The organism is Wenyingzhuangia sp. 2_MG-2023, from assembly GCF_030548295.1.
Lineage (GTDB): Bacteria > Bacteroidota > Bacteroidia > Flavobacteriales > Flavobacteriaceae > Wenyingzhuangia.
In genome coordinates, this window is record NZ_JAUOSB010000019.1 from 1 (window position 1) to 49,712 (window position 49,712).

At 32.6% G+C, this 49,712-nt stretch carries 43 protein-coding genes, 2 tRNA genes and 1 pseudogene; 32 read left to right on the forward strand and 14 right to left on the reverse strand.

From position 1 onward, the window contains the following. Positions 1 to 86: 86 nt before the first annotated feature. Positions 87 to 989 (reverse strand): DUF72 domain-containing protein, encoded by a 903-nt coding sequence (locus tag Q4548_RS14175; RefSeq protein ID WP_303456079.1) that lies wholly within the window; start codon positions 987 to 989, stop codon positions 87 to 89. A gap of 170 nt (positions 990 to 1,159) precedes the next feature. Here Q4548_RS14175 and Q4548_RS14180 point away from each other — a divergent pair, with 170 nt between their 5' ends. After that, positions 1,160 to 1,738, forward strand: coding sequence for a MarC family protein (locus Q4548_RS14180; RefSeq protein ID WP_303456080.1), 579 nt, complete (start codon positions 1,160 to 1,162; stop codon positions 1,736 to 1,738). Positions 1,739 to 1,847: 109 nt separating this feature from the next. Here the strand turns inward: Q4548_RS14180 and odhB are convergent, their stop codons facing one another. Beyond that, entirely contained in the window at positions 1,848 to 3,071 is a 1,224-nt protein-coding gene (gene odhB, locus Q4548_RS14185; RefSeq protein ID WP_303456081.1) for a 2-oxoglutarate dehydrogenase complex dihydrolipoyllysine-residue succinyltransferase, read from the reverse strand. Between the two features lie 51 nt (positions 3,072 to 3,122). Beyond that, entirely contained in the window at positions 3,123 to 5,846 is a 2,724-nt protein-coding gene (locus Q4548_RS14190; RefSeq protein WP_303456082.1) for a 2-oxoglutarate dehydrogenase E1 component, read from the reverse strand. Positions 5,847 to 6,064: 218 nt separating this feature from the next. Between Q4548_RS14190 and Q4548_RS14195 the strand changes: the two genes are divergently transcribed. Next, a tRNA-Asn gene (locus Q4548_RS14195) sits at positions 6,065 to 6,138 on the forward strand. Between the two features lie 52 nt (positions 6,139 to 6,190). On the opposite strand, the gene Q4548_RS14200 is transcribed toward Q4548_RS14195, so the two are convergent. Both Q4548_RS14200 and Q4548_RS14205 read right to left on the reverse strand, forming a co-directional pair. Next, positions 6,191 to 8,413 (reverse strand): c-type cytochrome, encoded by a 2,223-nt coding sequence (locus tag Q4548_RS14200; RefSeq protein WP_303456084.1) that lies wholly within the window; start codon positions 8,411 to 8,413, stop codon positions 6,191 to 6,193. A gap of 111 nt (positions 8,414 to 8,524) precedes the next feature. Beyond that, positions 8,525 to 9,958, reverse strand: coding sequence for a bifunctional UDP-sugar hydrolase/5'-nucleotidase (locus Q4548_RS14205; protein WP_303456086.1), 1,434 nt, complete (start codon positions 9,956 to 9,958; stop codon positions 8,525 to 8,527). 159 nt (positions 9,959 to 10,117) lie between these two features. On the opposite strand from Q4548_RS14205, the gene Q4548_RS14210 reads away from it, so the two are divergent. Continuing rightward, a complete protein-coding gene (locus Q4548_RS14210) occupies positions 10,118 to 11,344 on the forward strand; it encodes an LVIVD repeat-containing protein (RefSeq protein WP_303456087.1) in 1,227 nt (408 codons plus the stop codon). 159 nt (positions 11,345 to 11,503) lie between these two features. After that, positions 11,504 to 11,577: transfer RNA gene (locus tag Q4548_RS14215), tRNA-Asn, on the forward strand. A 64-nt stretch (positions 11,578 to 11,641) separates the two neighbouring features. Here Q4548_RS14215 and Q4548_RS14220 read toward each other — a convergent pair. Continuing rightward, positions 11,642 to 12,511 (reverse strand): alpha/beta hydrolase, encoded by an 870-nt coding sequence (locus tag Q4548_RS14220; protein ID WP_303456089.1) that lies wholly within the window; start codon positions 12,509 to 12,511, stop codon positions 11,642 to 11,644. A gap of 324 nt (positions 12,512 to 12,835) precedes the next feature. Between Q4548_RS14220 and Q4548_RS14225 the strand changes: the two genes are divergently transcribed. Continuing rightward, positions 12,836 to 13,816: a bile acid:sodium symporter gene (locus Q4548_RS14225; protein ID WP_303456090.1), complete on the forward strand. Its 981-nt coding sequence runs from the start codon at positions 12,836 to 12,838 to the stop codon at positions 13,814 to 13,816. Positions 13,817 to 13,827: 11 nt separating this feature from the next. Here Q4548_RS14225 and Q4548_RS14230 read toward each other — a convergent pair whose 3' ends face one another. Then, on the reverse strand, positions 13,828 to 14,154 hold the full coding sequence (locus Q4548_RS14230; protein WP_303456091.1) for a hypothetical protein: 327 nt from the start codon (positions 14,152 to 14,154) through the stop codon (positions 13,828 to 13,830). 263 nt (positions 14,155 to 14,417) lie between these two features. On the opposite strand from Q4548_RS14230, the gene Q4548_RS14235 reads away from it, so the two are divergent. From Q4548_RS14235 to Q4548_RS14265, 7 genes are all read left to right on the forward strand, one after another. Beyond that, positions 14,418 to 15,128: a hypothetical protein gene (locus Q4548_RS14235; protein ID WP_303456094.1), complete on the forward strand. Its 711-nt coding sequence runs from the start codon at positions 14,418 to 14,420 to the stop codon at positions 15,126 to 15,128. A gap of 10 nt (positions 15,129 to 15,138) precedes the next feature. Next, a complete protein-coding gene (locus tag Q4548_RS14240) occupies positions 15,139 to 15,996 on the forward strand; it encodes a hypothetical protein (RefSeq protein ID WP_303456096.1) in 858 nt (285 codons plus the stop codon). 304 nt (positions 15,997 to 16,300) lie between these two features. Then, positions 16,301 to 17,347 (forward strand): family 16 glycosylhydrolase, encoded by a 1,047-nt coding sequence (locus Q4548_RS14245; protein WP_303456098.1) that lies wholly within the window; start codon positions 16,301 to 16,303, stop codon positions 17,345 to 17,347. 116 nt (positions 17,348 to 17,463) lie between these two features. Beyond that, positions 17,464 to 18,594, forward strand: a complete 1,131-nt coding sequence (gene tgt, locus Q4548_RS14250; protein ID WP_303456099.1) for a tRNA guanosine(34) transglycosylase Tgt — start codon at positions 17,464 to 17,466, stop codon at positions 18,592 to 18,594. A 3-nt stretch (positions 18,595 to 18,597) separates the two neighbouring features. Continuing rightward, entirely contained in the window at positions 18,598 to 19,689 is a 1,092-nt protein-coding gene (locus Q4548_RS14255; RefSeq protein ID WP_303456100.1) for an LptF/LptG family permease, read from the forward strand. Positions 19,690 to 19,708: 19 nt separating this feature from the next. Next, positions 19,709 to 21,103, forward strand: a complete 1,395-nt coding sequence (gene glmM / locus Q4548_RS14260) for a phosphoglucosamine mutase (RefSeq protein WP_303456101.1) — start codon at positions 19,709 to 19,711, stop codon at positions 21,101 to 21,103. Positions 21,104 to 21,291: 188 nt separating this feature from the next. Further along, positions 21,292 to 22,410: a DEAD/DEAH box helicase gene (locus Q4548_RS14265; RefSeq protein WP_303456102.1), complete on the forward strand. Its 1,119-nt coding sequence runs from the start codon at positions 21,292 to 21,294 to the stop codon at positions 22,408 to 22,410. A 61-nt stretch (positions 22,411 to 22,471) separates the two neighbouring features. Here Q4548_RS14265 and mqo read toward each other — a convergent pair whose 3' ends face one another. The 5 genes from mqo to Q4548_RS14290 all read right to left on the reverse strand — a co-directional run bounded on the left by mqo (position 22,472) and on the right by Q4548_RS14290 (position 28,712). Then, on the reverse strand, positions 22,472 to 23,830 hold the full coding sequence (gene mqo / locus Q4548_RS14270) for a malate dehydrogenase (quinone) (RefSeq protein WP_303456103.1): 1,359 nt from the start codon (positions 23,828 to 23,830) through the stop codon (positions 22,472 to 22,474). A 175-nt stretch (positions 23,831 to 24,005) separates the two neighbouring features. After that, complete coding sequence (locus Q4548_RS14275; protein WP_303456104.1) at positions 24,006 to 25,445, reverse strand: catalase; 1,440 nt, start codon at positions 25,443 to 25,445, stop codon at positions 24,006 to 24,008. Between the two features lie 104 nt (positions 25,446 to 25,549). Further along, positions 25,550 to 26,245, reverse strand: a complete 696-nt coding sequence (locus Q4548_RS14280) for a PolC-type DNA polymerase III (RefSeq protein WP_303456105.1) — start codon at positions 26,243 to 26,245, stop codon at positions 25,550 to 25,552. A gap of 10 nt (positions 26,246 to 26,255) precedes the next feature. Further along, positions 26,256 to 28,169, reverse strand: a complete 1,914-nt coding sequence (locus Q4548_RS14285) for a DUF294 nucleotidyltransferase-like domain-containing protein (protein ID WP_303456106.1) — start codon at positions 28,167 to 28,169, stop codon at positions 26,256 to 26,258. Positions 28,170 to 28,172: 3 nt separating this feature from the next. Next, on the reverse strand, positions 28,173 to 28,712 hold the full coding sequence (locus Q4548_RS14290) for an NUDIX domain-containing protein (protein ID WP_303456107.1): 540 nt from the start codon (positions 28,710 to 28,712) through the stop codon (positions 28,173 to 28,175). Positions 28,713 to 28,789: 77 nt separating this feature from the next. On the opposite strand from Q4548_RS14290, the gene menD reads away from it, so the two are divergent. Both menD and Q4548_RS14300 read left to right on the forward strand, forming a co-directional pair. Then, positions 28,790 to 30,472: a 2-succinyl-5-enolpyruvyl-6-hydroxy-3-cyclohexene-1-carboxylic-acid synthase gene (menD, locus tag Q4548_RS14295; protein ID WP_303456108.1), complete on the forward strand. Its 1,683-nt coding sequence runs from the start codon at positions 28,790 to 28,792 to the stop codon at positions 30,470 to 30,472. Between the two features lie 3 nt (positions 30,473 to 30,475). Then, entirely contained in the window at positions 30,476 to 30,904 is a 429-nt protein-coding gene (locus Q4548_RS14300; protein WP_303456109.1) for a DNA-binding protein, read from the forward strand. 3 nt (positions 30,905 to 30,907) lie between these two features. Here the strand turns inward: Q4548_RS14300 and kwaA are convergent, their stop codons facing one another. Continuing rightward, positions 30,908 to 31,528, reverse strand: a complete 621-nt coding sequence (gene kwaA, locus Q4548_RS14305) for an anti-phage protein KwaA (protein ID WP_303456111.1) — start codon at positions 31,526 to 31,528, stop codon at positions 30,908 to 30,910. Positions 31,529 to 31,797: 269 nt separating this feature from the next. Further along, positions 31,798 to 33,663 (reverse strand): U32 family peptidase, encoded by a 1,866-nt coding sequence (locus Q4548_RS14310; protein ID WP_303456113.1) that lies wholly within the window; start codon positions 33,661 to 33,663, stop codon positions 31,798 to 31,800. A gap of 250 nt (positions 33,664 to 33,913) precedes the next feature. Here Q4548_RS14310 and Q4548_RS14315 point away from each other — a divergent pair, with 250 nt between their 5' ends. From Q4548_RS14315 to Q4548_RS14400, 18 genes and pseudogenes are all read left to right on the forward strand, one after another. Further along, positions 33,914 to 34,753 carry a 1,4-dihydroxy-2-naphthoyl-CoA synthase gene (locus Q4548_RS14315; protein WP_303456115.1) on the forward strand — a complete coding sequence of 280 codons (840 nt, stop codon included), beginning with the start codon at positions 33,914 to 33,916 and terminating at the stop codon, positions 34,751 to 34,753. Between the two features lie 64 nt (positions 34,754 to 34,817). Then, positions 34,818 to 35,690: a formyltetrahydrofolate deformylase gene (gene purU, locus Q4548_RS14320; RefSeq protein ID WP_303456116.1), complete on the forward strand. Its 873-nt coding sequence runs from the start codon at positions 34,818 to 34,820 to the stop codon at positions 35,688 to 35,690. Between the two features lie 72 nt (positions 35,691 to 35,762). After that, positions 35,763 to 36,380, forward strand: coding sequence for a fumarylacetoacetate hydrolase family protein (locus tag Q4548_RS14325; protein WP_303456117.1), 618 nt, complete (start codon positions 35,763 to 35,765; stop codon positions 36,378 to 36,380). Positions 36,381 to 36,422: 42 nt separating this feature from the next. Then, positions 36,423 to 37,667 carry a CinA family nicotinamide mononucleotide deamidase-related protein gene (locus tag Q4548_RS14330; RefSeq protein WP_303456118.1) on the forward strand — a complete coding sequence of 415 codons (1,245 nt, stop codon included), beginning with the start codon at positions 36,423 to 36,425 and terminating at the stop codon, positions 37,665 to 37,667. A 73-nt stretch (positions 37,668 to 37,740) separates the two neighbouring features. Then, positions 37,741 to 37,980, forward strand: a complete 240-nt coding sequence (gene rpmB / locus Q4548_RS14335) for a 50S ribosomal protein L28 (protein WP_167190754.1) — start codon at positions 37,741 to 37,743, stop codon at positions 37,978 to 37,980. A gap of 27 nt (positions 37,981 to 38,007) precedes the next feature. Further along, a complete protein-coding gene (gene rpmG / locus Q4548_RS14340) occupies positions 38,008 to 38,190 on the forward strand; it encodes a 50S ribosomal protein L33 (protein ID WP_303456122.1) in 183 nt (60 codons plus the stop codon). Positions 38,191 to 38,198: 8 nt separating this feature from the next. After that, complete coding sequence (locus Q4548_RS14345; RefSeq protein WP_167190757.1) at positions 38,199 to 38,351, forward strand: DUF4295 domain-containing protein; 153 nt, start codon at positions 38,199 to 38,201, stop codon at positions 38,349 to 38,351. A 108-nt stretch (positions 38,352 to 38,459) separates the two neighbouring features. After that, positions 38,460 to 39,413: a signal recognition particle-docking protein FtsY gene (gene ftsY / locus Q4548_RS14350; protein WP_303456125.1), complete on the forward strand. Its 954-nt coding sequence runs from the start codon at positions 38,460 to 38,462 to the stop codon at positions 39,411 to 39,413. A gap of 80 nt (positions 39,414 to 39,493) precedes the next feature. Beyond that, positions 39,494 to 40,807 (forward strand): 30S ribosomal protein S12 methylthiotransferase RimO, encoded by a 1,314-nt coding sequence (gene rimO, locus Q4548_RS14355; protein ID WP_303456127.1) that lies wholly within the window; start codon positions 39,494 to 39,496, stop codon positions 40,805 to 40,807. A 336-nt stretch (positions 40,808 to 41,143) separates the two neighbouring features. After that, positions 41,144 to 42,825 (forward strand): annotated as a pseudogene (gene dnaX / locus Q4548_RS14360) (DNA polymerase III subunit gamma/tau). A gap of 104 nt (positions 42,826 to 42,929) precedes the next feature. Further along, positions 42,930 to 43,703, forward strand: a complete 774-nt coding sequence (locus Q4548_RS14365) for a universal stress protein (protein ID WP_303456128.1) — start codon at positions 42,930 to 42,932, stop codon at positions 43,701 to 43,703. A gap of 3 nt (positions 43,704 to 43,706) precedes the next feature. Continuing rightward, positions 43,707 to 45,920, forward strand: a complete 2,214-nt coding sequence (locus tag Q4548_RS14370) for a SulP family inorganic anion transporter (protein ID WP_303456129.1) — start codon at positions 43,707 to 43,709, stop codon at positions 45,918 to 45,920. Beyond that, positions 45,907 to 46,488, forward strand: a complete 582-nt coding sequence (locus tag Q4548_RS14375) for a tRNA-(ms[2]io[6]A)-hydroxylase (protein WP_303456131.1) — start codon at positions 45,907 to 45,909, stop codon at positions 46,486 to 46,488. Before Q4548_RS14370 ends, Q4548_RS14375 begins: the two co-directional genes overlap by 14 nt. Further along, the gene (locus tag Q4548_RS14380; protein ID WP_303456132.1) at positions 46,489 to 46,932 is read left to right on the forward strand and encodes a DUF4268 domain-containing protein; all 444 of its coding nucleotides are present in this window, start codon (positions 46,489 to 46,491) and stop codon (positions 46,930 to 46,932) included. It begins immediately after the preceding gene. Positions 46,933 to 47,123: 191 nt separating this feature from the next. Continuing rightward, positions 47,124 to 47,591, forward strand: a complete 468-nt coding sequence (locus Q4548_RS14385; RefSeq protein WP_303456133.1) for a Dps family protein — start codon at positions 47,124 to 47,126, stop codon at positions 47,589 to 47,591. 154 nt (positions 47,592 to 47,745) lie between these two features. Beyond that, positions 47,746 to 48,453, forward strand: coding sequence for a ZIP family metal transporter (locus Q4548_RS14390; protein ID WP_303456135.1), 708 nt, complete (start codon positions 47,746 to 47,748; stop codon positions 48,451 to 48,453). Between the two features lie 135 nt (positions 48,454 to 48,588). After that, the gene (locus Q4548_RS14395) at positions 48,589 to 48,972 is read left to right on the forward strand and encodes a DUF2306 domain-containing protein (protein WP_303456136.1); all 384 of its coding nucleotides are present in this window, start codon (positions 48,589 to 48,591) and stop codon (positions 48,970 to 48,972) included. Positions 48,973 to 49,196: 224 nt separating this feature from the next. After that, positions 49,197 to 49,514 (forward strand): hypothetical protein, encoded by a 318-nt coding sequence (locus tag Q4548_RS14400; RefSeq protein WP_303456138.1) that lies wholly within the window; start codon positions 49,197 to 49,199, stop codon positions 49,512 to 49,514. Positions 49,515 to 49,712: the final 198 nt, after the last annotated feature.

The following is a 49,712-nucleotide window of genomic DNA, read 5'->3' on the forward strand; positions in this document are numbered from 1 at the left end:
GGTTTAGAGTCTTTGAATTGCCTAAAACAAAAAGCGAGTAGTGATAGCACGACCCCGAATCAAAGGGGAAACGCCCATAAATTTTTTTAAAATAAACTTTGTTGTTGGTTTTGAATATCTTGAATGGTTTTAGGTACTTTTAATGAAAGACCTAATCTATCATTCAGTTCTTTTATAAAGTAAGATGATAATAGAACAGATTCGATTTCTATATTTTGATGAATAAAAAACGAAATAGATTTGATACCTTTTTGTGACCAAACTTCTATTCTATCTATCCAATTGCTCAATCTTTGGTAATCAGAAGGATGATTTGCTCCTACAAAACGAATAAATACATGAGGACTTGTAAGACTCATGTGTATTAAATCTCTTCTGCCTGCTGTATCTGTAATGATATTGCTAATGTTATTATCCCTAAATAAATGGTATAATTTATTAGAGTTTGTGACATTGTTAAACCAATTTGTATGACGTAATTCTACAGCAAGTGGAACCTGTTTTGGCCAAGTACTGATAAAGCTTTGCAGAGTTTCAAATTCCGATGGGCTAAAGCTTTCATTCATTTGAAGAAATACAGCACCTAATTTATCTTTTAAAATAGTTACATTATTTAAATATACTTCTGTAAGTGGATACGATTCTGTGTCTAGTTGATGATAATGAGAAATATCTTTGGTTATTTTCGGATAGAATTTAAAATCTTTTGGTGTTTTATCATACCACTTTTGAAATTGATGTTTTGGATATAATTTGTAAAAAGTAGCGTTTAGTTCTATACTGTTAAATTGTGAACTATAATATGAAAGTTCGTCTTTGATTTTTTTTGGATAAAAACCCTTTAAACCTTGTTTGTTCCACTTGGCACAACCTATATAAAATTTAGTTTTTCCAATATAAGATTTATCAAATGCATTTTGTGTCTGTATATGATCTTTAGGTAAAATGAAATCTATATGTTCTGGGTGTGTAACTTTTCCGAATTGCATAAATTAAAAGTACTAAATATTAAGAATTAATAATAAGAAATTAAGTTGTCTTTTTTTGTAGAATATGCTTGTAATGAAGCTATAAGAATCAATATCTTTGACTTGTACAGTGAAATATTATATTTTATGATATATAATCGTACATACACACTTTTAGCATATTTTATTACATGAATTTACATTTTGATTTTAAAGAAATTGTAACAGCAACAATGATTTTATTTGCTGTAATTGATATTATAGGAAGTATTCCAATTATAATAGATTTGAGAAAAAAAGTAGGACACATCCAGTCTGAAAAAGCGACTATTGTTTCTGCAGTTATAATGATTATGTTTTTATTTCTTGGAGACAAAATACTAGATTTGATTGGTATTGATGTAAATTCCTTTGCCGTAGCGGGTGCATTCATCATTTTCTTTTTGGCGATAGAAATGATTTTAGGTGTTACTATTTTTAAAGATGAGATTACAGAATCAACGTCTATAGTACCACTTGCTTTTCCGTTGATAGCAGGTGCAGGAACTATGACTACTTTAATATCTCTTAGGGCAGAATATCAGGTACAAAATATAGTTATAGCAATATTAATCAATAGTATTTTTGTGTTTTTTGTATTAAAAACATCTAAAAAAATAGAGCAAGTACTTGGAGCGGTAGGGTTGAGTGTACTGAGGAAGGTGTTCGGAATAATCCTATTAGCTATTGCAGTAAAGCTATTTGCTACTAATATTAACGAACTGATTTAAAAGTATATTTTGATTAGGGAGTTTTGCAACGAAAAATAAATTTTGAAAAACATAAAAAGAGCATCTTAAATGAATAAGATGCTCTTTTTAAATATTTAAATACTCAGGATTATAATTCTAATGCTTTTTTAGGATTGTTGTTCATTAACAATTCAATAGGGTTTTCAATAGCTTCTTTAATGGCTACCAAGAAACCAACAGATTCACGACCATCTACAATTCTGTGATCGTAAGATAATGCCACGTACATAATTGGTTGAATTACCACTTGACCATTTACAGCCATTGGACGTTCAACAATATTGTGCATTCCTAAAATAGCAGATTGAGGAGGATTGATAATTGGTGTAGACAACATAGAGCCAAACACACCACCGTTAGTGATGGTAAAAGTACCTCCTGTCATTTCATCAACCGTAATTTGTCCGTCACGAGCTCTTAAAGCCAAACGCTTTACTTCTGCTTCAACACCTCTAAAAGATAGGTTTTCTGCATTTCTTATAACAGGAACCATCAATCCTTTAGGACCAGAAACTGCGATAGAAATATCTGCAAACTCATTCTTAATTTGAAAATCTCCATCAATCATAGAGTTTACATCAGGATACAATTCTAAAGCTCTTGTTACCGCTAAAGTAAAGAAAGACATAAATCCTAAACCAACTCCGTGTTTTGCTTTAAATTCCTCTTTGTACTGAGCACGCAAGTCAAAAACAGGTTGCATGTTTACTTCGTTAAACGTAGTTAACATGGCAGTTTCATTTTTAACAGAAACCAAACGCTGTGCTACTTTTCTACGTAACATAGACATTTTTTTCTTTTCAGAAGCACGGCTACCTGTAGTAGTTCCCATAGCAGGAACAGCATTGATTGCATCTTCTTTTGTTACACGACCATCTTTACCAGTACCTTGAATAGTACCTGCATTGATTCCTTTTTCGTCTAATATTTTCTTTGCTGCTGGAGATGCACTTCCAGTAGCGTAGGTTTCATTTGTAGGAGTTGCAGCTGCTACAGGAGCAGGAGTTTCTTCTTTTTTCTCTTCTGTTGGAGCAGCTTCTTTTTTCTCAGGAGCAGCGGTACCATCTGGTCTTGCAGCATCCATATCAATCAAACAAACTACAGCACCTACAGCTACAGCATCACCTTCTTCTGCTTTTAAAGTAATAATTCCACTTTCTTCTGCAGGCAATTCTAAAGTAGCTTTATCAGAATCTACTTCGGCAATTGGTTGGTCTTTTTCTACATAATCACCATCTTCAACTAACCAAGTTGCGATTTCTACTTCTGTGATTGATTCCCCTGGAGAAGGGACTTTCATTTCTAAAACCATTAGATAATATTTTTTATGTTATTTGTTTATTATAGTGTTTTCTTAATTTAATTAGGATTGAAATACATTGTCAATCACAGCTTGATGTCTCTTTTTAAATCTTGCGCTAGATCCTGCAGCAGGAACAGAGTAGAATTTAAGTGAAGCTACAGATAATTGTTTCAATTTGAAGCGTTGTAACATGTATGGCCATGCTCCCATATTTTCTGGTTCCTCTTGTGCCCAAACAAATTCAGCATCGTTAGGATATGAATCTATAATTGCTTTAATTTTTTCATCGTGTAATGGGAATAATTGTTCCATACGAACTAAAGCAACACTTTGGTTTTCTAGTTTTTCTCTTTCTTCTAACAAATCATAATAGAATTTACCAGAACAGAAAACTACTTTTTTAACGTTAGTTTTGTTGATAATTGTGTCATCAATCACTTCTTGAAAAGCTCCATCAGCTAATTCTTCAATTGTGTTTACTGCTTTAGGATGACGTAACAAACTCTTAGGAGTAAATACAATTAACGGTTTACGATGGTTGCGTTTCATGTGACGACGTAACAAGTGATACATGTTTGCTGGTTCTGTACAATTTGCAATGGTCATGTTGTCATAATCACACAGCTGTAAGTATCTTTCAATTCTTGCAGATGAGTGTTCAGAACCTTGTCCTTCATAACCATGAGGTAGTAACATTACAATACCATTTTGTAATTTCCATTTGTCTTCGGCAGCACAGATGTATTGGTCAAACATAATTTGAGCTCCGTTTCCAAAGTCACCAAATTGTGCTTCCCAAATAGTTAAGGTATTAGGATGTGCCATTGCATAACCATAATCAAAACCTAAAACTCCATATTCTGATAACAAAGAGTTGTAAATAGTCATTACACCTTTGTTGTTCTTGTTTGTATTTAATAAGTTGATACGTTCTTCCGAAAGTTCATCTCTTAAAATAGCATGACGGTGGCTAAAAGTACCACGTTCTACATCTTGTCCAGAAATACGAACGTTGAACCCTTCTTCTAACAAAGATCCATATGCTAAAGTTTCTGCAAGACCCCAATCTAATTTGTTATCCTCAAATACCATTTTAGCACGACTTTCTATAATACGTTGTGCTTTACGAACAAATTTAACACCTTCTGGATTTTGAGATACAATTCTTGTAATATCTTCTAATTTGTCTTGAGGATAAGTGGTGTCTATAGGAGATAACATTTCTACCAAACCTTCTCTAACAAAATCTTTCCAAGTATCTTCCATAAATGGAATTACTCTAGAAGTTTCGTCACTTTTTGCTTGTAAAAATTTATCTTCTAATAGGTTTTTATATTCATTTTGTAAACCTTTCGCATATTCTATATCTATATTTTTTTCAGCAATTAACTGGTCGATATAAATATCTCTTGGGTTTTTATGTTTAGAGATGTTTTTGTACAATTGAGGTTGTGTAAATCTTGGTTCATCTCCTTCGTTATGACCATATTTACGGTATCCTAATAAATCAATAAAAACATCACGTTTAAATTTCATTCTAAATTCTAGAGCCAATTCAATAGCATGACAAACAGCCTCTACATCATCAGCATTTACGTGTAATACAGGTGATAATGTTACTTTGGCAACATCTGTACAGTAAGTACTAGAACGGGCATCTAAATAATTGGTTGTAAACCCTACTTGGTTGTTAATTACTAGGTGTAAAGTACCTCCAGTTTTGTATCCGTTTAATTTACTCATTTGGATGACTTCGTACACAACACCTTGTCCTGCTACGGCAGCATCACCATGAATAATGATAGGTAAAATAGCTTCTTCATTTCCACTATAAATCGTATCAATCTTTGCTCTAGCAACTCCTTGAGCTACAGGCCCAACAGTTTCTAGGTGAGATGGGTTGGGCAATAAATTCATTTTCATTACAGAACCATCTTGATAGGTTTTACTACGAGTTAACCCCATATGGTATTTAACATCCCCATCAATGTTTTCTTCATCAAAATCTTTTCCTTCAAACTCAGAAAACAAATCACGAACAGGTTTTTTAAAGATATTCGTTAAAGTGTTCAAACGACCACGGTGAGCCATTCCTAATACACATTCTTTTACATTGTATCTTTCTGCAGCTGTTTTTAAAGCTGTAGCCAAAGCAGGAATAATGGTTTCTCCACCTTCAACAGAAAAACGTTTTTGACCTACATATTTAGTTTGTAAAAAACTTTCAAAACCAACGGCTTGAGTTAATTTTTTAAGGATGTATTTTTTTTGATCTAGATTAAAATCTGCTTGGTTTGCATTTTTATTCAATCTGTTTTGCCACCATTTAATTTCTTCTGGTTGTCGAATGTACATGTATTCAATACCAATAGAATCGCAATAAATTTCTTTCAATCTATCAACGATTTTTTCTAAAGTAGCTGCACCAATTTCTAAAACCTCACCAGCATTAAAAACGGTTTTTAAATCATCTTTAGACAATCCAAAAGCTTCAATATCTAAAGTAGGTTCGTAATGTCTACGTTCTCTAACAGGATTTGTTTTGGTAAATAAGTGACCTCTAGTTCTGTAGCCATTAATCAATTCAAGAACTAAAAATTCTTTTTTAACTTCTTGTGGTATCTCAATGTTGTTTTCACCTTCATACGATTCGTTTGCTAAATCGTATCCTTGGAAAAAACTTTTCCAACTAGGCTCAACACTATCAGGATTTTTTTCATATTGCTCGTATAAGTCAGCAATAAATCCTGTGTGAGCGGCATTAAGGAAAGAAAATTTATCCATTTTATATGTTGTCTTTTTATAATATTATTTTTCTTAGTATAAACTCCAAAATTAATTTATTTATTGCTCTTTGGTCTGTTTTAGGACTTATATTCTTAAAAATCATATAATTTATAACAGATTGATTTTTTTTGTTTTTTTTGAAAAAAATTATGTCTCATTTAAAAAAAGCATTATATTTGCAACCGCAAAACGAAATTTGCGAGCTATATGCAACTTCCTCCTTAGCTCAGTTGGTTAGAGCATCTGACTGTTAATCAGAGGGTCCTAGGTTCGAGTCCTAGAGGGGGAGCAAATAAAAGACTTTACTTAAATGTAAAGTCTTTTTTGTTTCGTCTATTTTCTTATTTTACTTTTAACAACTCTTCTTCAGAAAAAACACCGTTTTTAGGTTTTAAAGCTCTTAATTCTTTAATTTTTATTGTATTAATAGGTTTTATTTTGTCAGCAAAAGTATGTTGAAGATAGTAAATTATATTTTGAATATCCTGGTCTGAATATTCAGGATTATTAACTAAACCTGGCATAGTTGCATTTAATTCATACAATTTTCCGTTTACGTGTAATGGTCCGGAAAGACCATGTAAAACAATTAAAGCAAGTTTTTCTGAAGATTCTGAAATGTATTCAGACTTGATAAATGGAGGTGCTAAACTAGCTATTCCTTGTCCTTGATCTCCATGGCAAGTAGCACAAATGGTACTGAATATTTTCTCTCCTGCATTAATGGATTTTTGTTTGTTTTGCTGTAAAATTCTGTTCTTTTTAAGTTGATTTGCTTTTTTGTTTTCTAAAGCCTCATCAATATAAGAAAGGAGTAGAGGTTTTTGTTTGTTGGTGTAGCTTAAAAACTCTTCTTCATGCTGATTAAGACTACTCATTATACCTTCTTGTATTAATGGATTGGTATCATAACGACTGGAGACTTTTAAAAGTAAAGGATAAAATTTATTAGGTGCTAAATTTATCCATCTTCCTAAAGAACAAGCGATATACAAATCTAGTTCTAGATGATTTTTTTCAATCAAATTTTGAAAGCATTCTTCTGCTTTGATTAGGTAATTTTTATGAACGACTTCTTCTAACAAAACAATTACATGAGAAAGAGTTTTTGTGCTAATATTATGCTGTTGGGTTAATTGATTTAAAAAATCAAAAGAAAGTGCACCTAAACCATTTAATGTATGGAGTGCATGAATTTGTGAGATTGGATTTTTACTGTTTAAAATAAATTGTTTCAAAGAACTAACAATTCTGTAATCTTTTCTGTTAACTAACAACTGTTGAGATTTATCTCTATACCATCCGTTTGGATGTTCCAAATATTCAATCAAATCTGTAGATGTGCATTCATTTAAATTGATGATTTTTTGTGGTTTAGAATCAGAATGTTGTACTTTAAGAATACGACCCATTCCAATAATAGTATCTAATTTTTTATTTTGGTATTGTTTTTTTAAATAAGGAGTTAAGTAGGCTTTGTCTTGAAGAATACCACGGTGCATATCAACAATATATATGTTTCCATCAGGTCCATTTATTAAACTAACAGGTCTAAATCCTTCATCGGTAGAGGCTAAAAATTCTTTATTTGGGATGGCATGAATTGCTTCTATAGTGTTTTTTGAAAAATGTAAAATATTTCTTTTTATAAGGTTTGCTTCTGGGGCACAAATAAAGGCATTTAGACTATGCTCTTTTGGAAATTTATCTCCTCTATAAATTAAGGGGCCACAAGTAGCTGTTACATCTACCAATATACTATCCTTGTCTAAACGACCTTTAATGTATCCTCTGTTAATAGAGGTAGCGTGTAACGGGTAAACTCTTTGACTTTTATTTAAGTTTTTTCCAAGTGCTATTTTAGGTCTGTAATAATTGTTTTTGGTAAATGTGTTTGGAAGTACCAAATCTCCTTTTAAAATTACAGAATTGTTGTTGTGGTACAATCTTCCAAAATTGTCTTTGCTAATTCCCCATTGTCCTCTAAAAAAAGTTTCTTCTTTGTACCATTTTCCATACCTTCTTTGGTAACGGAATTTAGACTTTGCATTGTAAATCCAGTTATCAATGTGCATCATTAAACCATTAGGTTGATGTTCTACATTTCCTCCGGTAACATATTTGTTGTCTACCAATACTTTGTTTTTAGGTTTGTCATTTTCAATTTCTACAAACCATAAATTTGGTGGTTCAGCATACAAAAGTCCTCCGTATACATGTGAAATTGCTCTGGGCAACACTAAACTGTCTAAAAATATTTTGGTATGATCAGTAACACCATCTTTGTCCCAATCTTCAAGAATTACAATTCGTCCATTGGGTATGTTTTCTCCTGTTCCCTCAAGGTTTTGCATGTAACCTCTCATTTCTACCACCCACATTCTTCCTTTTTCGTCAAAGTCCATAGTAACAGGAGCTTCAATAAAAGGCTCAGAAGCAACTGCTTTTACATCAAAGCCTTGTTCAATTTGATAAGTATCTAGATTGACTATTGGTTCTTTATAAGAATTTTTGCTACAACTGATGATGATTGTTAAAAGTAAGAGAGTTGCGTATTTGTACATTATTTTTATGAATATATAGGTGTAACAAATATATAGAAAATAGAAGAAGCTTACTTTAAATGATAGTTAGTTAAATATGTGTTGATAAAAATAAACCATTAGGATTTTATTTTAGTTGTATTTAAAATATTGATAACAATTTTCAAAATCAATTACATTGTTAATTTCCGTAAGGTAGGTAATTAATGTACTGGCATCATTTTCTGGTAATATGGTTTTTTCAGCAGGTAATATTTCTTCGTATAGCGCTGCAATGTAATCTTGAGTTCCCATTTTGATGATTTCATCATCAGCAAGAGTGTTGTTATTTCTTTTGATAACGATGTTGTTTCCATTTTGTAATATTTCAAGTCCACTGTAGTAAAATGCATCTTGAGAATTCTTTAAAAACTGTTTTACTTGTCCAACAGTCAAATAGTAAACAACCATTTGATTGTTAAACGGAGTAACAGAATAAATTTCTTTGGCTGTTACTTCTCCTTTTTCAATACCCGCTCTAACTCCTCCAGGATTTTGGAAAGATAAATCTAAATCTAGTTTTTCTACAAATGCATGTGTTATAAAACATCCTGTAGCAGATGTATTGTGGTTTACTGTAGCTATAGCTATTACTTTTGTCAAATCACTATTGTTGTTGTAAGCATTGATGTTCTTTTTGACTGTTTCGTCTTCAGGCAAATCTTGATTCAAATTGATCAACTCAAAGTTTTTGGAAATGATTTTTTTGTTTTTAATTTCTATTACAATTTTCCCTAGTTTATTTAAGTTTGATCCTGATTGATATACCGGAATTTGGTTGATTGTTTCATTGATTTCTTGATGTGAATGTCCACCAATAACCATATCAAAAAAACTATGATTTCTTGCCAATTCATAATCGGTACCGGTACCCAAGTGTGTAAGAGCAATATACAAGTCGGCATTTTCATCTTTTTTAACGGTACTGTAGTTAGAAACAATGTTTTCGTGATTTTGGAACGTAAAATTTTCAATTCGCCAAGGGTGTGTAGAAGGAATAACAGCTCCTTTTTTACCATTGGTTTCTAACAAGCCTAAAAAACTAACACTTACATTTCCAACCGTAATGGTTTCGTATGCTTTGGGTTGTGTAATTTTTGTGTTTTCAGTAGAAACATTGGCACAAACCCATTTAAAATTAGCTTGTTCAATACGTTGTTTTAGAATTTCTTCGCCATAATCAAACTCATGATTTCCTAAAACTGAAATATCAAAACCAACTTGATTCATCATGTCAATCATTGGGTATCCTTTCTGATCGTGAAAATCTACAACAGGATTTCCTGAAAAGATATCTCCACTACAGGCTACAATTACATTTGTTTTTAGTTTCTCTTCATCTACAATGTGTTTTATTTTTGCAAAATTATCTATCTGTCCATGTTGATCATTTATAAAAAAGATAGTTAAATTTTTAATTGCCTCTCCATTTTCTGATGGATCAACAATTTTATGAGAACATCCTACAAGAAAATAAAGAAATAAGAAACTTGTATAAAGTAATTTGACAAAGTTTTTACGTGTCATTGTTTTTTTTAAAAGATAAGAATATTTAAAGAGTTTAGGTTTAATATTGAGTTATGATAAGTTCATTTTTTTGATCTAAAAAAACTAATTAGTTAAACATAAGCAACCTATTGTGTTGTTTTTCATCTATAAAATACTAACTAACCTAAAAAATACGATATGAAAAATTATATTATTAGTTTTTGCATGTTATCACTGTTGTTGTTTTCTTGTAATAACGATGATGATGCCGCTAAAACCACTATTAATGTTGCGGTTCCTATTACCATGGAGTTGTCAGAATTTAGAAATTCAGTCAAAGTTTCTCCAGCTGAGCCAACAGTTGAAACTGGAAAAATATATGTTTACAATGATTATATTTTTGTAGCTGAAAAAAACAAAGGGATTCATGTTATAGACAATTCAGAGCCCTCAAATCCTCATACAATTTCGTTTATTCATGTTTTAGGAAACGAAGATATTTCCATCAAGGGGGATTATCTTTATGCAGATAGCGCTATAGATTTGGTTGTTTTTAATATATCAGACATCAACAATATTCAAATAGAAAATAGGTTGACAGATGTGTTTTCTAGATACGATTATCATTGGCCAGTAGATGTGCAAAGAGTTCGTTATGATAATTTTGATTACGCTACAGAAATTGTTATTGGTTGGAATGTAGTTAAAGAGACGATAGATAAAGATGAAGTTGTATTTATTTTTAATGAAACGAAGACATTGGTATCTTCAAGTTCTACGGGAGTAGGAGGGGCTCTGGCTAGATTTCAAATTTATAAAGAGTATTTATTTACCGTAGGGTCTTATGAAATGGCAATTTTTGATATTTCTAATTTGTCTAATCCAATGATTAAAAACAAAAAACATGTGGGATGGAATATAGAAACTATGTTTGAAGCGGATGATTATTTGTATTTAGGGAGTACAAATGGAATGTATATTTATAGTTTAGAAAATATTGTTGATCCAGAATATATATCGGAATTTACACATTGGGAGGGTTGTGACCCTGTGGTTGTAGATGGTGATTATGCTTATTTAACGCTTAGAGGAGGAAATGCTTGTGGACAATTAGAGAGTGTGCTAGAGGTGATAGATGTTAAAGACAAAACAAATCCAACCATGGTAGGAAGGTATAATTTAGAAAATCCTTATGGGTTAGGTTTTAGAGCGAATACACTTTATGTATGTGACGGAACTGCGGGGTTAAAGTTGTACGACAAATCAAATCCAGAGACATTGTTGTTTCAAAAAACATTTAAAGGCATTCAGGCTACGGATGTGATTCCTTTAGAAAACTCATTAATTATGATTGGAGGCAATATTATTTATCAATACGAATACTTAGATGGAGATTTGAACTTAATTAGTGCTTTTAATTTGTGATTTTTTTTAGAGTCTAAGTAGTTGATTGTACAGAGGTTAAATAAATCACATTTTGTGAAGCATATTTTTTCTATTAAAAAAGTGAAACTCTTGTTGCACAAACTAAAAATATCTCTATATTTGCACTCGCAAAACATAGTTTTGTAGCTATAGGCAACTTCCTCCTTAGCTCAGTTGGTTAGAGCATCTGACTGTTAATCAGAGGGTCCTAGGTTCGAGTCCTAGAGGGGGAGCAAAAAGCGTTATTCATTTGAATAACGCTTTTTTTTGCTTAGAATTCAAAAAATCTAAACTTTATTATTTTTTAATGCTAGGACATCCTTTAATATATCCTAACTTTTCTAAGAAAACATCTGTATCGTACATGGTAGCGTTAAAAAATGTATCCCCTTTTTTAGGGCTAAAAAAACTTCCATTAAAAAATCCGTGACCTACGTTTTCAAAAGGAACTAATTCACATTCATTTCCTGCGGATTTCATCAACGTATTAAAACGCACTGCATTTTCAAAGGGTACTGTGGTATCTTTTTTTCCATGGAAAAGTAACATTGGAGGCATGTTTTTTTTCACTTGATGACAAGGAGATATTTCGGTTTCTCTTCCTACTACTTTTTTAGAACCATAACCTTTATCTGTTGTATCAAAAACAGGATTGTAACCTACAACTGCATTAGGTAAAGAACTGATGGTTGAATTTTCATTAGAATTTTCGTGTCCATCAATTAAAGCAGTACAAAGTGCAACATGTCCACCAGCAGACCCTCCTGCAGATACAATTTTATTTGGGTTTATGTTTAATTCTTCGGCATGTTCGCGTACCCATCTTATTGCTGATTTTCCATCTTCAACACAATCAAAAGGAGTTGTGCCATGAGTGCTTTTAATTCTGTATTCTGCGGATATTGCTAACATTCCTCTAGAGGCCAAATATTTGCTTTGTTGATAAAACTGTTTAGGATTTCCTCCAGTCCAACCTCCTCCAAAAAAGAAAACAATAGCGGCTGTAGGCTTCTTGGTTGTTTTGGGTTCAAAAACATGTAGGTATAAGCTGTCTCCGTCAATTTCCTTATAAAGTAGTTTCTTACTGGGTGTAATACTTTGAGCAGTAGTTTTTGTAATAGCAACTAATGAGATGGTAAGGATGATAATGGTTTTGTAAATATTCATAATTTAACAATATAGGTATTTGTATTATTTTTTCAGGATTTAAAATTACAGCAATTTTGTTATTAGTTAGATAGTTATTGGCAACTCTTTGCAAATCTACAGAGGTCAGCACTTTTATTTTTTGAATTTTGTGTAAAATATCATAGTAGACTTCTAGTCTAGATTGCAATCAGTCATTAGTCTTTTGAAATGCTTTTACTTATGAGCGTATTGAGGAATTCATATAGGATACTCGGGAATTGATAAAATTAATTTTTGAGTTAAAAAAAATAATAACGTATTTGATAAACGAGTAATTTAGCCAAATAAAAAAGAGATATAAATATGAGTAAGGCTCTTATATGGAGTAGGATTAAAGCTATAAAAATAGATAAGTTTATTCTGTCTTTATTTATGGCGATAATCATTGCTTTTTTAGTTCCAAAAGGAGCTGGTGTTTTACACTTGAAACAAGTAACCGAAATTGGAATTGGAATGATTTTCTTTTTCTACGGATTAAAATTATCGTTTACAGAAGTAGCTCAAGGATTAAAAAATTACAAACTACATGCAATTATTCAATTGAGTACTTTTTTATTGTTCCCGTTGGTTTTACTGCTTTTTAAGCCAGTTTTGGTAGGTTTGGTTGGTGATTCTTTTTGGATAGGATTGTTCTTCTTAGCAGCTTTACCTTCAACAGTTTCTTCATCCGTAGTTATGGTTTCTTTAGCAAAAGGGAATGTACCGTCAGCTATTTTTAATGCCAGTATTTCTGGTTTGATAGGAGCTTTTGTAACTCCTCTTTGGATTGGTATGTTTGTAAGTCAGAGCAGTGGGATGTCTTTGGGGAATGTGTTTTTTAAATTAATGATTCAGATTTTATTACCGTTAACTTTGGGGTTGTTGCTCAATCATAAATTTGGATCTATTGTAAAGAAGCACGGTAGTAAAGTTGCTGTTTTTGATAAAACCATTATTGTATTAATTATTTATTTAAGCTTTTGTACTTCCATTATGGGTAACATGTTTGTCAATGTTAGTTGGTTGCATCTTGTATTTCTTTTTGTTATTGTGTTTTGTTTGTTTTGGATGATTATTGGAGTTATTTATTTCATCTCCTTAAAGTTAAAATTGTCTATAGCAGATAGAATTACAGCCACTTTTTGTGGAACTAAAAAATCATTAGTACACGGTTCTGCTATGGTGAATATTATTTTTGGAAACAGTATTAGCGCTAGTTTGTATTTGCTACCTGTTATGATGTATCACATTACACAAATAGTCATTTTGGCTGTTGTAGCTAATAAAATAGGGAAAAGGAAATAACAGTTTCAGATTTAATTTCTAGAATAATACTCTAAAATTTTCTGCAATGTGCTTTTAATTTCTTTCAACGATTTTGATTGAAAAACCTTTAGTGGAATTTCCCAATTCTCATTCTGAATCATGTAGAGTTTAAATTCTCCTTTGTTGTTTGCAATGTTACCGTACCAACCCAAATCTATAACAATGTTTTCTTCGGGAAAGGTACATTGAAACAAGTCTTCACTTAAGTATTGCAAACTTGTGGTTTTGCTAAATGAAAGAAGCGGATCGTAATCGTAAAAATTATGGTTGATGATGTTGCAATCAAAAGGGAATTCTATTTTTTGAATGGTTGGCATAGTTGTTAGGGAGGAGCGTAATGATAAATCGCAGAGTTTCCAAGGTAAAGAAACAAAATAAAAAGACTGAATAGCGATGGTATTACAAGTTTTTATGTAATTATTTTTTACCAAAACCAATCACTCTACTAAAGGAAATAAGATTGATGAAGATTTTTTAGAGGCATATTTTCAATAGGTTAGGTGATCTTTTTTTGAGAGTAGTTGTAATTCGTGCAAACTGTGTTCGACAGATTGTAGAACTAACTAAACATTCCTTTTTCATGAAACCATTCAATTATTTATTGTTGATTGTTCTTGCAATCAATTTAATTTCTTGTGTTCAAGAAGATATTGTGAACGATACTGTTCCCGAAGAATTAAGAATCACAACTTCCATCAATCAATTGCAAGTGGGAGATGTCATCCAGCTAGAAGCTGTTTATTTTAACAATGTAGGTCAGACAGAAACCAAAAATGTAGTTTGGGAAACGTCTAATGAAAATGTAATATCCATTTCAGATATGAACATTGAGGCAGAAACAGAAGGTTTGGCTACGGTTACAGCAAAAGTAAATGGAGAAACCATGTTGTTGATGGATAGCAAAACATTACAAGTAGTAAAAGTTGGAATGTTGCCAATTCCATCTGAATCAGAAGTTATTAAAGTAGGAACATTAAAATCCACATCGTCTTACGTGTGTGAAGGTGATTTTGAAATAGCAGAAACTACAACTGGAATAGCAATTACGGTAGCAAGTAATTATAGAGCAGATACTACGTTACCAGGTTTTGTAATGTATTTGACCAACAATCCAAATTCTATAGCAAATGGTTTGGTTGTAGATGCTTTTGATGATGCTGATGGAGCACATTATAACGGAGCATTTACATTTGATGTGGCTGGAGTAGGAATCAATGATTATAGTTATTTGGTGCATTGGTGTCGACCTTTTGGAATCAAAGCTGGAGACGCAACTATCAATGACAAATAGACAAGAAAAGATGAACATAAAAACAATTAGTGCCTTTGTAATTACGCTGTTAATAACACAGTTAAGTTTTTCACAATGGACCAAAGGAAAGGGAAAAGGATATTACAAATTATCAGCTTGGTCTTTAGAAGCAGATCAACATTATACCAGTTCTGGAGCGGTAGATCCCAACGCTACAAGAGGAAATTTTACGATGAGTTTGTATGGAGAATATGGAGTTACAGATAAAATAGATGTAGTAGCTTATATTCCTTTTTTGACAAGAATTTATCAAAACACACAAGTTTCAGGCACCACAGGAAACACGTTGCAAGAAGGAGAAAGTATCAATGCCTTTGGAGATGTAGATTTTGGGGTTCGATACGGTTTGATAAAAAACAGTTTTTTAGCACTTTCTACAACCTTAAAACTGGGGTTGCCAACAGGAAAAAATAAAGGAGGTAGTGATGGTAGTTTTCAAACAGGAGATGGGGAATTCAACCAATTGTTGCAATTAGATGCAGGGTTGCCGTACCATTTGTTTACCAAAACTGCTTACGCAAAAACATATATAGGTTTTAACAACAGAACAGAGGGGTTTTCAGATGAATTTCATTACGGAGTAGAAACAGGTGTAAAGTTTTGGGATAAATTTTGGATGGTAGGACGTTTGAATGCTGTAAAATCTTTTAGAAATGGAAGTTTGTCAGCACAGAACGCACAGGGAAGTATTTTTGCTAATAATATAGAGTATGTGAGTGTTGGTGGTGATTTGGCTTATTATATTACCAAAAAATTAGGGATTTCTTTTACGTATGCTTCAGCTATTTCTGGTCGAATTATTTACGCAAAACCTTCATATAGCGGAGGTGTGTTTTTAGAGTTGTAACATAAGAAAATTTTTGTAATCTACATGACTACAAGGTATATTGATAAAATGTTTAGGAACATTAAAAGGTGTACTTATAAATTTTATAGATCATCCTTTGTATAAGTAATTTTTCACCTTTTTTATATTTTACTACTAAAAACCTAGATAGAATTGTAACTATTGTTGTTTCACTAATTGTGGTACAAATTTTATTTAGAACTGTATTTATTTAGACATTTGTTTTAGTAATTAATTAAAACAATACCTTCCTTAAACTACTCTGATAGTAATTTAGCTAAGAACTAATTAAAAAATACAATCAATGAATAGAGTAGTGTATTTGTTTGGAATAGTAAGTGTGTTAGCTTTTGGAAGATGTAGCGATTCATCTAACGAAACATATGTACCACCAGGAAAAAGTGAACAATCCGAAGATGGAAACAATGAAGAATCACAAACTGAAGAAACTAATGATGGAATCTCTCCAACGTTTAACCAAAATCAAGATCCTAAAACAGAAAATAAAAACTGGGTAAAAGTAGAAGAATTGTCTGATGAGTTTGATGGAGTACTACTAGATACAGACAAATGGTCACCTAACCCAGAATATTTATGGGGTAGTCAAGATAGAGGTTGGTATGGTTCTAATAGGTCTTTATTTGAACCAGAAAATGCTACTGTAGGTAGTGGAGCTTTAAATCTAGAAGGAGAAAAATTTAGTAGTCCTAAATATTCACCTCAAGACGATACAGAGACTCCTTCTAGTAGAAGATATGGAGGTGCTTATGTGTATGGAAAAACATTGGCAGAACCAGGTTATTATATGGAGGCAAAAATGAGAGCAAGTAAAACGGCTATGTCTGCTGCTTTTTGGTTGATGTCGGAGCCTAAACCTTGTAAAGAAACTCCCAACGATGGAGAACGTTCTGAGTTAGATATACAAGAATGTGTAGGAGTTTTAACGGGAGAATTGGGAGATGAATGGACTAAAGATGATTGGGCAGTAAGTTCTAATTGGGATCGTATTTTTCATTTCAATACGCATAGACATACTACATGGGAGTGCTATACGGGAGAGCAACAAACGGTTGGAGGAAAAATAAATTTTGATAAAAAAAACTCAGAGGAGTTTCATGTTTATGGAGCTTATTGGTATGCTGATGGTATGAGAGTTGATTTCTTTATAGATGGAGACTTTGTGAAATCTGTAACCCCAGCGGTACAATTTACAGCTCCTTTGCGATTAATTATGTCTAGTAACTTTTATGATTGGATAGAAGAAACCACAGCAGACGAAATGGGTTTCAATCGACCTGTAGAAGATCGTTATACTAAATTCGAATGGGTAAGAACATGGAAGTTGGAGTAAGAACTTAGCAATAAGTCATAATTATAGCTATAAGCCTTTTGTCTTAATGTAAAGATAAAAGGCTTTTTTCTTTTAGATTAAACCGTTGTTCATTCCAAAGTGTTATTTTTGTCGCTATGAAATTTAAGATTGAAGCATTAGATCCGCAAAGTAAAGCGAGAGCTGGAGAGATAACTACAGATCATGGAGTGATAGAAACTCCAATATTTATGCCTGTAGGTACGATGGGAACTGTAAAAGGAGTACATCAAAGAGAATTAAAAGAGGATATAAATCCAGATATTATATTAGGAAATACCTATCATTTGTATTTACGTCCTAAAACAGATGTGTTGGAAGCTGCTGGAGGCTTGCATAAATTCATGAATTGGGATCGTCCTATTTTAACAGATTCAGGAGGGTATCAAGTATATTCTTTATCTGGACGTAGAAAAATTAAGGAAGAAGGAGTTAAATTTAAGAGTCATATAGACGGTTCTTATCATTTCTTTTCACCAGAAAACGTGATGGAAATTCAACGAAAAATTGGAGCAGACATTATCATGGCTTTTGATGAATGTACTCCATATCCTTGTGATTACAATTACGCAAAACGATCTATGCACATGACACATAGATGGTTGAATAGATGTATCAATCACCTAGAAAAAACACCTTATCGTTACGATTATGCTCAAACGTTCTTTCCTATTGTACAAGGTAGTACGTATACGGATTTAAGAAAACAATCAGCAGAATACATTGCCAATGCAGGTGCAGAAGGAAACGCTATTGGAGGGCTATCAGTAGGAGAACCCGCTGAGGAAATGTATGCAATGACAGATGTGGTGTGTAGTATTTTACCAGAAGACAAACCTAGGTATTTAATGGGAGTAGGAACACCTATTAATATTCTAGAAAACATTGCTTTGGGGGTGGATATGTTTGACTGTGTGATGCCAACTCGTAATGCACGTAACGGAATGTTGTTTACTTCCGAAGGGCACATCAATATCAAGAATAAAAAATGGGAAGCTGATTTTTCTCCAGTAGATCCTGCGGGAATTACTTGGGTGGATACAGAATATTCCAAAGCATATTTACGTCATTTATTTATCTCTAATGAATTTTTAGGCAAGCAAATTGCTACCATACACAATCTAGGGTTTTATTTGTGGTTGGTCAGAGAGGCTAGAAAACACATTATCGCCGGAGACTTTAGAGAATGGAAAGACAAAATGGTGAAACAAATGGATAATAGATTGTAGGTTTTGAAAATTTTAGACAGATACATATTACTACGTTATTTAAAATCGGTGTTTTTTACACTGTTTATATTAATACCCATTGCGGTGGTAATAGATGTGTCAGAAAAGGTAGACAAGTTTTTAAGACACGATGATTTAGGTGTGCTAGAAATTGTAAAAGATTACTACGTTAATTTTGTTATTTATTACGGAAATACTTTTTTACCCTTAGCTACTTTTATAGCCTGTATCATGTTTACGTCTAAATTAGCAAGCAATACAGAAATTATAGCAATTAGTAGTGCCAATATTTCGTTTACTAGGTTTTTAAGACCTTTTTTTATAGGGGCTACAATTTTAGCAGTTATAGCACTGTTTATGAATCATTTTGTGGTGCCTAAAGGAAACAATACCAAATATAATTTTGAACAGAAATATTTAAAAAGACAGTCAGATGATGTCAATTATGTAAGGAACTTTAACTTACAGTTGAACGATAGTGCTAAAATCTACATCAAAAGTTTTAGTCTGCAAAATAATAAAGGATATAACTTTTCGTATGCTGAATTTCATGAAACTAAATTGAGATACAGATTGGTTGCAGACAATGTAAAGTGGGATGAAATCAACAAAGTATTTATATTAGGTAAATACAAAGAACGATTTGTGTTAAACGATAGAGATTCTATAACCAACGGAAAAGAGAAGAAAATGGCATTGGATTTTACTCCTGATGATTTGATTACTTCTGGACACAAATCAATGGAAATGACTTCGGACAAACTCTATGAATTTATTAAAAAAGCAGAAAAAAGAGGAGTGAAAAATTTAAACACATATTATGTTGAATTGTACCAGAGAACCAGTCTGCCTATTTCATCATACATTTTAACATTGATAGCTGTTTCTTTGGCTGCTCGTAAAAAAAGAGGAGGAGTTGGAGTAAATCTAGCTGTGGGAATTGCACTGATGTTTATTTATGTGTTTTTTATGAAAGTTGCAAAAGTATTAGGTTCTGCTCCCAATTCAAATGCTATTTTTATGGCTTGGTTGCCAAATATTATTTTTGCAGCAATAGCCATTTACTTTTATTTGAAAGAAAAAAATCAAGGATAAAACTACAAAACAATAAGCTATGTCATTAATCAAATCAATTTCAGGAATCAGAGGTACTATTGGAGGTGAGGTTGGAGAAAATTTAACGCCCTTAGATGCAGTAAAATTTGCAGCTGCTTATGGTACTTGGCTTAAAGAACGAAATTCTGGAGTAACAGAACTAAATGTTGTTGTGGGTAGAGATGCCCGTATATCTGGTGCTATGATCAGTAGTTTGGTAACCAATACATTGATAGGATTGGGAATCAATGTGATTGATTTAGGATTGTCTACAACACCAACTGTAGAAGTAGCAGTTCCTTTGGAAAAAGCACATGGAGGAATTATTTTAACAGCATCGCACAATCCAAAACAATGGAATGCGTTGAAGTTGTTGAATGAAAGAGGGGAGTTCTTAAATGGTGAAGACGGAAAAGAAATTTTAGAGTTTGCAGAAAAAGATGCCTTCTTGTTTGCTGAGGTAGATGATTTGGGAACTTATAAAGAAGACAATTCTTATGTAGAAAAACACATTCAAGAAGTTTTGAATTTGGAATTGGTAGATACAGAAGCTGTTAAAAATGCTGGTTTCAAAGTGGTGTTGGATGCGGTAAATTCTACAGGTGGAATTTTCATTCCAGCTTTGTTAGAGAAAATGGGAGTAACATGTGTAAAGTTGTACTGTGAGCCTAACGGGCAATTCCCTCACAATCCAGAACCGTTAAAAGAACATTTGGGAGATATTGCTGCTTTGGTGGTAAAAGAAAAAGCAGATTTTGGAATTGTGGTAGACCCAGATGTAGATAGATTGGCTTTAATTAGCGAAGATGGTTCTATGTTTGGTGAAGAATATACCTTGGTTGCTTGTGCAGATTATGTGTTGGGACAGTTAGGAGGAGGAAATACAGTTTCTAATTTATCATCGTCTAGAGCATTGAGAGATGTTACAGAAAAACATGGAGGAATTTATACAGCTAGTGCCGTTGGAGAGGTAAATGTAGTAACTGCCATGAAAGAAACCAATACGGTAATTGGAGGTGAAGGAAATGGAGGGATTATATATCCAGAATCTCATTACGGACGTGATTCATTGGTGGGAGTAGCTTTGTTTTTATCTCATTTAGCTAAGAGTGGTAAATCTTGTAAAGAATTGCGCGATTCTTATCCTGCGTATTACATGAGTAAAAATAAAATTCAGTTGACACCAACTTTGGATGTGGATGGAATTTTAGCGGCTATGGCAGAAAAATATAAAGAAGAAAAGGTAAATACAATTGATGGTGTAAAAGTAGATTTTGCAGACGAATGGTTGCATTTGCGTAAATCTAATACAGAACCAATTATTAGAATTTATACAGAGAGTGGTTCTCAAGAAACTGCGGATGCTTTGGCATTAAGAGCAATTGAAGAAATTAAAGAAATTGCTGGATTGTAGTAACTTATATATTGAGTTTGTTGGTATACATACGGTCATCGAGCGCAGACGAGATGGATTATCTATCAGAACCATTAAAACAAAGCTCAATCATCATTAGAAAACACAACATAAAAAGTCCGAGAAAATCTCTCGGACTTTTTATGTTTATAAGTAGTACCTTTGTGGTGAAATTAAATAGTAAAATTTTGAAAAATTTTAAAGAATTAGGAGTTTCTGACGATTTTATACAATCGATGAAAGAAATGGGAGTAAAAACACCTACGGAAATTCAGTATCGCTCTATTCCAAAATTGTTAGAAGGACAAATAGATTATATAGGTAAGGCACAAACAGGAACAGGGAAAACCATTGCGTTTGGATTGCCGTTGCTGCAAAAAATCAACCCGAAGAAAAATGAAATTCAAGCTTTGGTTTTGGCTCCAACAAGGGAGTTGGCTCAGCAAATTAAAAAGCAGTTGTTTAAATTGACCAAATATACTCCAGATAAAATCTTTTGTGAAGCTGTATATGGTGGAGAAAAAATTGACATTCAGATTGGGAATTTAGAAAGAACTACACATGTTGTGGTGGCAACTCCAGGTCGTTTGTGTGATTTGTTAGATAGAGCTGCTATTGATATTAGCAACATAAAAACCTTGGTTTTAGATGAGGCTGATGAAATGTTGAGTATGGGGTTTTTGCCAGATTTGAATAGAATTTTAAAATATTCTACAGCTTCTAAAAACACGTGGTTGTTTTCTGCTACCTTTCCAAATGCATTGAATAGTTTGGTGAAAACCTATATGAAAGATCCAGTTCGTGTGGAAGTTGAAGCAGATCAATTAGTTAATGAAAACATTTCTCACAAGTTTATTACCACTACTTTAGGACAGAAATTAGATGTTCTAGTTAGTTTTGTTGAGAGTAGAGGAATGGAAAAAGGAATAGTTTTTTGTAAAACCAAATTAGGAGCTCAGAAGTTAAAAGAAGAATTGTCTGAAGAAGGTTTTTCTGTAGTTGCTCTAGAAGGTGATATGGGACAAAGAGATCGCGAAAAATCATTACGTTCGTTTAAAAACGGAGCTAGTCAATTATTGGTTTGTACCGATGTTGCTGCAAGAGGAATTGATGTGCCTAATGTGAATTTTGTAATTCATTATCAGTTGCCAGAAAACACAGAGTACTTTGTACACCGTAGTGGTAGAACTGCCAGAGGGGGGAACAAAGGATTGTCTTTAGCCATCGTTTTGTCTAAAGAATTAGAACAATTACAAGCCTTACAAAAGGAATTCAAGATTCATTTTGGAAAGTTCACAATAGCTTAAATTGAAAATAAAAAAACCAACTCATTGAGTTGGTTTTTTTATTTATATGTATTTTCTATAATTAATTAAAACATTTTTCAACAACTGTTTTCATTACGGAATAAGAAGTAGAAGCTCCAGGAGAAGCTCCTAACAAAGCTGCAATAGTTTTGTCTTTTGATACAATAACCTCTGTACCAAATTCTAGTTTTCCAAATCCTTTAGCGCTCTTTTTGATAATCTGAACACGTTGCCCTGCAACTACAACTTTCCAGTCTTCGTCTTTTGCTTCAGGATAAAATTCACGAAGCATTTCCATTCGATCTTCAAATTTTAAGCTTACTTGTTTTACCAAATATCCAACCAAAGGTAGGTTGTGATAACCTGCACCTAGCAAACTCATAATGTTGTCAAACTCTACTGATTTTGGCAAATCAAAATAAGATCCGTGTTTTAAAAACTTGGTTGTAAAACCTGCATATGGTCCAAAAAGTAACTCTTTTCTACCATTAATCACTCTTGTATCCATGTGTGGAACAGACATTGGTGGTGCACCTTTTTTAGCTTTACCGTAAACTTTTGCTTGGTGTTGTTCAATAATTTCTGGATTGGTACAACGCAACCACAAACCACTAATAGGAAAACCTCCATATCCTCTGGCTTCTCTTATGTTAGATTTTTCTAAAAGAGACAACGCTCCACCACCAGCACCAATAAACAAGTAATTGGAAACCATTTTCCAGTGCTTACCTACATTTTGACCTTTTACAGTTAATAACCAACGTTTGTTGTCTGTTTTTTGAAGATTGATAACATTGCTATTTTTAATCAATTGAATATTGGGTTGTTTTTCTAAATAGCGAAAAATCTGCTCAGCTATTTCTCCAAAATTCACATCGTATCCGTCTTTTATATAAGTAGCAGCAATCTTAGACCTTTTGTTACGACCTTTTACCATCAAAGGAACCCATTCTGCAATCTTTTCTCTATCTGTAGAGAAAAGCATGTCCTTAAAATATTCGGTTTCTTTTAAAACGTTCCATCTTCTTTCTAAAAAATCAACATCTCTTTTTCCTTCAACAAAACTGATGTGAGGAACAGAAGATATACATTTAGATAAATTATGAATGTAGCCTTTTTCAGCACAATTTTTCCAAAAATCAAGTGTTTCGTGGAATTGCTCCGCTGTTTTTAAAGCTTTTTCAGGATTCACAATACCATTCTTTTCAGGAGTATAATTTAGTTCACAATTTCCTGAGTGTCCTGTACCTGCATTGTTCCATGCCTCTGAACTTTCTTCGGCAACCTTTGGAAGTTTTTCAATAATTGTAATTTTTTTACCAGGGAACTTTTCGTAAAGTAATATTGCCAAAGTGGCACTCATAATTCCTCCACCAATCAATACAAACTCAGAGTGTTTTATTGCTGTAATTCTAGCCATTGTGGAAATTTATTAGTTGTTTTTTGTTGTTCACGACAAAGGTAATAGATTATAACAACATAAAAACTCTTTAAAGCGGGTAAGATGCTTGTCTTGTGGGAATAATATAAAAATTTAACAAGTGAGTAATTTCATTAAAAAAATCCCAACTTATTAAATTGGGATTTTTTTAGATTTATAGTTTGTGTAGTTTCTTAGCGACTAATTTTCCGTATTCTGGATCTGCTTTTTCAAATTGGAGAATCATTCTGTTTTGAATATCTAGGTTGGCATGTTGCAACCCTCCAACAATGTTGTTGGTCAAAACTTCTTTCTGTTCAGTAGTCATGATTCTAAACAAATCTCCAGCTTGTGAGTAGTTGTCCTCATCTCTACTGTCAAATCTTGCAATGATGTCTGCATTTATTTTTAGTGGTGGCTCCTCAATGTTAACATTTTGTTGTGGAGCGTTGTTTCTATCGTTTGGATAAAAATTAACAGCTTCTTCTTTTCCGTGACCATATGGGCATCCACCTGTAGCCATAGCTCCATCTTGTTGATAATTATGGACTGGACATTTAGGACTGTTTACAGGAATTTGGTTGTGATTTGCTCCAACTCTATATCTGTGCGCATCACCATAAGCAAACAATCTAGCTTGTAACATTTTGTCTGGAGAAGCACCCAAACCAGGAACTAAATTACCTGGGCTAAATGTAGCCTGTTCTGTTTCTGCAAAGTAATTTGTAACGTTTTTATTTAGTTCTAGTTGACCAATTTCGACCAATGGATAATCAGCATGAGGCCAAACTTTTGTCAAATCAAAAGGATTGATTTTGTAGGTTTCTGCCTCTTTTTCTGGCATAATTTGCACTTTTACAGTCCAACTTGGAAACTCTCCTTTTTCTATTGATGAAACCAAATCTTCTTGCATTCCATGTGCAGGTTGTTGTGCAGCCTCTTCATTGTTAAGTGTTTTAATACCTTGATTGGTTTTAAAATGCCATTTTACCCAAAAACGTTCTCCGTTTTGATTCCAAAAACTCAAAGTATGAGAAGCGTATCCGTTCATGTGTCTTAATGAGAATGGAATTCCTCTTTCAGACATCAAGATGGTTACTTGGTGTAACGATTGTGGATTGCTTGCCCAGAATTCAAAATGATTGGATGGATTGGGAAGATTGGTTTTGGGATCTTTTTTTTGTGAATGTATAAAATCAGGAAATTTAGAAGGTTCTCTTAAAAAGAAAACAGGAGTATTGTTACCTACCATGTCCCAATTTCCTTCGTCAGTATAAAACTTTAGAGAAAAACCTCTTACATCTCTTGCGTAATCATTAGAGTCTTGACCTCCGGCTACGGTTGAAAATCGAGCAAATACTTTTGTTTCTTTACCTACATTTTGTAAGAAATTAGCAATGGTATAATTGCTTAAGTCTTTGTTTAGTTTAAACGTACCGTAGGCTCCATATCCTCTTGCATGGACAACTCTTTCTGGAATTCTCTCTCTGTTAAAGTGAGCTAATTTTTCCATCAATTGCCAGTTGTCAAAAGTTAAAGAACCTCTGTTTCCTGCTGAAATACTATTGTGATCATCTGCTATAGGTGCACCGTTTTGTGAAGTCAATTTTTTCATTGTGAATTGTGTTACATGTTTCTGAAAACAAATCTACATAGTTATTGTTTATTTAAATAACAATAACAATCGATTTTTCTAATAGTTCAATTCTGAAAAACTATTTAGTAGACCATTTTTGGCACGTAAAAAAGATTTTTAAGCTTTAAATCTTTGTTTCTATTCAATCTTTTTATGATTCTAAAAAACACAATAGCGGTAATATAAGCATCACCAGAGGCAGTATGTCTGTCTTTTTTTTGAACTTTTAATTCATCACAAATTTCATCAAGACTATATATTTTGTTGTTTAAGTCTGCGTAAAGTTGGTGTTTGGTCTTCTTGTATAAGATTCCAGTATCTAAAGTTCTGTTTTTTAGTTTAGGCAATCCCATTCTTTTTAGTGCGTAATTAACACAAGCAACGTCAAAACTTATATGATGTCCTACTAGTACAGCTCCCTCTATATACGTTAAAAAATCTTTAATGGCTTCTTCCTCAGTTGTCTGAATGTATTTTCCTTTTTTTAACAAACCGTGAATAGGAACGCTTTCTCTGTTAAAAACATCTTGTATCAAATATCTTTCAAAAATGTCTTTTACGTTAATTTCGTTGTCATGTATGGTAACTGCTCCCATAGATAGTATTCTATCCTCTTTCGGATTCAATCCAGAGGTTTCACAGTCAAAAATTACAAACTTAGTTTCTTCAATGCTTTTGTTGTAAATCCCTTTTAATGTTTCTTTATAGATAGCCCAAAAAGGAGGCAAATTCCTTCTTTTTAAATAATATTCTACGTTTTTAGTGATGAAATTCCACATGGGCTTAAATCTATATGTTTGCTTGAAAGCGAATGGTAATTAGTTCTTGTATACTTTTAATAGGTTTGAAACACCTTCTTAATTTAACTTTGTCAGATTTGGATAAAGTTTCTAGTTTGATGAATTTACCATCATCTTCACCTAAGGTAACCAATCCATTTTTGGTTTTAAACTTTAGCAAAGCTTTAAATGCATAAGCGCAAGCTTCGTAAACTTCGGCATTTTGAGGTTCTAGTTCTCGTAAGGTATAATACCTGTCAGCGGTGTTGTTTATACCTGTTAAATTATGGTGGAGTGTTAAAACTCTAGCAGCTTCAATCAATGGCATTAAAGCTCTTTGTTTGATGTTGAAATGATCTTTATGTGCTCCATCTTGATCTACCAAAAACTGTCTGAAAAAACCAATAGGACTCGGGTTTTTTAAGGCATCTTTGGCTAAAAACATAAAAAAACGAGTATTGTTTTGTGTGTTTTCATAAACCATGGTAGACATTTCATCGGTCAATTCTTTGTTCCCGTAAACAAAATTGAAATCGAAAAAAACAGATGACAATAAAATGGATTTTTCGTTGGGATTGTATATCCAATCTTCAAATAAAACTTTCCATTCATCTTTGGCCAAACACCATTTTGCATTGCTAGCCATCATTTCTGCTGGGCAATATTCATAACCAATGGAATGAAGATTTTTGGTGATGATACTTCCCAATTCTATAAAAAAAGCTCTAGTTTCTTCTAATTTTGCTGCTGGAACGTTTTCAAAAATAATTCCATTGTCTTGATCTGTAGGAACCAATTGTTCTTTTCTAGCTTGACTTCCCATAGAAAAAAACGCAAATTTTACAGGAGGTATTTTGTCAAATTCTTTTAAAGAAAGTTCTATTGCTTTTTGATTGATGGCTTCGTTCAGTTCTGCTACAACTGTAGATGTGTGTGTGAAAGAAAAGTGCTGATCAATGTATCGTTTTAACAAATCGTTTAGTTGCTGACGCAAATCCCTTAATCTAGAAATTCCTCTAGCTCTACTGATTTGTTTCATTAAAACAGCGGGATTGTTACTTAGAGATGCAACAATATCTTGCTGAGTAAGCATTCCTAATAGTTTGGTATTAGGAGTACCGTCTACAGTTACACAAACATTTTCTACTTTGTTTTTTAGCATAATAATTTGAGCTTCTGCAATAGAAACATCTGTAGAAGCACAAATTACAGGAGCATCCATAATTTTTTTCACATTCTGATCTATGCTGAATTTACCTGTAGCAACGGTGTGTAGCAAATCTTTGTTGGTAAGAACACCAGCAGGTTTGTCTTTTTTTAGAATAAAAATAGAACTGATTTTATTTTCACTCATAATTAGAGCTGCCTCTTTTATAGTAGCTTGGTGGTTGCAACTTACAGCGGTTGTCATTAAGTTCTCTATTTTAGAACTAAAATAATCTGTTTGCCCTGTTCTTTTGTAATCAGCAAAAATGGTATTGTTGTCTTCTTGTGTAAATCTAGAAGAAGAGTTGCTGGCAAATCTAGTGATTAGGTACTTGCTAATTTCTGCATTATTTTCAAATTGTTTGATAAAAATCTGAATAGGAATAGCGTACACAATAGATTCTTCGTAAGCTTTTGCATTCAATGTGTAGTTTTCATTTACAATAAGGGGTCTCAGTCCTAAAACATCCCCTTCATCACACATTTCTACTTCCATGGTTTTATCTCCTTCCTGACGATAAATTCTAATAGCACCTTGGTTTACAATGTAAAAATGCTCTTTAGGTGGTCTACCTTGGCTGTAAAGTGGTTCGTCTTTGTCCACATAAATCACCTTAGTTTCAACAGCCAATTGGTACAAATCTGCATGAGGTAAATTGTCAAAAGGAGGATACATTTTAAGAAAATCACATATTCTTTCTGCAATACTGTTTTTCATAATTTAAAACCTTTCTTTTAATGTGTTGATAATGTATTGATAGTATTCTCTTGGGTGAGGAACAAAAAGTTGTGGGTTGTTGCAATCAGAGCTTAATTCATTGATGTCAATAAATTTGATAGCTGCTACTTCTTCTTGTTGAGGTGTTAGTTGCTCTAAAGACAAAGTCAATTCACCAACATAAATATGGTGAATCTCATGATCTGTAATTCCGTTAGAGTGGTAGTGTTTGTCTTCCCAAATACGTAGGTAATTAAGATGGTTAGTAGGCATAATGCATCCAATCTCTTCCGCAATTTCTCTTACGGCAGCTTGCAATGTAGTTTCCCCTGTACCAATATGACCTGCAACAGAAATGTCCCACAAACCAGGAAAGGTTTCTTTGGTGTTTTTTCTTTTCTGAACAAGAATCTTTTGGTCTTTGGTATAAAGCCAGATGTGTACACTAGCGTGTAAAATTCCATTTTGATGAGCAAAACTTTTAAGACAAGCATTCCCTGTGGGTTGCCCTTCTAAATTTACGATGTCTATTAATTCATCCATAGAAAAGAAACATTTTATACGTAAAGATACTATCTTTTTATTTGTAATTTTGCATACAGATTGAGAGAAAATACTGAATGAAATATCCTGAAAATGAATTGGCACAAACGGTGATTGCATCATGTGTGGCCAATCATATAAACGAGGTGGTGTTATCACCAGGTTCTCGTAACGCTCCCTTAACCATAGGTTTTACCCAAGTTTCGTCTATACATACTTTTAGTATTGTAGATGAGCGATGTGCAGCATTTGTAGCCTTAGGAATGGCACAACAAAAGCAAAAAGCAACGGCATTGGTGTGTACATCTGGGTCGGCTTTGTTGAATTATTATCCTGCTGTTACAGAGGCTTTTTATAGCAATATCCCTTTGGTGGTGATTTCTGCGGACAGACCTCTGGAAAGTATAGATATAGGAGATGGACAAACCATTAGGCAGCAGGGAGTGTATAAAAATCATATTTTGTTTGAAGCCAATTTAACAGCTATTGAAAATGAAGTAGATAGAGCTTATAACAAACAATTGATATACCAAGCTTTGCAAAAAGCAAATTCATTAAAAGGTCCAGTACATATCAATGTTCCTTTTGATGAGCCTTTGTATAATTTGGTGGATGAAATGATTAGTTTTTCTGAAGAGATTTCTGCTGAGGCTCAAGTTTTGGTAGAAAAACCTTTAGAATTGAAAGAATTAGTACCTTTTGCTTTGGAATGGAACAAAGCAGAAAAAAAAGTGGTTTTGATAGGAGTACACCAACCAGATGAATTGCTACAAACACAAATAAATCATTTGGTAAAAGATCCTTCTGTTTTGGTGTTGACAGAAACCATATCAAATATTGATGAAGAGCATACAATCAATAGTATAGATCAGTTTTTAGCTGGTTTTTCGGAAGAGGATAAAGTGTTTTTTCAACCAGATATTTTGTTGAGTATTGGTGGTTTGGTAGTGTCAAAGCGCATCAAACAGTATTTAAGGTCTTTTCAGCCAAAACAACATTGGACAGTACATCCAACTGTGGGAAATGATACTTATTTTTGCTTGAATCATCATTTTAAAATTTCTGCAACCTTGTTTTTTAGTCAATTTTTTTGGTTGACAAAACAGGTGGATAGTGATTTTCAGTCCAAAGGCTTAGCAGTAAAAGAATCGAGAAAAAAAAGACATCAAAAATTTGTAAGTCAAGCTCCTTATTCCGATTTTAAAGTGTTTGATTTGGTGAATAAAATGCTTCCTAAAAATAGCGTATTACAATTGGCAAATAGTGCTACTATCCGGTACTCGCAATTGTTTGATATAGACCCTTCTATTTCTGTTTTTTGTAATAGAGGAACAAGCGGAATTGATGGAAGTACGTCTACAGCAATTGGATATGCGATGCAAACGGAAAAACAAGTAACTTTGATAACAGGAGATCTTAGTTTTTTATATGATAGCAATGCGTTGTGGAACAAATACATTCCTGCAAATTTTAGAATTGTAATTGTAAATAATAATGGAGGAGGGATTTTTAAAATTTTACCAGGCCCTAAGCAGACAGCAGCGTTGAATTATTTTGAAACTCCACACGGGCATACTGCAGAACATCTGGCAAAAATGTACGGTTTTGAATATCAGGTTGCCACTGATATAGAAAGTACAGAAAAAGTGTTGCAAACTTTTTTTAAAGAGAGTAATCAACCAAAAATAGTAGAGGTTTTTACACCGAGTGATTCTAATGATCAGGTGTTAAAAACATATTTTGAATCGTTTAAAGCATAAATTATGGAAGAGTTTGAAGTTGGTCAAGAGGTAGAGGTAGTTGTAGGAAGTTTTACCAAATTAGGAATTACAGTTTTGGTAAATGAGGTGTGTGAAGGATTGTTGTATGCAAACGAGGTGTATCAACGTGTTGAAGAAGGACAACGTATAAAGGGTTATGTGAAAAAAGTGAGAGAGGACGGAAAGCTAGATGTGTCTTTACAACCAATTGGTTTTAGAAATAGCATTACAAAGTTTCAGGTGCAAATTTTAAATGCACTAAGAGCTCACAATGGTTTTTTACCGATTACAGACAAATCAGAACCGGATACAATTAAGTTTGAATTAGGAATGAGTAAAAAAGCATTTAAGAATGCAATAGGAGGTTTGTATAAAAACAGAGTAATTGCAATCGAAGAAAATGGAATTCGTCTATTGGAGCATGTTCAATAATTTTTAAGCAAGTTTTTCAAGATTGTTGGGAGATGGGGATGTTCTTACTTGAATCTCAGATTTGATAGCAAAATAGATATTGTCACTAATGTGTTTAGATTCTATCATATCTTCTAGCTTAAGGGAGTCTTTAGAAATTAAAATCACATGACTTTTTTTAGATGTATTTACTTTATAGATGTGATAACCTAACAAAGCTAAGGTTGGATTGTTGTAAAAAATATTGGTTTTTACATATATGATTCCAATAATTAAAATGATGAGAATAAACATCAAGCCATTACGGTCTTTAGACAAATCAAAATCCAAATCAAAACTTAAAAGTGGTACAATGTAAGTTACCAAAAAGGTCAAATGCTCCCAGTTGTGATCTTCTAAGTGTGTAATCTGTTCTGGATGTGATTTTGAGCCAGTAATAATGTATTTGAATTTGTAGTAGAAAATAAATCCAGAGCCAATAAAAATCAAACAGGTAATTGGAATTAAATTGTTTAATGCTACTTCTTTAAGTGTAATTTCTTCACAATTAGAAAAAAAACACATAGGAATATTTACTTTGTTAACAAATAACAAAAGAAATAAAAGCCATAGTGATAGTATGTATAGTTGTATTTTTAAAAGCATTTTTCAATTTTCAGTAACTTGTTAAATAAACAACCTCGTTTCTATTTGCGGTTGTTTTATAGGGGTATTTACAATTTACTATCAAAGGAAATAAAACTATCGTTTTGTTAAAAATAAGGTTTTAAGTCGTTTATCATAGCTCACTAAATTTACAAAAAAAAAGAATAGGAATCTTAAATGAAGGTTAATATATTGTTTTTTTTCGAAAAACAGAAATTTTGTTGCATAAAAAAATCAGCCAATTGGCTGATTTTTTTATGCAAATTAAGTTAGTAATTATCTTCTTCAAATTCTAGTTCTGCATCTTTCTCCCATATTTCCATTTCACAGGGTTTGCAGTTGAATTTTAGTTTGTATTGGTTTTCTCCGTGTGTTAACGTTAGTGGTTCTTTTAATTTTTCTCCCATGGTTTCACGCTGAAATCTAGCACATTTTCCCAATTCGTATTTTACACAATACTTGGTGGTCATTACTCTAGCTTTTCCAGGATCCCATTGTAGTTCAAAAGCTTTTTCTATTTCTTTAACACCGTGCCTTTTGTAGAACTCTTTCGCCAATTTGTTAGAAACATTGTAGGTGAAATCTAAGGTTTCTGTAGGAAAAGGATGACTGGTTTTTACCATTTGATGTTCTTCTCTATGGTAATTGTTAATTCTAGTTTCAATCAATAGATCTAACACAGTACGTCTTGCCTCGTTAATTTTGGAAATAGGCAAGAACCAATTGTTGTCTAACAAAATTTCAATATGGTCAACAATAAAAGGAGTGTTTCCTGTTTTTGGTAGATTCTTTTCTAAGTTATCTTTTAAAAATCCTTCTTTTTTGGCAAGCTCTTTTTCAGTATTGATTTCTTGAATGCTAACATGATTGTCTTCATCCGTAGCAGTCAATTTAAATCCGTTTGGAGTTTCTTCAAATTTTAATTCTACACCAATTTTACGAATGGCACTGTTGTCTTTTTCTACCAATCGATTGAAATTAGCATCCGAATTTCTAGAAATATCCGTGCCAATTGTAATCATTTTAAAAGCATTTGGTATTACAATTCCATCCTCTATGGTATTGATTTGAATTCCATCAGCTTCTCCGTATTCGTTGATAAAATACAATCCATCACCGTTGTTTAACAGTTCAGAATTTTCTATCACATATCCTTTTTCGGTTACTTCTAAAAGTTTACCAATTTTTTGTCCTTTGGATTTTGGACTTTCCCATGAACCAATTTTAGCTTTACGATGATTTACAAAATAGTCGGTGTAGCCACGGTTAAAACTCCTGTCCATTTCTGCATCAAATGTGTAGAATATTCTACCAGACGATGCTTTTTGATATGTTGGATTGTCTTTTAAAAAGTGATCCAATCTATTTCTTAAATAAGAAACATTGTTTTTAACGTATACAATATCTTTCAATCTACCTTCTATTTTAAAAGACATAATTCCAGCCTCAATCATATTAGGTAGTTGGTCACTCAAATCTAAATCTTTGATGGAAAGTAAGTGACTGTTTTCTATCAAAACATCTCCATTTCCATCTGTTAATTGATAAGGTAGTCTACAGTTTTGTGCACAAGAACCCCTATTAGCACTACGTTCACCACCAGCTACACTCATGTAACAGTTTCCGCTAAAAGAGACACACAATGCCCCTGAAACAAAAAATTCCAATTCAACATCTGTTGCTTCGTGAATTTCTTTGATTTGGTCAAGATTTAATTCTCTAGCCAAAACCACACGTTTCATACCTGCATCGGCTAAAAATTTTACCTGTTTAGGGTCTCTGTTGTTGGCTTGTGTACTTGCGTGAATAACAATAGGAGGAATGTCCATTTCTAAAATAGCCATGTCTTGTACAATCAAAGCATCTACGCCAATGTTGTACAAATCGTGAATCAACAATCGACAGGTTTCAAGCTCTTTATTGTACAAAATGGTGTTGATTACCACAAATACTTGCGCTTTAAATAAGTGTGCGTATTTTACCAATTCTGCAATATCCTCTACAGAGTTGGTTGCATTGGTACGAGCACCAAATAAAGGTGCTCCAATATATACTGCATCTGCACCAGCGTTAATGGCTGCCATTCCTTGAAAAAGGTTTTTGGCAGGGGCTAAAATTTCTACTTTTTTCTTCATAAGTGGTGCAAATTTCCGACTTTATTATACTTGGTGCAAATGTTTTGGTGAAAAATGCTATTTATTTGATTTTTAATAGGTTGGAGGTTCTGTGGTTTGGTGTTTTTCTAAAGTTGATTCAAAGGATGTTATTTGAATAAAAAGATTGTTTCTGTTTCAATTACGTTGTGGTATAAGGTGTAGACATTTACAATTAAAATGATAACTTTACGCCTTGTTTAGAAAATAAAATCTACGAAATAAATTTACTATGTCAGAAATTAAGTGGGAAGTAGTTAAAGAGTATGAAGATATTACTTATAAAAAATGTAATGGAGTTGCTAGAATTGCGTTTAACAGACCAGATGTAAGAAATGCATTTCGTCCTAAAACCACTTCTGAATTGTACGATGCTTTTTACGATGCACAAGAAGACACTTCTATAGGTGTGGTTTTGTTGTCAGGAGAAGGGCCTTCTACCAAAGACGGAGTGTATTCTTTCTGTTCAGGTGGAGACCAAAAGGCAAGAGGTCACCAAGGATATGTTGGAGAGGATGGAATGCATCGTTTGAATATTTTAGAAGTACAACGTTTGATTCGTTTTATGCCTAAAGTAGTGATTGCTGTGGTTCCAGGATGGGCTGTTGGTGGCGGACATAGTTTGCATGTGGTGTGTGATATGACTTTAGCAAGTAAAGAGCATGCAATTTTTAAACAAACAGATGCTGATGTTACCAGTTTTGATGGAGGATATGGGTCTGCTTATTTGGCAAAAATGGTTGGGCAGAAAAAAGCCAGAGAAATTTTCTTTTTAGGTAGAAACTATTCTGCACAAGAGGCTTTTGAAATGGGTATGGTAAATGCAGTAGTTCCTCATGATGAATTAGAAGATACCGCTTATGAATGGGCACAAGAGGTGTTAGGAAAATCGCCATTGTCTATTAAAATGTTAAAATTTGCTATGAATTTAACAGATGATGGAATGGTGGGGCAACAAGTTTTTGCGGGTGAAGCTACTCGTTTGGCTTATATGACAGAGGAAGCCAAAGAAGGAAGGAATGCATTTTTAGAAAAACGCAAACCAAATTTTGATAAAAAATATATCGTATAAATAGTTGATGGAAATTTACTTGTCAACAAATAACTACAAACTAACAACGGCCAACTAAAAATAAATGAAACCACAAATCATAACTTTTTTAATAAAGTGTCCCGATCAAAAAGGGATTGTTTCTAAATTGACTCATTTCTTTTATCAAGAAGGATTTAATTTGGTAAGTGCTCAACAATATACCAACTCTATAGATGGAATGTTTTTTATGCGTTTGCGTATAGAATCGGATGATTCTGTAGTGATTAGTAAAGAACAATTAGAAGAACGTGTTGCTCGTTTGGCTTCTGCCTACGATATTATTTGGAGTGTAGACTATGGAACAAAAAAACAAAGTGTCGCAATTATGGTGTCCCATACGACACACAATTTATATGATTTGTTACAGCGTAATAAAGAAAATAAGTTGCATTGTGATGTGAAAATGGTGGTAAGTAATCATACCAAGTTAAAACCTATTGCGGATATGTTTGAGATTCCTTTTTATCATTTGCCGGTTACTAAGGATACTAAAAAAGAACAAGAGCAGCAGTTGGTAGATTTGTTTGAGAAAAATAAGATAGATTTGATTGTGATGGCTCGTTACATGCAAATTTTATCGAATGATTTTATTCGTCATTTCCCCAATAAAATAATCAATATACATCACTCATTTTTACCTGCTTTTCAAGGTGCAAATCCTTATATGAGAGCATATGAAAGAGGTGTGAAATTGATTGGAGCTACAGCTCATTATGCTACAGAAGATTTGGATGAAGGACCCATTATAGAACAAGATGTAGAGCGTGTAACACATGAAAGTACTCCAAATACATTAAAAGCAATTGGTGCAGATATTGAAACCATGGTGTTGGCAAGAGCGGTAAAATGTCATTTGAACAATCAGATTATTGTAGACAATAACAAAGCCATTGTTTTTCCAGAAACAGGAGAATAAAAAATCAATAAATAATGCAATGTTTTAAGGTAATTAATTCCTTATTCAGCATTGGTAATTCGTAATAGAGGTATGAAAATTATTTGTATTGGGTTAAATTATGTAGCACATATCAAGGAGTTTGATAGAGATTACATCCCAACAGAACCTGTAGTGTTCTTAAAACCAGATTCGGCAGTTTTGCCTAAAAAAAATCCATTCGTAATTCCTGTTTTTTCAAATAGAGTGGAATATGAAGTTGAGATTTTGGTAAAAATCAATAAAGTAGGAAAGCACATCGATGAGAAATTTGCTCATAAATATTACGATGAAATTGGATTGGGAATTGATTTTACAGCAAGAGATCTTCAGTTTGAGTTGAAAGCAAAAGGGCAACCTTGGGAAAAATCAAAAGGATTTGATGGAAGTGCTGTGATAGGAGAGAAATTTATTTCAAAAGATGAATTTCAAGACTTGAACAATATCAATTTTAGATTAGAAAAAAATGGAGAAGAGGTACAGGTAGGAAATACGTCTCTGATGATTTTTAAAATTGATGAAATTATAACTCACATTTCTAAGTTTTATACATTGAAAAAAGGAGATATTATTTTTACAGGAACTCCAAGTGGTGTAGGACCTGTTGCTAAAGATGATGTTTTAAAAGGGTATCTAGAAAAAGAAAAATTAATAGACATCAAAGTGAAATAAGAAAAGAGGCAAATGCCTCTTTTTTTTGCAAAACAATACATAATGAAAACGAGTATTATTACCATAGGAGATGAAATATTAATAGGACAGGTGTTAGATACCAATTCCCAATGGATGGCAAGTCATTTGCATACTTTAGGTGCTGAATTGATGGAAAGTGTGTCTATTTCGGACACAAAGGAAGCTATTGTGAACGGACTGAATCATGCCTTGTCTTTTGCCGATTTAGTGATTGTTACAGGGGGATTAGGGCCTACCAAAGACGATGTGACAAAATATACTTTGGTGGATTATTTTCAAGACGAATTGGTGTTGAATGTGAACGTTTTGAATTTTATCAAAGAAATGTTTGATAAGAGAGGTATTCCTTTTTCGGAACTGAATAAAAATCAAGCCATGTTGCCTAAAACAGCTACGGTATTGCCAAATAAATTAGGAACTGCATCTGGAATGTGGTTTGAGAAGAATGGTAAAATAGTGGTGAGTTTGCCAGGTGTTCCTTATGAAATGAAAGGTTTGATGTTGGATGAGGTATTGCCTAGATTGAGAAAAATAGGAGGATTCCCTTATCAAGCATATCAAACGTATGTATTGTATGGCTTGGGAGAAAGCAGTGCAGCAGAAATGTTAGAGGTTTTTGAAGATGGATTGCCAAATCACATTAAATTGGCTTATTTGCCTGCTCCTGGTCGTTTGAGATTGCGGCTGACAGGAAAATCTTTTGATAAAGCTAATTTGGATCAAACAATTACAAATTTAGGAGTTGAATTGTTGAGCGTATTTCAAGGTTATAGCATTGAAACAGGAGATCTTAACTATGTAGATTGGTTAAAACAGTATTTTGTTAATGAAGGAAAAACTTTATCGATAGCAGAAAGTTGCACAGGAGGAAAAATAGCCAGTGAAATTACTGCAGAAAATGGCGTTTCTTCATTTTTCTTAGGAGGAGTAGTAGCTTACAATGCAGGGTTGAAACAATCTATTTTAAAAGTGTCAAAAGAAACCATTGAAAATCACTCAGTTGTTTCTAAAGAGGTAGCAAAAGAGATGGTTTTAGGGGTTCAGAAATTAACAGAATCAGACTATGCAATAGCAACTACAGGAAATGCAGGGCCTACTGCAGATGAAACAGATGAAACAGTTGGGATTGTTTATATTGCAATTGCATCAAAAACAAGCCTTTTGGTAGAGCGTTTTAATTTTGGACAGCCTAGAGAAAAAGTTATAGAACAGTCTAAAAATAAGGCGTTTGAGTTATTGGTGAAAGAAATATTAAAAAATCACTAAATTAATTTTGTTAGTACCAATAAATGTTGTTAAATTTGCACTCCGTTTAGAATTAAATTAAAACTGATACGAGATGTCAAAAGTTTGTGAACTTACAGGAAAGAAAGCAATGGTTGGGAATAATGTATCCCACGCATTAAATAGAACAAAGAGAAAATTTAACGCTAACTTGATTACAAAGCGTTTTTATATTCCTGAAGAGGATAAGTGGATTACCTTAAAAGTATCTACTGCTGCATTAAAAAATATCAATAAAAAAGGTATTTCAGCTGTAATTAAAGAGGCTAAGGAAAAAGGTTTTTTAGTTAAATAATTTTTCTTACTTAAAGCATATATAGAGATGGCAAAAAAAGGAAACAGAGTACAAGTTATATTAGAGTGTACTGAGCACAAGACAACTGGACAACCAGGTACGTCTAGATACATTACAACTAAGAATAAAAAGAATACTCCAGATAGATTAGAGATTAAAAAGTTTAATCCTATCTTAAAGAAAATGACTGTTCACAAAGAAATTAAATAATATAGGAAATGGCAAAGAAATCAGTAGCATCGTTACAGACAGGTTCTAAAAGATTGTCTAAAGCTATTAAAATGGTTAAGTCTCCAAAATCTGGAGCTTACACATTTGTAGAAGCTATCATGGACCCAACACAAGTAAAAGACTTTTTTGCAAAAAAATAATTTTTTGTAAAATATGATAATACAAAGGCTACTTTCATTAATGAGAGTAGCTTTTTTGTATTTTAACATCTTGAAAATTAAGTTTAAGTTTTTTAAAAATTGTGAATTATGAGTTTTTTTAAAAAAATATTTTCTTCTGATAAAAAAGAAACTTTGGACAAAGGGTTGGAAAAAACCAAAACGTCTTTCTTTTCTAAATTGTCAAAAGTTGTAGCTGGAAAATCTAAAGTTGATGATGAGGTTTTAGATGAATTAGAAGAAGTTTTAATTTCTTCGGATGTTGGGGTCAATACTACTTTAAAAATCATTGGAAGAATTGAAGAAAGAGTAGAGCGTGATAAGTATTTAGGTACTGCTGAACTGAACCAAATCTTAAGGGAAGAAATTGCAGGTTTGTTGGCAGAAACCAACGAAGAAGATGCTGTAGATTTTTCCGTTCCTGCCAACAAAAAACCATATGTATTAATGGTTGTTGGGGTAAATGGTGTTGGTAAAACAACTACGATTGGTAAATTGGCAGCTCAGTTTAAAAAACAAGGACTGAACGTTGTTTTAGGTGCTGCCGATACTTTTAGAGCAGCTGCTATAGATCAATTACAGGTTTGGGCAGATAGAGTTGGAGTTCCTATTGTTCGTCAAGAAATGGGTTCTGATCCAGCTTCGGTTGCTTTTGATACTCTAAAATCGGCTGTTTCTAAAGATGCCGATGTTGTAATTATAGACACTGCAGGACGTTTACATAATAAGGTAAATTTGATGAATGAGCTGACTAAAATTAAGAGGGTGATGCAGAAAGTAGTTACAGATGCTCCTCACGATGTTTTATTGGTTCTAGATGGTTCTACAGGGCAAAATGCTTTTGAGCAAGCAAAACAGTTTACACTTGCAACAGAAGTAACATCCTTAGCAGTAACCAAGTTAGATGGAACTGCAAAAGGGGGAGTGGTGATAGGAATTTCTGATCAATTTAAGATTCCAGTAAAATACATTGGAGTTGGAGAGGGAATTGATGATTTACAAGTCTTCAATAAATTTGAATTTGTAGATTCTTTTTTTAAATAAAAAATAATAATTGGCATCGTATCATCTATCAGTAATTTTTGATTACTTAACTTTTGGTACCTGCTATTTGATATCAGAAAATGCGCACAAAAACGGTCAAAAAAAATAAAATAAACGTAGTTACTTTAGGTTGTTCTAAAAATATTTACGATTCAGAAATCTTAATGGGGCAATTGAAAGCCAATGGAAAAGACGTAGTTCATGAAGATGAAAATGACGAAGGAAACATTGTGGTTATCAACACTTGTGGTTTTATTGGTAAAGCCAAAGAAGAGTCTGTGAATACCATTTTGCACTATGCAACAATGAAAGAAGAAGGTTTGGTAGATAAAGTATACGTAACAGGATGCTTATCTGAAAGATACAAACCAGACTTAGAGGCAGAAATAAGCAATGTAGATCAGTATTTTGGAACTCAAGATTTACCAAATTTATTAAAGGTTTTAGAGGCTGATTATAAGCATGAATTGATAGGGGAACGTTTGACAACGACTCCTAAACATTATGCTTATTTAAAAATTGCAGAAGGTTGTGATAGACCTTGTTCTTTCTGTGCAATTCCGTTGATGAGAGGAAAACACCGTTCTACTCCTATAGAAGATTTGGTACAAGAAGCTGGAAAATTGGCTGCGAATGGAATCAAGGAATTGATTTTGATTGCGCAAGATTTGACTTATTACGGATTGGATTTGTATGGAAAAAGAAATTTAGCTGATTTGTTAAAAGAATTGGTGAAGGTTGAAGGAATTGAGTGGATTCGCTTGCATTATGCTTTCCCTGCTGGTTTCCCCCTTGATGTTTTAGATGTAATGAAATCAGAGCCTAAAGTTTGTAATTATTTGGATATCCCATTACAACACATCAACACAGAGATTTTAAAATCTATGCGTAGAGGAACAACTTTTGAAAAAACAAATAAGTTGTTGAAAGAGTTTAGATCTTATGTGCCAGAAATGGCTATTAGAACTACTTTAATTGTTGGTTATCCTGGTGAAACAGAAGAGATTTTTCAAGAATTAAGAACTTGGGTAGAGGAAATGCGTTTTGAGCGTTTGGGTGTTTTTGCGTATTCTCATGAAGAAGATACACATGCAGCTACTTTAGAAGATGATGTTCCTGAAGATGTTAAGGAAGCGAGGGTTGCCGAAATTATGGAATTACAAGCTCAAATTTCATGGGAATTGAATCAAGAAAAGGTCGGAAAAACCTATAAATGTATTTTTGATAGAAAAGAAGGAGAGTATTTTATTGGAAGAACTGAACATGATTCTCCAGATGTTGATAACGAAGTTTTAGTAGATGCAAAGGAATATTACATCAAAACAGGAGAATTTATAAATATAACTATTCACGAAGCAGGAGATTTTGACTTGTATGGAAGCCCCGTATCATAAGGAATAAGATTTATAAATTTCGGAATAAAAATCAACATACGCATTATTTTTTGTTATAAATACAACTTTTCTAACATTTGATATGGTTATTGTCTATAAGGTTTGTATATTTGGCTTTGTAAATATTTAGGGGTAGGTATTTATAATTGCATTATACATATTAAATTTTTAGGGGTAGAAATTAGTATGTTGTTTTAAATGACAAATAATGTAAAACACAATTGGCTCAGCCTATAAATTATTCTTTAATTTATGGCTGAGTTTTGTTTTTTAAAAAAGGTCTTGTTGTGTGCAAGTTTTCAAATAGGTATATTTGTACTCAACTCAAAGTAATTTATGGAACCATTTATCGTATCTGCACGTAAGTACAGACCTTTAACGTTTAAGGATGTTGTTGGACAACAGTCCATAACCAATACTTTAGAAAACGCTATTCAAAACGATCATTTAGCTCAAGCCTTATTATTTACAGGGCCAAGAGGTGTTGGTAAAACTACTTGTGCTAGAATTTTAGCAAAAAAAATAAACGAACAAGCTACAGGAACAGAAGACGATGATTTTGCATTTAACATTTTTGAGTTGGATGCTGCATCAAACAATTCTGTAGATGATATTAGAAATTTAATAGATCAAGTTCGTATTCCACCACAGGTTGGTAAGTACAAAGTATATATTATTGATGAGGTGCACATGTTGTCATCAGCAGCTTTTAATGCGTTTTTAAAAACATTAGAGGAGCCACCTGCACATGCTATTTTTATTTTAGCAACCACAGAAAAGCATAAAATCATTCCTACCATTCTTTCTCGATGTCAGATTTTTGATTTTAAAAGAATTACAGTTGTAGCGGCTAAGGATCATTTAAAAAGTATTGCGGAACAAGAAGGTATAAATGCAGAAGACGATGCTTTACATATAATTGCGCAAAAAGCAGATGGAGCTATGCGTGATGCACTTTCAATTTATGATAGAGTTGTTAGTTTTTCTGGAAAAGATTTGACACGTTTAGCGGTTACTGAAAACTTAAATGTTCTGGATTATGACGTCTATTTTGAAATCACTTCATTATTGATTGAAAATAAAATTCCAGAAGTATTACTTTCTTTTAACAATGTTTTGTCAAAAGGTTTTGACGGACAACATTTTATCAATGGATTGGCATCTCATTTTAGAGATTTGTTGGTAGCTAAAGACGCGGCTACAGTACAATTGCTAGAAATTGGTGATAATGCCAAAAAACAATATCTAGAACAATCTGCTAAGTCAGACATGACTTTCTTGATAACAGCTATAGAAAAAGCAAATACATGTGATTTAAATTACAGAGCAAGTAAAAACCAAAGATTGCTGGTAGAACTTTGTTTGATGCAAATGGCTTCGATCACTTTTAGTGATGTAAAAAAAAAAGCAGTAACTTCATAATACCCGCTAGTTTTTTTAGAGCAAACATTCCTGTTTCTAAAGTAGATAAATTGCCGACAAAGCCTGTTGTTATCGAGAAAAAAACTGTTGCTACAAACATCAAGCCTACTCAAACGGTTGAAGAAAATCAAAAGGCAAGAAGAAGAAGAGCTTCAGCGCTGTCTTTAAAGAAAATTCACAACAAGCTATCAGATATTGATCAGATAGAAAACGACGATTATACAGATAAGCCCAAAGACACGTTTTCTGAAATACAATTAGTAGAAACATGGACTGCTTTTGGAAAAAAGTTAGAAGTTGATGGGGAGTTGAATATGGCTTCTATTGTAAATGCAAACAAACCAGTTTTGAAAAATGGTGAAATTGTATTTGCGTTACCCAACAAATTAATGGAAGATCAGATGGGAGCTGTAAAACCCAAATTGATGAATTATTTAAGAAGTCAATTAAACAACTATGGCATTCAGTTGAAAACAATTGTAGTGGCAACTGAAAGGAAAAAATATGTATATACTCCACAAGAAAAATTTCAAAAACTAGCAGAGGAAAATCCAGATTTATTGTTTTTAAAAAATAAGTTTGGCTTAGATATTTAATACTCTTTGAGTATATTGATCTCTCTAAACAAATTACAAAAGCTATTAAAAATTTTCAGAAAATATTAGTAGGTGTTGCTTTTTCACCCAATTTAAAAGCCAATTTGATAGAAGCCTGTAGATTTGCCAATTATTTTAATGCAAAATTATATGTGGTACATATTGGAGAAGACGAATCGTCTAAAAGAGATTTTTTCAATCAGGTTATAGAAGAGTTTGGATTTGATGGAGATGTAGAATTTGTCTTTAAACAAGGCAATCCTGTAAAAACATTGTCTCGTTTTTGTGATGAAAATAAAATTGATTTGTTGATTTTAGGAGCTGTAAAAAGAGAAAAATTACTAAAACATTATCTAGGTTCTGTTGCCAGGAAATTGACTCAACAAGTAAAATGTTCTGTGTTTTTGGTTATTCGTCATTCCGAAGAAGAAATTTCAAAAAAACATATAGTGGTCAATGGTTTTGAAACGGAGCAATCCCAATCTACCATTTCTACAGCTTTTTATGTAGCTAAAACGCTATCATCTAAAAAAATCACGATTGTAGAAGAAATCAAAAACAATAAGGTAAAGGTAGATGATGACCGTTCTTTGCGAAGAGCCACCATTACTCATGAAAGAAAAGTACATCAAGAAAATTTAAGAATCAAAAAAATTATTGACACGGTTGAACATGACTACAAAAATAATATTGAAGTAAAGTTGCAAGGTATTTTTGGAAAGAGTGGTTACTCTATAGGGCATTATGCTAGAGTTGTTCGAGCTGATTTACTGATTATGGACACTGCTAGAAAGCAAAATGTATTAAAAAAAATGGTAGCAAACGATTTAAGATTTTTGTTATCAGAACTGCCAACAGATGTGTTGATATTAAAATAACTTATGCCAAATAAAAATACAAATCAACAATTTTTGTCTACTTTGCCACAAAACATATTCTCTGGTTTTGTAGTTTCTTTAATAGCATTACCATTAGGTTTAGGCTTGGCTTTGGCTTCTGAAGCTCCTCCGATTTCTGGAATTATTGCAGCTGTAGTTGGTGGAATTTTACTTGCTATATTTGGAGGTTCAAATGTTACAATTACAGGGCCAGGTAATGGGTTGGTTGTAGTGTTGTTAACAGCAATTACAACATTGGGTCAAGGAGATGTGCGTTTGGGATTTGCATATACTTTGGCAGCAATTGTTCTTTCTGGATTGATTATGGTGGTGTTAGGTTTTTTGAGACTCGGAATCTTGAGTGATTTTTTTCCGTCTACAGCCATTCAAGGAATGCTAGCAGCCATAGGTGTCGGTATTTTTGCCAAACAGATTCATGTAATGTTAGGGAATTCTGATGAACATGGTAGTTTGGTAACTTTGTTGATGAAAATTCCAGATACTATTCAAACATTATGTACAACAGATAATACCAGTTTTTTTTATGCAGGAATTGTTGGAGTGGTTAGTTTGTTGATCATGATTTTTCATGCCAAAATAAGAAATAAATATTTTCAGTTAATTCCAGCTCCTATGTGGATTGTGGTTTTTGCTGTTGGGATGAGTTATTTTTTTCAATTGGTACTCAAGCAAGAACATCCTATAGACCAGAAATGGTTGATCAATATACCAAACGACGTTTTTTCAACTTTAAGTTTTCCGAATTTTGGAATTATATACCAAGCTAAATTTATTACCGCTGTTATTTCTATTACATTAATTGCAAGTATTGAATCTCTATTAAGTATCAAAGCAGTGGATCAATTAGACCCTTTGAAAAGAAGATCCAATGTGAATAAAGATTTAAAAGCACTTGGTGTTGCTACTATGGTAAGCGGTTTTTTAGGGGGATTGAATGTAGTTACAGTAATTGCTCGTAGTTCTGTAAATGTAAATAATAAGGCCACAAATAGATCATCAAATTTATTTCATGCTTTGTTTCTGTTGATTTTCCTTTTGCTGTTTCAGTCGCAGTTAAAAATGATTCCGCTTTCTGCCTTGGCAGCTATTTTGGTGTTTACAGGATATAAATTAGCAGCACCATCAAATATTTTGGCAGTTTCTAAAGTAGGAAAAGAACAACTATTTGTGTTTTTTGCAACGTTACTTACAACCATTTTTACCAGTTTGATATTGGGAATATTTATGGGAATTATAACTACATTTTTGTTACACATTATAATGAATAAAAATGTGGTTTTGTTTTTTAGAAACATGCTAAAACCAAATGTTTTGATGTTTAAAGAAACGGATGGAAGTTATTATGTGAGTGTGAAAAACTTTAGTTCTTTCGTTAATTTTTATCGATTGAAAAACAAATTAAATTTGATTCCAGAAAATGAAAATGTAGTCGTAGATTTTTCTCGTTGTAGTTTTGTAGACAATACAGTTATGGAAAACATACATACTTATGTTGATAAATTTGAAGATCAACAAGGGAACTTTGAAGTTATTGGGTTGGATTTACATGGAGCGGCAACCACGCATCCTTTTGCTCCAAGAAATATCAATAAAGATCCAAAATTAAACAAAGAGCTTCTTTTAACAAAAAGACAAAAAAACATAGAAGTAATTGCAAGTGATTTTGGTTGGAGTTACACACCTTATGTTGAAGAATCTATGCATTGGATTGAGGAATTCAATTATTTTAAAACCAAACAAGTACAGACTACTAAAAATTTATTAAAAAATAAAAATGATGCCTTATTTGATGTTGTTTTTACAGAAGGTGCTTTTATTGCTCGTCAGCTGATAAGATCTACCATGTTGCACATAAATCTGAAGCATTCCATTCCAGAATTCACGATAGATAAAGAAGGTTTGTTTGAATTTGTAAAACAATACACTGAATTTGCAGATATAGAAATTCCAAATCACCCAGATTTTAACAAACGTTTTTATTTATCAGGAATAGATGAAATGGCTATTTTAGAGTTTTTAACAGATGATATTGTTTTGTTTTTAGAAAGTAATAGTTATTATCACATAGAATCTAATCAAAATGGATTGCTTATTTTTAAAAAAGAACGATTGGCAAGTGTAAAAGAAATAAAAGCAATGATTGATTTTGGATTGCGTTTTGAAACATTAATTAAAGAAAAATATGCTAGGGCTTAAATTACCAACAGACCCAAGATGGGTAAATATTGCAGAGAAAAATATTGATGAAATTTTAATAGATCATGCACATTGTGAGCAAAAAGCAGCTTCTACAGCCATATCGTTAATTGTTAGTTTTCCAGAATATACAGATTTGGTTACAGAAATGATTGCGTTGGTAAAAGAAGAAATGAGTCATTTTAAATTGGTTCACGATCGATTGATTGCCAAAAATATTCCTTTGGGTAGAGATAGAAAGGATGAATACGTGATGGATTTGATTACTTTTTTCCCAAAAGGAGGAAGTAGAACAAATCAATTAGTACATCGTTTGTTGTACGCTGCGCTTATAGAAGCTCGTAGTTGTGAGCGTTTTCGTTTGTTGTCAGAAAATTTAGAAGATCAAGAATTGGCTAAGTTTTATAGAGATTTAATGGTTTCAGAAGCAAATCATTATACATTGTTTTTAAATTTTGCACGTCAATATGGTGAGCGAGTAGAGGTAGATCAAAAATGGCAAGCTTTGTTAGAGTACGAAGCAATGTTGATGAAAAATTTAGGAAATAAAGAATCGATACACGGATAAATGTTTAGTAGGGAAGAAGCAGCGAGTATTAGAAAAGAATTTTGGGTGAGTTACGGAAAATCATTTCCTAGAAAATGGGTGCTGTACAATACCAAAATAAAAGATTTTAGCTTCAAGTTTGTTGCAGAAAGAAAAATGGCAGCTGTGGTTTTAGATATTGAGACTTCAGATGTGGATCAAAGAGAATTGCTGTTTGATCAATTAATTTCGTTGAAAAAAATACTAGAAACGGAATATCTTCCTAATGTTATTTTTGATAAAGATTATTATTTAGAAAACGGAAAGCATATTAGTAGAGTCTATGTTTTGTTTGATGAGAAGTATAGTATTTACAACAAAGCTACTTGGTCTAATTGCTATGCTTTTTTTAATGAAACCATGCACCAGTTTGAATTATTCTGGTACGAATATCAAGATTATATAGAGCAAGCAGTTGTAAAATAACTAGAGAAAATTCTAATTTTTTTAATAAACTGAATCAGTTTATAAGTTCTTAATAATAGTATAGTTTAATCAAGAAACACTTTAATAACTCATTAAAAAAAGGTAAATTTAAGTCACCATTACAAACTGATATTATAAAGTAGAGTTTTGGTGTTTTAAAAGGAGTAATAATCAAATTATTAAAAAGAATCATGAAAAATTTAATAGGAATTGACAAGGAGAAAGCAGATGAGTTGATAGTCAAGTTGAATGATTTATTAGCGAATTACCAATTGTTTTATCAAAACTTAAGAGGGTTACACTGGAATATAAAAGGGAAAGAGTTTTTTGAATTGCATTTAAAATTTGAAGAATTGTACAATGATGCAGTTTTGAAAGTAGATGAGATAGCTGAGAGAATTTTAACTTTAGAAGGTGAGCCGTTGCACACATTTTCAGATTATCTAAAAACTACTGAGATTAAAGAAGAAAAAAGTATCAACATTGGTGAGAAGGGAGTAGAAATTGTAGTAAAAAACTTCTCAACTTTAATAAGTAAAGAACGTGTGATTCTTTCGTTGGCTTCGGATGCAGAAGATGAAGGTACTGTAAGTTTAATGAGCGATTACATTTCACAAACAGAAAAAACACTATGGATGTTGAATTCATATTTAAAATAAGATTTAAATTTTTAAGTCAAACGATTCAATAACTATATGTAGGATTGAATATGTTTTAAAAGAATAAAGTAGATAAGTCCATTGTTGGAGTTTTGTCTACTTTTTTTGATTTAGATCCTTTTTACAATTAGAAAATACAAAAATCAATTTAGAGATGTTGACAAAGCTTATATTGTTTTCTGGATTTGCTGGAATTACAGTTTTGATTGGTGGAATTTTAGCTAATTATTTCAATCATCATATCAAAGAAGGTTATTTAAAGTATGAAATTACTCATACGCTAATGTCTTTTGGTGCCGGAATTATTCTATCTGCATTGGCTTTGGTCTTAATACCCAAAGGAATGGAGGAGTTAGAGTTGATGCCAATGGTTTTTTCTTTCCTTTTTGGAGCTGTTTTATTTATGTTTATCGATCAATATTTGGCAAAACAAAGTGGACAAGTTGCTACTCTTTTGGCTATGATGATGGATTTTGTACCGGAATCTATTGCTCTAGGTGCTGTTTTTGCTATTGAACCTCAAATGGCAACATTGCTGGCCGTTTTTATTGGTTTGCAAAATTTACCAGAAGCATTCAATTCTTTTAGAGATTTGGTGCAAAGTGGATTTACAACAAGAAAAACGTTGCTTATTTTTGTCTTTCTTAGTTTTTTAGGAGTAATAGGAGCATTGATAGGGCATTTTTTCTTAAGTGATTATCCAAATCTAACAGCTCATCTAATGACATTTGCTAGTGGTGGAATTTTGTATTTGTTAATTCAAGACATTATCCCAGAAAGTAAGTTGGAAAAAAACTATTTAACGTCTTTAGGTGCAACTTTGGGATTTTTAGTAGGTATTGTTGGGGAAAAATTGCTGTGAAAAGTCATTATTTCTTTTAGTAGTATTCGAGTATCTTTGTAAACATGATCTGTAAAGATTATGAATTAGAGTTCTAGTGTAAATTTAAAGACAAACCTGAATTGTGTAGAAGTTTTCCAATTATAAAATAAATATATGACATATATAGATCTAATGTATATTCATCTAGCCACTGTGGTACCTTGTTTTGTGATAGGTACTATTGTGTTGATGATAAAAAAAGGAACAAATACACATATTGTATTGGGTAGAATCTATATGATGTTAATGATGTTTACTGCAATCATCACACTTTTTATGCCAGCCCACGTTGGACCTACAGTTATGAATCATTTTGGTTGGATACATGCTTTTAGTTTTCTGACTATTTATACAGTACCAACAGCTTATTGGGCAATAAAACAAGGAAATGTAAAAGCGCACAAACGTAAAATGATCATATTGTATATTGGTGCAATAATCATTGCGGGTGGTTTTACTTTTGCTCCAGGTAGGTACTTAAATGAGTTTCTTTTTTAGTGATTTGTTGTTTATATCGTAAAGTATTAATTATTTTATTAAGGAATTAATAGTATATTGTGCCTGCTATGACAATAACTATCAACACTTAAATATCCTGCTATTTTCTAGAATTTGTTAACATTCAAAATTACTGTATAAGTAGCTTTTTGTTTTTGTTAAAAACATCAGAGTTTTGTTTGTTGTAGAATAGGTATAGATTAAGTGTTGTATAAAAAAATACAATGATTAAGAAAATAGAGTTGAATTCACCAATTTCAGATGAAGCTTTGGCTTTTTTCTGTACACTACATCCTTTAAACCATGCAAACTTTGATTACAACATCAACCTGGAAATTACTAAGTTTTTAAAAACAGACGATAAAAAGAGTATATACACTATTAGGCATTATTTAATTTGGAATGATTTGATTGAATTTAATGGTGATTGTTTAGGCTATGCAAAATATAGGTTGACTAATAAGGGTGTCAATTTTATCAAACAAGAGGTTCCTGATTATGAAAGTCGTACTTTAAAAGACTATGACTGTGTCGTCTTTTAAGAATTTTGAGATTTTAATACTAAGAGTTTATATAACCGTAATGCTAAATTAATTTCAATACTTAGCTATTAAGTGTGTAAAATGGTTATTATTCCCTGTTAATGAGCAAGACTTTCGATTTTATGAATGATTAAAAGATTGATAATTATGAGATTAAGAAATAATTTAAAAAAAGGTTAAAAAAGATAGTTGTAGATA

Coding starts and splice junctions, on each gene's coding strand:
- rpmG (WP_303456122.1), top strand. CDS start 38,008: ATGGCAAAAAAAGGAAACAGAGTACAAGTTATATTAGAGTGTACTGAG.
- Q4548_RS14390 (WP_303456135.1), top strand. CDS start 47,746: ATGTTGACAAAGCTTATATTGTTTTCTGGATTTGCTGGAATTACAGTT.
- Q4548_RS14275 (WP_303456104.1), bottom strand. CDS start 25,445: ATGAAAAAATTGACTTCACAAAACGGTGCACCTATAGCAGATGATCAC.
- Q4548_RS14180 (WP_303456080.1), top strand. CDS start 1,160: ATGAATTTACATTTTGATTTTAAAGAAATTGTAACAGCAACAATGATT.
- purU (WP_303456116.1), top strand. CDS start 34,818: ATGAAACCACAAATCATAACTTTTTTAATAAAGTGTCCCGATCAAAAA.
- rimO (WP_303456127.1), top strand. CDS start 39,494: ATGCGCACAAAAACGGTCAAAAAAAATAAAATAAACGTAGTTACTTTA.
- Q4548_RS14370 (WP_303456129.1), top strand. CDS start 43,707: ATGCCAAATAAAAATACAAATCAACAATTTTTGTCTACTTTGCCACAA.
- glmM (WP_303456101.1), top strand. CDS start 19,709: ATGTCATTAATCAAATCAATTTCAGGAATCAGAGGTACTATTGGAGGT.
- Q4548_RS14280 (WP_303456105.1), bottom strand. CDS start 26,245: ATGTGGAATTTCATCACTAAAAACGTAGAATATTATTTAAAAAGAAGG.
- Q4548_RS14210 (WP_303456087.1), top strand. CDS start 10,118: ATGAAAAATTATATTATTAGTTTTTGCATGTTATCACTGTTGTTGTTT.
- menD (WP_303456108.1), top strand. CDS start 28,790: ATGAAATATCCTGAAAATGAATTGGCACAAACGGTGATTGCATCATGT.
- Q4548_RS14330 (WP_303456118.1), top strand. CDS start 36,423: ATGAAAACGAGTATTATTACCATAGGAGATGAAATATTAATAGGACAG.
- Q4548_RS14300 (WP_303456109.1), top strand. CDS start 30,476: ATGGAAGAGTTTGAAGTTGGTCAAGAGGTAGAGGTAGTTGTAGGAAGT.
- Q4548_RS14190 (WP_303456082.1), bottom strand. CDS start 5,846: ATGGATAAATTTTCTTTCCTTAATGCCGCTCACACAGGATTTATTGCT.
- Q4548_RS14235 (WP_303456094.1), top strand. CDS start 14,418: ATGAAACCATTCAATTATTTATTGTTGATTGTTCTTGCAATCAATTTA.
- Q4548_RS14380 (WP_303456132.1), top strand. CDS start 46,489: ATGTTTAGTAGGGAAGAAGCAGCGAGTATTAGAAAAGAATTTTGGGTG.
- Q4548_RS14375 (WP_303456131.1), top strand. CDS start 45,907: ATGCTAGGGCTTAAATTACCAACAGACCCAAGATGGGTAAATATTGCA.
- kwaA (WP_303456111.1), bottom strand. CDS start 31,528: ATGCTTTTAAAAATACAACTATACATACTATCACTATGGCTTTTATTT.
- odhB (WP_303456081.1), bottom strand. CDS start 3,071: ATGGTTTTAGAAATGAAAGTCCCTTCTCCAGGGGAATCAATCACAGAA.
- Q4548_RS14385 (WP_303456133.1), top strand. CDS start 47,124: ATGAAAAATTTAATAGGAATTGACAAGGAGAAAGCAGATGAGTTGATA.
- mqo (WP_303456103.1), bottom strand. CDS start 23,830: ATGGCTAGAATTACAGCAATAAAACACTCTGAGTTTGTATTGATTGGT.
- Q4548_RS14225 (WP_303456090.1), top strand. CDS start 12,836: ATGAGTAAGGCTCTTATATGGAGTAGGATTAAAGCTATAAAAATAGAT.
- rpmB (WP_167190754.1), top strand. CDS start 37,741: ATGTCAAAAGTTTGTGAACTTACAGGAAAGAAAGCAATGGTTGGGAAT.
- Q4548_RS14285 (WP_303456106.1), bottom strand. CDS start 28,169: ATGAAAAACAGTATTGCAGAAAGAATATGTGATTTTCTTAAAATGTAT.
- Q4548_RS14310 (WP_303456113.1), bottom strand. CDS start 33,663: ATGAAGAAAAAAGTAGAAATTTTAGCCCCTGCCAAAAACCTTTTTCAA.
- ftsY (WP_303456125.1), top strand. CDS start 38,460: ATGAGTTTTTTTAAAAAAATATTTTCTTCTGATAAAAAAGAAACTTTG.
- Q4548_RS14205 (WP_303456086.1), bottom strand. CDS start 9,958: ATGACACGTAAAAACTTTGTCAAATTACTTTATACAAGTTTCTTATTT.
- Q4548_RS14395 (WP_303456136.1), top strand. CDS start 48,589: ATGACATATATAGATCTAATGTATATTCATCTAGCCACTGTGGTACCT.
- Q4548_RS14245 (WP_303456098.1), top strand. CDS start 16,301: ATGAATAGAGTAGTGTATTTGTTTGGAATAGTAAGTGTGTTAGCTTTT.
- Q4548_RS14240 (WP_303456096.1), top strand. CDS start 15,139: ATGAACATAAAAACAATTAGTGCCTTTGTAATTACGCTGTTAATAACA.
- Q4548_RS14175 (WP_303456079.1), bottom strand. CDS start 989: ATGCAATTCGGAAAAGTTACACACCCAGAACATATAGATTTCATTTTA.
- Q4548_RS14345 (WP_167190757.1), top strand. CDS start 38,199: ATGGCAAAGAAATCAGTAGCATCGTTACAGACAGGTTCTAAAAGATTG.
- Q4548_RS14200 (WP_303456084.1), bottom strand. CDS start 8,413: ATGTACAAATACGCAACTCTCTTACTTTTAACAATCATCATCAGTTGT.
- Q4548_RS14230 (WP_303456091.1), bottom strand. CDS start 14,154: ATGCCAACCATTCAAAAAATAGAATTCCCTTTTGATTGCAACATCATC.
- tgt (WP_303456099.1), top strand. CDS start 17,464: ATGAAATTTAAGATTGAAGCATTAGATCCGCAAAGTAAAGCGAGAGCT.
- Q4548_RS14400 (WP_303456138.1), top strand. CDS start 49,197: ATGATTAAGAAAATAGAGTTGAATTCACCAATTTCAGATGAAGCTTTG.
- Q4548_RS14290 (WP_303456107.1), bottom strand. CDS start 28,712: ATGGATGAATTAATAGACATCGTAAATTTAGAAGGGCAACCCACAGGG.
- Q4548_RS14220 (WP_303456089.1), bottom strand. CDS start 12,511: ATGAATATTTACAAAACCATTATCATCCTTACCATCTCATTAGTTGCT.
- Q4548_RS14315 (WP_303456115.1), top strand. CDS start 33,914: ATGTCAGAAATTAAGTGGGAAGTAGTTAAAGAGTATGAAGATATTACT.
- Q4548_RS14325 (WP_303456117.1), top strand. CDS start 35,763: ATGAAAATTATTTGTATTGGGTTAAATTATGTAGCACATATCAAGGAG.